The 57,422-nt window shown below is 42.9% G+C and carries 49 protein-coding genes, 20 tRNA genes, 3 rRNA genes, 1 pseudogene and 2 riboswitches (2 of these 75 cut by a window edge); of the genes and pseudogenes, 22 read left to right on the plus strand and 51 right to left on the minus strand.

Features of this window, described 5'->3' with window-relative positions; translation table 11 throughout:
* The 28 genes from AC3ZVC_RS02000 to AC3ZVC_RS02135 form a co-directional block, all read right to left on the minus strand.
* Positions 1-294 carry the 5' end (the start) of an SCO family protein gene (locus tag AC3ZVC_RS02000; RefSeq protein WP_490066055.1) on the minus strand. It extends 342 nt beyond the left edge of the window, so 294 of the gene's 636 nt are visible here — the first part of the coding sequence; it begins with the start codon at positions 292-294; its stop codon lies beyond the left edge, outside the window.
* A gap of 60 nt (positions 295-354) precedes the next feature.
* A complete protein-coding gene (locus AC3ZVC_RS02005) occupies positions 355-1,986 on the minus strand; it encodes a cbb3-type cytochrome c oxidase subunit I (protein ID WP_490068791.1) in 1,632 nt (543 codons plus the stop codon).
* 77 nt (positions 1,987-2,063) lie between these two features.
* On the minus strand, positions 2,064-2,528 hold the full coding sequence (locus AC3ZVC_RS02010; RefSeq protein WP_214727190.1) for a cytochrome c oxidase subunit II: 465 nt from the start codon (positions 2,526-2,528) through the stop codon (positions 2,064-2,066).
* Positions 2,529-2,540: 12 nt separating this feature from the next.
* Positions 2,541-2,687 carry a hypothetical protein gene (locus AC3ZVC_RS02015; RefSeq protein WP_214727189.1) on the minus strand — a complete coding sequence of 49 codons (147 nt, stop codon included), beginning with the start codon at positions 2,685-2,687 and terminating at the stop codon, positions 2,541-2,543.
* Between the two features lie 605 nt (positions 2,688-3,292).
* A tRNA-Ile gene (locus tag AC3ZVC_RS02020) sits at positions 3,293-3,369 on the minus strand.
* A gap of 5 nt (positions 3,370-3,374) precedes the next feature.
* Positions 3,375-3,448: transfer RNA gene (locus tag AC3ZVC_RS02025), tRNA-Gly, on the minus strand.
* A 168-nt stretch (positions 3,449-3,616) separates the two neighbouring features.
* Positions 3,617-3,690, minus strand: a tRNA-Cys gene (locus AC3ZVC_RS02030).
* A 7-nt stretch (positions 3,691-3,697) separates the two neighbouring features.
* Positions 3,698-3,772: transfer RNA gene (locus AC3ZVC_RS02035), tRNA-Gln, on the minus strand.
* 24 nt (positions 3,773-3,796) lie between these two features.
* A tRNA-His gene (locus AC3ZVC_RS02040) sits at positions 3,797-3,872 on the minus strand.
* Positions 3,873-3,883: 11 nt separating this feature from the next.
* Positions 3,884-3,957, minus strand: a tRNA-Trp gene (locus AC3ZVC_RS02045).
* Between the two features lie 7 nt (positions 3,958-3,964).
* Positions 3,965-4,048, minus strand: a tRNA-Tyr gene (locus AC3ZVC_RS02050).
* Between the two features lie 25 nt (positions 4,049-4,073).
* A tRNA-Phe gene (locus AC3ZVC_RS02055) sits at positions 4,074-4,149 on the minus strand.
* 169 nt (positions 4,150-4,318) lie between these two features.
* Positions 4,319-4,395: transfer RNA gene (locus AC3ZVC_RS02060), tRNA-Asp, on the minus strand.
* A 3-nt stretch (positions 4,396-4,398) separates the two neighbouring features.
* Positions 4,399-4,472, minus strand: a tRNA-Met gene (locus tag AC3ZVC_RS02065).
* Positions 4,473-4,631: 159 nt separating this feature from the next.
* A tRNA-Ser gene (locus AC3ZVC_RS02070) sits at positions 4,632-4,724 on the minus strand.
* Positions 4,725-4,749: 25 nt separating this feature from the next.
* Positions 4,750-4,826 (minus strand) — tRNA-Met (locus tag AC3ZVC_RS02075).
* Positions 4,827-4,843: 17 nt separating this feature from the next.
* Positions 4,844-4,919, minus strand: a tRNA-Ala gene (locus AC3ZVC_RS02080).
* Positions 4,920-4,942: 23 nt separating this feature from the next.
* Positions 4,943-5,019 (minus strand) — tRNA-Pro (locus AC3ZVC_RS02085).
* Between the two features lie 6 nt (positions 5,020-5,025).
* Positions 5,026-5,102, minus strand: a tRNA-Arg gene (locus AC3ZVC_RS02090).
* Between the two features lie 7 nt (positions 5,103-5,109).
* Positions 5,110-5,184: transfer RNA gene (locus AC3ZVC_RS02095), tRNA-Gly, on the minus strand.
* A 7-nt stretch (positions 5,185-5,191) separates the two neighbouring features.
* Positions 5,192-5,276 (minus strand) — tRNA-Leu (locus AC3ZVC_RS02100).
* A 15-nt stretch (positions 5,277-5,291) separates the two neighbouring features.
* Positions 5,292-5,367 (minus strand) — tRNA-Lys (locus AC3ZVC_RS02105).
* A 159-nt stretch (positions 5,368-5,526) separates the two neighbouring features.
* Positions 5,527-5,602 (minus strand) — tRNA-Val (locus AC3ZVC_RS02110).
* Positions 5,603-5,605: 3 nt separating this feature from the next.
* Positions 5,606-5,680 (minus strand) — tRNA-Glu (locus tag AC3ZVC_RS02115).
* A gap of 40 nt (positions 5,681-5,720) precedes the next feature.
* Positions 5,721-5,837, minus strand: a 5S ribosomal RNA gene (gene rrf, locus AC3ZVC_RS02120).
* Between the two features lie 76 nt (positions 5,838-5,913).
* A 23S ribosomal RNA gene (locus AC3ZVC_RS02125) occupies positions 5,914-8,849 on the minus strand.
* Positions 8,850-9,188: 339 nt separating this feature from the next.
* A 16S ribosomal RNA gene (locus AC3ZVC_RS02130) occupies positions 9,189-10,738 on the minus strand.
* Together the 16S, 23S and 5S rRNA genes with 20 tRNA genes alongside form the textbook arrangement of a ribosomal RNA operon.
* Positions 10,739-11,147: 409 nt before the next feature.
* The gene (locus AC3ZVC_RS02135; protein ID WP_490066056.1) at positions 11,148-12,086 is read right to left on the minus strand and encodes an alpha/beta hydrolase family protein; all 939 of its coding nucleotides are present in this window, start codon (positions 12,084-12,086) and stop codon (positions 11,148-11,150) included.
* A gap of 138 nt (positions 12,087-12,224) precedes the next feature.
* On the opposite strand from AC3ZVC_RS02135, the gene AC3ZVC_RS02140 reads away from it, so the two are divergent.
* Positions 12,225-12,560 carry a hypothetical protein gene (locus AC3ZVC_RS02140; protein ID WP_490066057.1) on the plus strand — a complete coding sequence of 112 codons (336 nt, stop codon included), beginning with the start codon at positions 12,225-12,227 and terminating at the stop codon, positions 12,558-12,560.
* A gap of 350 nt (positions 12,561-12,910) precedes the next feature.
* Here AC3ZVC_RS02140 and AC3ZVC_RS02145 read toward each other — a convergent pair whose 3' ends face one another.
* Positions 12,911-13,240, minus strand: coding sequence for a winged helix-turn-helix transcriptional regulator (locus tag AC3ZVC_RS02145; RefSeq protein ID WP_483297146.1), 330 nt, complete (start codon positions 13,238-13,240; stop codon positions 12,911-12,913).
* A 297-nt stretch (positions 13,241-13,537) separates the two neighbouring features.
* Between AC3ZVC_RS02145 and AC3ZVC_RS02150 the strand changes: the two genes are divergently transcribed.
* The 4 genes from AC3ZVC_RS02150 to AC3ZVC_RS02165 all read left to right on the plus strand — a co-directional run bounded on the left by AC3ZVC_RS02150 (position 13,538) and on the right by AC3ZVC_RS02165 (position 16,779).
* Entirely contained in the window at positions 13,538-14,734 is a 1,197-nt protein-coding gene (locus AC3ZVC_RS02150) for an MFS transporter (RefSeq protein WP_490066058.1), read from the plus strand.
* A 69-nt stretch (positions 14,735-14,803) separates the two neighbouring features.
* Positions 14,804-15,586, plus strand: a complete 783-nt coding sequence (locus AC3ZVC_RS02155; protein WP_490068792.1) for an aldo/keto reductase — start codon at positions 14,804-14,806, stop codon at positions 15,584-15,586.
* A gap of 212 nt (positions 15,587-15,798) precedes the next feature.
* Complete coding sequence (locus AC3ZVC_RS02160; RefSeq protein ID WP_490066059.1) at positions 15,799-16,263, plus strand: hypothetical protein; 465 nt, start codon at positions 15,799-15,801, stop codon at positions 16,261-16,263.
* A 3-nt stretch (positions 16,264-16,266) separates the two neighbouring features.
* Positions 16,267-16,779: a hypothetical protein gene (locus AC3ZVC_RS02165; RefSeq protein ID WP_490066060.1), complete on the plus strand. Its 513-nt coding sequence runs from the start codon at positions 16,267-16,269 to the stop codon at positions 16,777-16,779.
* 89 nt (positions 16,780-16,868) lie between these two features.
* Here AC3ZVC_RS02165 and AC3ZVC_RS02170 read toward each other — a convergent pair whose 3' ends face one another.
* Positions 16,869-18,494, minus strand: coding sequence for an ATP-binding protein (locus AC3ZVC_RS02170; RefSeq protein ID WP_490066061.1), 1,626 nt, complete (start codon positions 18,492-18,494; stop codon positions 16,869-16,871).
* A 551-nt stretch (positions 18,495-19,045) separates the two neighbouring features.
* On the opposite strand from AC3ZVC_RS02170, the gene AC3ZVC_RS02175 reads away from it, so the two are divergent.
* Positions 19,046-19,498, plus strand: a complete 453-nt coding sequence (locus tag AC3ZVC_RS02175; RefSeq protein WP_490066062.1) for a DUF305 domain-containing protein — start codon at positions 19,046-19,048, stop codon at positions 19,496-19,498.
* Between the two features lie 40 nt (positions 19,499-19,538).
* Here the strand turns inward: AC3ZVC_RS02175 and AC3ZVC_RS02180 are convergent, their stop codons facing one another.
* Positions 19,539-19,880, minus strand: a complete 342-nt coding sequence (locus tag AC3ZVC_RS02180) for a zinc ribbon domain-containing protein YjdM (RefSeq protein WP_490066063.1) — start codon at positions 19,878-19,880, stop codon at positions 19,539-19,541.
* A gap of 712 nt (positions 19,881-20,592) precedes the next feature.
* Here AC3ZVC_RS02180 and ahpC point away from each other — a divergent pair.
* Together ahpC and ahpF are read left to right on the plus strand one after the other, a co-directional pair.
* The gene (ahpC, locus tag AC3ZVC_RS02185; protein WP_490066064.1) at positions 20,593-21,156 is read left to right on the plus strand and encodes an alkyl hydroperoxide reductase subunit C; all 564 of its coding nucleotides are present in this window, start codon (positions 20,593-20,595) and stop codon (positions 21,154-21,156) included.
* A 14-nt stretch (positions 21,157-21,170) separates the two neighbouring features.
* On the plus strand, positions 21,171-22,700 hold the full coding sequence (gene ahpF / locus AC3ZVC_RS02190; protein ID WP_490066065.1) for an alkyl hydroperoxide reductase subunit F: 1,530 nt from the start codon (positions 21,171-21,173) through the stop codon (positions 22,698-22,700).
* Positions 22,701-23,008: 308 nt separating this feature from the next.
* Here the strand turns inward: ahpF and AC3ZVC_RS02195 are convergent, their stop codons facing one another.
* Both AC3ZVC_RS02195 and yeiL read right to left on the minus strand, forming a co-directional pair.
* Complete coding sequence (locus AC3ZVC_RS02195; protein WP_490066066.1) at positions 23,009-24,508, minus strand: malate:quinone oxidoreductase; 1,500 nt, start codon at positions 24,506-24,508, stop codon at positions 23,009-23,011.
* A 741-nt stretch (positions 24,509-25,249) separates the two neighbouring features.
* The gene (gene yeiL, locus AC3ZVC_RS02200) at positions 25,250-25,921 is read right to left on the minus strand and encodes a transcriptional regulator YeiL (RefSeq protein WP_490066067.1); all 672 of its coding nucleotides are present in this window, start codon (positions 25,919-25,921) and stop codon (positions 25,250-25,252) included.
* Between the two features lie 83 nt (positions 25,922-26,004).
* On the opposite strand from yeiL, the gene AC3ZVC_RS02205 reads away from it, so the two are divergent.
* Both AC3ZVC_RS02205 and AC3ZVC_RS02210 read left to right on the plus strand, forming a co-directional pair.
* Positions 26,005-27,207 carry an MFS transporter gene (locus tag AC3ZVC_RS02205; protein WP_490066068.1) on the plus strand — a complete coding sequence of 401 codons (1,203 nt, stop codon included), beginning with the start codon at positions 26,005-26,007 and terminating at the stop codon, positions 27,205-27,207.
* A gap of 199 nt (positions 27,208-27,406) precedes the next feature.
* Entirely contained in the window at positions 27,407-28,249 is an 843-nt protein-coding gene (locus tag AC3ZVC_RS02210; protein ID WP_490066069.1) for a nuclease-related domain-containing protein, read from the plus strand.
* Between the two features lie 692 nt (positions 28,250-28,941).
* Here AC3ZVC_RS02210 and aspA read toward each other — a convergent pair.
* From aspA to AC3ZVC_RS02260, 10 genes and pseudogenes are all read right to left on the minus strand, one after another.
* Positions 28,942-30,372 (minus strand): aspartate ammonia-lyase, encoded by a 1,431-nt coding sequence (gene aspA, locus AC3ZVC_RS02215; RefSeq protein WP_490066070.1) that lies wholly within the window; start codon positions 30,370-30,372, stop codon positions 28,942-28,944.
* A gap of 404 nt (positions 30,373-30,776) precedes the next feature.
* The gene (locus AC3ZVC_RS02220; protein ID WP_490066071.1) at positions 30,777-31,568 is read right to left on the minus strand and encodes a Cof-type HAD-IIB family hydrolase; all 792 of its coding nucleotides are present in this window, start codon (positions 31,566-31,568) and stop codon (positions 30,777-30,779) included.
* Between the two features lie 19 nt (positions 31,569-31,587).
* Complete coding sequence (locus AC3ZVC_RS02225; protein ID WP_490066072.1) at positions 31,588-32,259, minus strand: transaldolase family protein; 672 nt, start codon at positions 32,257-32,259, stop codon at positions 31,588-31,590.
* Positions 32,260-32,348: 89 nt separating this feature from the next.
* Positions 32,349-32,714 carry a PTS glucitol/sorbitol transporter subunit IIA gene (locus tag AC3ZVC_RS02230; RefSeq protein ID WP_214728848.1) on the minus strand — a complete coding sequence of 122 codons (366 nt, stop codon included), beginning with the start codon at positions 32,712-32,714 and terminating at the stop codon, positions 32,349-32,351.
* An 85-nt stretch (positions 32,715-32,799) separates the two neighbouring features.
* The gene (srlE, locus tag AC3ZVC_RS02235; protein WP_035331647.1) at positions 32,800-33,813 is read right to left on the minus strand and encodes a PTS glucitol/sorbitol transporter subunit IIB; all 1,014 of its coding nucleotides are present in this window, start codon (positions 33,811-33,813) and stop codon (positions 32,800-32,802) included.
* 21 nt (positions 33,814-33,834) lie between these two features.
* Complete coding sequence (gene srlA / locus AC3ZVC_RS02240; RefSeq protein WP_035331648.1) at positions 33,835-34,386, minus strand: PTS glucitol/sorbitol transporter subunit IIC; 552 nt, start codon at positions 34,384-34,386, stop codon at positions 33,835-33,837.
* 16 nt (positions 34,387-34,402) lie between these two features.
* Positions 34,403-34,852, minus strand: a complete 450-nt coding sequence (locus AC3ZVC_RS02245; RefSeq protein WP_490066073.1) for a transcriptional regulator GutM — start codon at positions 34,850-34,852, stop codon at positions 34,403-34,405.
* A 29-nt stretch (positions 34,853-34,881) separates the two neighbouring features.
* Positions 34,882-36,804, minus strand: a complete 1,923-nt coding sequence (locus AC3ZVC_RS02250) for a BglG family transcription antiterminator (protein ID WP_490066074.1) — start codon at positions 36,802-36,804, stop codon at positions 34,882-34,884.
* Positions 36,805-36,908: 104 nt separating this feature from the next.
* A pseudogene (locus AC3ZVC_RS02255) lies at positions 36,909-37,738 on the minus strand (SDR family oxidoreductase).
* A 375-nt stretch (positions 37,739-38,113) separates the two neighbouring features.
* The gene (locus tag AC3ZVC_RS02260) at positions 38,114-38,731 is read right to left on the minus strand and encodes a DUF3298 and DUF4163 domain-containing protein (RefSeq protein WP_490066075.1); all 618 of its coding nucleotides are present in this window, start codon (positions 38,729-38,731) and stop codon (positions 38,114-38,116) included.
* A 129-nt stretch (positions 38,732-38,860) separates the two neighbouring features.
* Between AC3ZVC_RS02260 and AC3ZVC_RS02265 the strand changes: the two genes are divergently transcribed.
* The 3 genes from AC3ZVC_RS02265 to AC3ZVC_RS02275 all read left to right on the plus strand — a co-directional run bounded on the left by AC3ZVC_RS02265 (position 38,861) and on the right by AC3ZVC_RS02275 (position 42,516).
* Positions 38,861-40,594 carry an ABC transporter ATP-binding protein gene (locus AC3ZVC_RS02265; RefSeq protein WP_490066076.1) on the plus strand — a complete coding sequence of 578 codons (1,734 nt, stop codon included), beginning with the start codon at positions 38,861-38,863 and terminating at the stop codon, positions 40,592-40,594.
* 341 nt (positions 40,595-40,935) lie between these two features.
* Complete coding sequence (locus AC3ZVC_RS02270; protein WP_490066077.1) at positions 40,936-41,157, plus strand: hypothetical protein; 222 nt, start codon at positions 40,936-40,938, stop codon at positions 41,155-41,157.
* A 144-nt stretch (positions 41,158-41,301) separates the two neighbouring features.
* Positions 41,302-42,516: an MFS transporter gene (locus AC3ZVC_RS02275; protein ID WP_490066078.1), complete on the plus strand. Its 1,215-nt coding sequence runs from the start codon at positions 41,302-41,304 to the stop codon at positions 42,514-42,516.
* 192 nt (positions 42,517-42,708) lie between these two features.
* Here AC3ZVC_RS02275 and AC3ZVC_RS02280 read toward each other — a convergent pair whose 3' ends face one another.
* Positions 42,709-43,758: an NAD(P)/FAD-dependent oxidoreductase gene (locus AC3ZVC_RS02280; RefSeq protein ID WP_490066079.1), complete on the minus strand. Its 1,050-nt coding sequence runs from the start codon at positions 43,756-43,758 to the stop codon at positions 42,709-42,711.
* A gap of 208 nt (positions 43,759-43,966) precedes the next feature.
* Here AC3ZVC_RS02280 and AC3ZVC_RS02285 point away from each other — a divergent pair, with 208 nt between their 5' ends.
* The 8 genes from AC3ZVC_RS02285 to AC3ZVC_RS02320 all read left to right on the plus strand — a co-directional run bounded on the left by AC3ZVC_RS02285 (position 43,967) and on the right by AC3ZVC_RS02320 (position 51,372).
* Positions 43,967-44,812 (plus strand): ABC transporter ATP-binding protein, encoded by an 846-nt coding sequence (locus AC3ZVC_RS02285; RefSeq protein ID WP_490066080.1) that lies wholly within the window; start codon positions 43,967-43,969, stop codon positions 44,810-44,812.
* Entirely contained in the window at positions 44,763-45,689 is a 927-nt protein-coding gene (locus tag AC3ZVC_RS02290; protein WP_490066081.1) for an iron-hydroxamate ABC transporter substrate-binding protein, read from the plus strand. Before AC3ZVC_RS02285 ends, AC3ZVC_RS02290 begins: the two co-directional genes overlap by 50 nt.
* Before the next feature lie 180 nt (positions 45,690-45,869).
* Entirely contained in the window at positions 45,870-46,880 is a 1,011-nt protein-coding gene (locus tag AC3ZVC_RS02295; RefSeq protein ID WP_490066082.1) for a FecCD family ABC transporter permease, read from the plus strand.
* Complete coding sequence (locus AC3ZVC_RS02300; RefSeq protein ID WP_490066083.1) at positions 46,877-47,884, plus strand: FecCD family ABC transporter permease; 1,008 nt, start codon at positions 46,877-46,879, stop codon at positions 47,882-47,884. The genes AC3ZVC_RS02295 and AC3ZVC_RS02300 overlap by 4 nt, the downstream gene beginning before the upstream one ends.
* Positions 47,885-48,074: 190 nt before the next feature.
* Entirely contained in the window at positions 48,075-48,773 is a 699-nt protein-coding gene (locus AC3ZVC_RS02305) for a polysaccharide deacetylase family protein (RefSeq protein WP_490066084.1), read from the plus strand.
* Between the two features lie 7 nt (positions 48,774-48,780).
* Positions 48,781-49,368, plus strand: coding sequence for a DedA family protein (locus tag AC3ZVC_RS02310; RefSeq protein WP_490066085.1), 588 nt, complete (start codon positions 48,781-48,783; stop codon positions 49,366-49,368).
* A gap of 16 nt (positions 49,369-49,384) precedes the next feature.
* A complete protein-coding gene (locus AC3ZVC_RS02315) occupies positions 49,385-50,533 on the plus strand; it encodes an MGDG synthase family glycosyltransferase (protein ID WP_490066086.1) in 1,149 nt (382 codons plus the stop codon).
* 131 nt (positions 50,534-50,664) lie between these two features.
* The gene (locus tag AC3ZVC_RS02320) at positions 50,665-51,372 is read left to right on the plus strand and encodes a FixH family protein (protein ID WP_490066087.1); all 708 of its coding nucleotides are present in this window, start codon (positions 50,665-50,667) and stop codon (positions 51,370-51,372) included.
* A 32-nt stretch (positions 51,373-51,404) separates the two neighbouring features.
* Here the strand turns inward: AC3ZVC_RS02320 and AC3ZVC_RS02325 are convergent, their stop codons facing one another.
* Both AC3ZVC_RS02325 and AC3ZVC_RS02330 read right to left on the minus strand, forming a co-directional pair.
* On the minus strand, positions 51,405-52,250 hold the full coding sequence (locus tag AC3ZVC_RS02325) for a DUF6843 domain-containing protein (RefSeq protein WP_490066088.1): 846 nt from the start codon (positions 52,248-52,250) through the stop codon (positions 51,405-51,407).
* 298 nt (positions 52,251-52,548) lie between these two features.
* Positions 52,549-52,749, minus strand: a complete 201-nt coding sequence (locus AC3ZVC_RS02330; RefSeq protein ID WP_490066089.1) for a hypothetical protein — start codon at positions 52,747-52,749, stop codon at positions 52,549-52,551.
* 117 nt (positions 52,750-52,866) lie between these two features.
* Here AC3ZVC_RS02330 and AC3ZVC_RS02335 point away from each other — a divergent pair, with 117 nt between their 5' ends.
* The gene (locus tag AC3ZVC_RS02335) at positions 52,867-53,556 is read left to right on the plus strand and encodes a DUF1287 domain-containing protein (RefSeq protein WP_490066090.1); all 690 of its coding nucleotides are present in this window, start codon (positions 52,867-52,869) and stop codon (positions 53,554-53,556) included.
* Between the two features lie 85 nt (positions 53,557-53,641).
* Here the strand turns inward: AC3ZVC_RS02335 and tenA are convergent, their stop codons facing one another.
* From tenA to AC3ZVC_RS02360, 5 genes are all read right to left on the minus strand, one after another.
* Positions 53,642-54,331: a thiaminase II gene (gene tenA / locus AC3ZVC_RS02340; RefSeq protein ID WP_490066091.1), complete on the minus strand. Its 690-nt coding sequence runs from the start codon at positions 54,329-54,331 to the stop codon at positions 53,642-53,644.
* 53 nt (positions 54,332-54,384) lie between these two features.
* Positions 54,385-54,485: riboswitch (TPP riboswitch) on the minus strand.
* A 194-nt stretch (positions 54,486-54,679) separates the two neighbouring features.
* Positions 54,680-55,168 (minus strand): energy coupling factor transporter S component ThiW, encoded by a 489-nt coding sequence (gene thiW, locus AC3ZVC_RS02345; protein ID WP_490066092.1) that lies wholly within the window; start codon positions 55,166-55,168, stop codon positions 54,680-54,682.
* Positions 55,169-55,350: 182 nt separating this feature from the next.
* Positions 55,351-55,467, minus strand: a riboswitch (TPP riboswitch).
* A gap of 69 nt (positions 55,468-55,536) precedes the next feature.
* The gene (locus AC3ZVC_RS02350) at positions 55,537-55,920 is read right to left on the minus strand and encodes a DUF302 domain-containing protein (RefSeq protein WP_490066093.1); all 384 of its coding nucleotides are present in this window, start codon (positions 55,918-55,920) and stop codon (positions 55,537-55,539) included.
* A gap of 50 nt (positions 55,921-55,970) precedes the next feature.
* Positions 55,971-56,366 (minus strand): DsrE/DsrF/DrsH-like family protein, encoded by a 396-nt coding sequence (locus tag AC3ZVC_RS02355; protein WP_490066094.1) that lies wholly within the window; start codon positions 56,364-56,366, stop codon positions 55,971-55,973.
* Between the two features lie 145 nt (positions 56,367-56,511).
* Positions 56,512-57,422 carry the 3' portion of an alpha-hydroxy-acid oxidizing protein gene (locus AC3ZVC_RS02360; protein ID WP_490066095.1) on the minus strand. Its footprint extends 199 nt past the window's final position, so 911 of the gene's 1,110 nt are visible here — the last part of the coding sequence; its start codon lies off the right edge, out of view; its stop codon occupies positions 56,512-56,514.

Here is a 57,422-nt window from a genome sequence, read left to right on the forward strand (position 1 = left end):
CCGCTTATACACTTCAGACATATTGACCTCAAGCTCCGGGCAAACCGTTCCGCATGAAGTATACAAAAAGGTAATAAACACATACTTTCCTTCAAACTCGGAAAAAGAATAGGTCCTACCTTTATTATCCTCGAGGATAACATCCGGAAACTGAGGCTTTTCATCCATCAGCTGGTTCACACGGGCAGACTCTGCTGTAAAGGCCTGAAAGCCGTCTGTGCCAATAAAAAACAAGACCACTCCGAATAACAATACAATTAAGCTGGATAAAGCTGTTCTATTCTTTGGAAACATGTTCATCACTTCCTTTTAAAAGAAAGAGACAGCCCAGCCAGCCGAGCTATCTCTTTTTCCTTACCAGGTCTTATATGGAGGTGAACCCGGAGGCGCATTAACGATGAAGTCAACGAGCGGAATGACATACGCCATGCCGACAAGAACAATCATGCACACAATCCATAAGCCCCAGCGCTCTGTCCATCTTGGTGTTGGCGCTGCATCCTCTTCCACTTCCGCTACCGGGAACTCAGTGTTTCCTTTTGGTGCAAAGAACATGAGGTAGAATACTGCATACACCTGGATAAGCACACCGATCATTAGCAAAGTTCCGCCGATCGCCAGGAAGAATAAGTATGGATCCCAGCTTAGAGCCGTTGCATTGTCAAAATAAGTGGAATAAGAAGTTCTTCTTGGTGATCCCAATAATCCGACCCAGTGCATTGCTCCAGACATGATGATCATACCGATGGTCCAAATAATCGTTTGGATAATACCTAACTTGTTAATCTGCGGTGTCAGCACTCTTTTCGACACATAAGGAACAAGCCAGTAGCTGATGCCGAAGAATGTCATCACAACAGACATGCCAAGTGTTAAGTGGAAGTGGCCCACGATCCACATGGTGTTGTGGACAACCTGATTCAATTGGTTTGTGCTTTGGACAATACCGCCCGCTCCGGCAGGGATAAAGGCTGCCATCGCGATAAATGGTGCAAGGAAACGGACATCGCCCCAAGGTAATTTTTTATACCAGCCAACAAGACCTCTTCCGCCTTTCTTTCTGGCTGTACGTTCAAATACCGCAAACATTGCATAAGCAGTCATCAAGGATGGGAAGCCAATTGCCAAACTCATAAATACGTGCATGTATTTCACTGGCTCCGAAATACCAGGGTCAATGATCTGATGGTGGAATCCACCGGTAATATTCATAATAACGAGTGCAATTACCACAATTCTTGTTAAAAGATCATTCCATCTGTGCCCGCCGATGATTTTCGGCACAATAACATACCAGGCAGAAACCGCTGTTAAATACCAGATATTCACGAGTGTATGGCCAAAAGCCCAAAACAGCGTACGCGCAACCATGACATTGATGGTTTCAACCCAGCCGAAAGCCCACGGGATGATTGTAAATACTTCAATTGCAACCGGAAGGCTTCCGAAGAATAAGAGTACAAACACACCTGTTGCAAAGAAAGAGAGAATTGGAATATGCTGTCCAGGATTGCGTTTTCTCCAGCTTGCCACATTGATGAAGGCACCAAATGCGCACATCCAAACCCCTAGGACGATAAATACCAAGCCAATATAGAAAATGGGTGAAGCTGCCATTGGCGGGTAGAAGGTATACATGACAGATGCTTCATTCATTAAAATCGGAATAACAGCTAATACAAATCCGAAAATCTTCATCCAAAAACCGATCCAGGCCATCTTTCTGACCTTCGGAAGCAGGCCGCCCAATGTATGGGATAATCCCGCATAGAAATAGCCAATTGTAAAGAAAGCTGATAAAACTACAACTAAGAGAAGTCCGTGTGCAGTCAATACTTGATAGTAGTTCAGCCAAACTGGCAATTCCAGCATTCCGGCCCGATTCAGACCTTGCAATAGGCCAAGCAATCCGCCCAGCAGGATGGCTAAGAAGGCTACAGATAGGTATGATTTTGTTAATCTCGCATCCTCCAGGCTGATGCCCATGACTTTATTTGCTTTTTCCCTAAAAACTTGTGTATTCCCTGACTTGTTAATAATGGTTTCCACTGTTTCTCCCCCCTTTATTTAACCGTAATCGTTGTGCTCATCATTTGGTGTCCGGCACCGCAGTATTCGTTGCACAAAACTAAATATTCACCTGGCTTGTCGAATTTCTGGGTAATCTTTTGCACATAGCCAGGAACAACCATGGCATTCAAGTTGGTTTCTGCAACCTGGAACCCGTGTACGACATCTTTAGAAGTTAGTGTAAAATGAACGGTTGATCCGGCAGGCACTTCGATTTCGTTTGGTGTAAAACTAAACACCTGCAGCGTCATGACAACTTCATATTCATTCTCGCCAATCTTCTTGATGCCAGGCTGGTCAAACGGTGCTGTTTCATCCACTTTTTGCGGATCAATCCGTTCCCCATAGCTTGGCGGCCCCATTTCTAAAGCAAATGTCTGATAACCCGTAATGAGCATAAATCCGATAATCATCCCAAAACTTAAGAAAAGCCATATCTTCTCAGAGCGATGCATCATTTTTAATCCCCCCTATAATCTGGCCATATACAGGCCATAAACAATTAGATACGTAACAAAGATCCCTAACCCCACAACGGTTACTGAAAAAATGGTCCCCTTCAGCGTGCCATGTTCCTTTGCTGCCTTGCCCCCCTGGATCACTTTTTTCGTTTCCACCTTCCATCATCCCCCTTAAGTTTTTGTTACTTATATCATAATTGAGAACGTTTTTCACAAAAGTGAACTGCATCACACTTATCTCACAACTTTCCCGTTAAAAATAAGGTCCATTATCTAAAAATCCTCAGAGTTATCAACGCTTTACGCCGTTTTCAAACTAATTAAATACATATCTTCAATTTTGCACTGTTCACAAATCGTTCATATTCGTTCCCTTTATCCACGCTTTTCACTTCCACCGGCACGATTCACTTCGATTCGTTCCCTTCACCTTTACTTTTTCACTTCCACCAGCACGATTCACTCCGATTCGTTCCCTTCACCTTCACTTTTTCGTTCCCACCGGCACGATTCACTCCGATTCGTTCCCTTCACCTTCACTTTTTCACTTCCACCGGCACGATTCACTTCGATTCGTTCTTCTTCACTTTTTCACTTCCATTTTTATCTGGGACGGCAAAGCTGAAATTCGATAATAGAAAAGCCTGTCTCTTCCTAAGACAGGCTTTTCTTAACAAATGATCTCCTCTCCATATCTTTCTTTCAATGTAAACAAAAAAACCTAATCCCGTATAGGATTAGGTTGAAAATGGTATGTATAATGGTGGGCCTAAGTGGACTCGAACCACCGACCTCACGCTTATCAGGCGTGCGCTCTAACCAGCTGAGCTATAGGCCCATTTTTGGAGCGGGTGAAGGGAATCGAACCCTCATCATCAGCTTGGAAGGCTGAGGTTTTACCACTAAACTACACCCGCGTTTATAATTAATATTAAAACTACTATATAATTTCCTGCCCTTGCATGCCTCTTTCTCTAAAAGCTTATTCAGGAAGCTGATGCGTCGAGGCAACTCGCTGTTGATTCATGGGAGCGTTGCTCGTGGCTGAGGTTTTACCACTAAACTACACCCGCGTTTACATTGTTTGGAGGCAACACCCGGATTTGAACCGGGGATGGAGGTTTTGCAGACCTCTGCCTTACCACTTGGCTATGCTGCCTTAAAAATGGCTGGGCTAGCAGGATTCGAACCTGCGAGTGACGGAGTCAAAGTCCGGTGCCTTACCGCTTGGCTATAGCCCATTAAAGATTCTTTTAAAAGAAAAATGGGGCGATTGATGGGAATCGAACCCACGAGTGTCGGAGCCACAATCCGATGCGTTAACCACTTCGCCACAACCGCCATCTTCCTACTGGCAGGGGTAGTAGGAATCGAACCCACATCAAAGGTTTTGGAGACCTTCGTTTTACCATTAAACTATACCCCTATATAAATGGTGGAGGGGGGCAGATTCGAACTGCCGAACCCGAAGGAGCGGATTTACAGTCCGCCGCGTTTAGCCACTTCGCTACCCCTCCATCGTCTGAAAAGACTTAGGAAATATGGTGGCTCAGGACGGAATCGAACCGCCGACACAAGGATTTTCAGTCCTTTGCTCTACCGACTGAGCTACTGAGCCGTATTAAATTAATAACCCTAAAGTTAGATAGCTGTGCTTCAAAGCTCTGCGTTCTTTGTTGCAGATTTTAAAAGCATGCCATTCAATGATGCTAAAGCTTCGCAGCTGCATTCTTTTAAAATCCTCTACCGACTGAGCTACTGAGCCATTTATCTATTTAGTTTAAAAATGGCGGTCCGGACGGGACTCGAACCCGCGACCTCCTGCGTGACAGGCAGGCATTCTAACCAACTGAACTACCGGACCAGATTGCGGGGGCAGGATTTGAACCTGCGACCTTCGGGTTATGAGCCCGACGAGCTACCGGACTGCTCCACCCCGCGATAATAGTATTTATGTGATTTTTCTATGCTCACATACAGCATAAGGACTGTCCCGATCTTAGGATGCTTAATCAAGCAGCAGCTCGATCGGTACAACTCGCAGTTTTTTCAGTGAAGTAACGCTCGTTGCTCCACCCCGCGATAATAGTATTAAAATAATGGAGGAGGAAAGGGGATTCGAACCCCTGCGCGGTTTGACCCGCCTGTCGGTTTTCAAGACCGATCCCTTCAGCCGGACTTGGGTATTCCTCCGAAATATTAAGATCAAAGATCATAATGGTAGCGGCGGAGGGGATCGAACCCCCGACCTCACGGGTATGAACCGTACGCTCTAGCCAGCTGAGCTACACCGCCAAAATGATTAAATTTTATGGTGGAGCCTAGCGGGATCGAACCGCTGACCTCCTGCGTGCAAAGCAGGCGCTCTCCCAGCTGAGCTAAGGCCCCATGTTTTATAAATAAAGTGTCGCTGGTCGGGAAGACAGGATTCGAACCTGCGACCCCTTGGTCCCAAACCAAGTGCTCTACCAAGCTGAGCTACTCCCCGTTTTTATGGCGCGCCCGAGAGGAGTCGAACCCCTAACCTTTTGATCCGTAGTCAAACGCTCTATCCAATTGAGCTACGGGCGCAAAATAATGGAGCGGAAGACGGGATTCGAACCCGCGACCCCCACCTTGGCAAGGTGATGTTCTACCACTGAACTACTTCCGCTTAAAAATGGTGCGGGTGAAGGGAGTCGAACCCCCACGCCTTGCGGCGCCAGATCCTAAGTCTGGTGCGTCTGCCAATTCCGCCACACCCGCAATATTAAATTAAAATGGTGAGCCATGAAGGACTCGAACCTTCGACCCTCTGATTAAAAGTCAGATGCTCTACCGACTGAGCTAATGGCTCATACTTTGATATGAATTCCTAAACTACATTTGCATAGTGCTCCAAAGCCCTGCGTTCTTTGTTGCAGATTTTAAAAGTTGCTATTCGAGGATGGTTTGCTTCGATGCTGCAAATTTTAAAATCCTCTACCGACTGAGCTAATGGCTCGTCCAAAAAATATGGTGGAGGATGACGGGATCGAACCGCCGACCCTCTGCTTGTAAGGCAGATGCTCTCCCAGCTGAGCTAATCCTCCAAATGGTGACCCCTACGGGATTCGAACCCGTGTTACCGCCGTGAAAGGGCGGTGTCTTAACCGCTTGACCAAGGGGCCATCTCATAATTTGGCAAAATAAATACCCCGTTTGGGGTTCGCCTAGCAACGTCCTACTCTCACAGGGGGACAGCCCCCAACTACCATCGGCGCTGAGAAGCTTAACTTCCGTGTTCGGTATGGGAACGGGTGTGACCTTCTCGCTATCGTCACTAGACTATATTTTTTTAGAAGGTTTGTTCCTTCAAAACTAGATAATGCATGAAGAAGTGTTGCCGAGTATCACCAATAACTTGGTTAAGTCCTCGATCGATTAGTATCAGTCAGCTCCACATGTCGCCACGCTTCCACCTCTGACCTATCAACCTGATCATCTTTCAGGGATCTTACTAGCTTGACGCTATGGGAAATCTCATCTCGAGGGGGGCTTCATGCTTAGATGCTTTCAGCACTTATCCCTTCCGCACATAGCTACCCAGCGATGCCTTTGGCAAGACAACTGGTACACCAGCGGTGCGTCCATCCCGGTCCTCTCGTACTAAGGACAGCTCCTCTCAAATTTCCTGCGCCCACGACGGATAGGGACCGAACTGTCTCACGACGTTCTGAACCCAGCTCGCGTACCGCTTTAATGGGCGAACAGCCCAACCCTTGGGACCGACTACAGCCCCAGGATGCGATGAGCCGACATCGAGGTGCCAAACCTCCCCGTCGATGTGGACTCTTGGGGGAGATAAGCCTGTTATCCCCGGGGTAGCTTTTATCCGTTGAGCGATGGCCCTTCCATGCGGAACCACCGGATCACTAAGCCCGACTTTCGTCCCTGCTCGACTTGTAGGTCTCGCAGTCAAGCTCCCTTGTGCCTTTACACTCTGCGAATGATTTCCAACCATTCTGAGGGAACCTTTGGGCGCCTCCGTTACTTTTTAGGAGGCGACCGCCCCAGTCAAACTGCCCACCTGACACTGTCTCCCGCCCCGATAAGGGGCGCGGGTTAGAATTTCAATACAGCCAGGGTAGTATCCCACCGACGCCTCCACCGAAGCTGGCGCTCCGGTTTCTACGGCTCCTACCTATCCTGTACAAGCTGTACCAAAATTCAATATCAGGCTACAGTAAAGCTCCACGGGGTCTTTCCGTCCTGTCGCGGGTAACCTGCATCTTCACAGGTACTATAATTTCACCGAGTCTCTCGTTGAGACAGTGCCCAGATCGTTACGCCTTTCGTGCGGGTCGGAACTTACCCGACAAGGAATTTCGCTACCTTAGGACCGTTATAGTTACGGCCGCCGTTTACTGGGGCTTCGATTCAAAGCTTCGCTTGCGCTAACCTCTCCTCTTAACCTTCCAGCACCGGGCAGGCGTCAGCCCCTATACTTCGCCTTGCGGCTTCGCAGAGACCTGTGTTTTTGCTAAACAGTCGCCTGGGCCTATTCACTGCGGCTCATCAGGGCTATTCACCCTAATGAGCACCCCTTCTCCCGAAGTTACGGGGTCATTTTGCCGAGTTCCTTAACGAGAGTTCTCTCGCTCACCTTAGGATTCTCTCCTCGCCTACCTGTGTCGGTTTGCGGTACGGGCACCTTTTCCCTCGCTAGAGGCTTTTCTTGGCAGTGTGGAATCAGGAACTTCGGTACTAAATTTCCCTCGCCGTCACAGCTCAGCCTGTGTGGTAACGGGATTTGCCTCGTTACCGGCCTAACTGCTTGGACGCGCATATCCAACAGCGCGCTTACCCTATCCTCCTGCGTCCCCCCATTGCTCAAACGGTAAAGAGGTGGTACAGGAATATCAACCTGTTGTCCATCGCCTACGCTTTTCAGCCTCGGCTTAGGTCCCGACTAACCCTGAGCGGACGAGCCTTCCTCAGGAAACCTTAGGCATTCGGTGGATGGGATTCTCACCCATCTTTCGCTACTCATACCGGCATTCTCACTTCTAAGCGCTCCACCAGTCCTTGCGGTCTAGCTTCAACGCCCTTAGAACGCTCTCCTACCACGGACACCTAATGGTGTCCATCCACAGCTTCGGTGATACGTTTAGCCCCGGTACATTTTCGGCGCGGAGTCACTCGACCAGTGAGCTATTACGCACTCTTTAAATGGTGGCTGCTTCTAAGCCAACATCCTGGTTGTCTAAGCAACTCCACATCCTTTTCCACTTAACGTATACTTTGGGACCTTAGCTGGTGGTCTGGGCTGTTTCCCTCTTGACTACGGATCTGATCACTCGCAGTCTGACTCCCATGGATAAGTCTTTGGCATTCGGAGTTTGTCTGAATTCGGTAACCCGATGAGGGCCCCTAGTCCAAACAGTGCTCTACCTCCAAGACTCTTACTACATGAGGCTAGCCCTAAAGCTATTTCGGAGAGAACCAGCTATCTCCAAGTTCGATTGGAATTTCTCCGCTACCCACACCTCATCCCCGCACTTTTCAACGTGCGTGGGTTCGGGCCTCCATCCAGTGTTACCTGGACTTCACCCTGGACATGGGTAGATCACCTGGTTTCGGGTCTACGACCACATACTCATTCGCCCTATTCAGACTCGCTTTCGCTGCGGCTCCATCTTGTCAACTTAACCTCGCATGTAATCGTAACTCGCCGGTTCATTCTACAAAAGGCACGCTATCACCCATTAACGGGCTCTAACTACTTGTAGGCACACGGTTTCAGGTTCTCTTTCACTCCCCTTCCGGGGTGCTTTTCACCTTTCCCTCACGGTACTGGTTCACTATCGGTCACTAGGGAGTATTTAGCCTTGGGAGATGGTCCTCCCTGCTTCCGACGGGATTTCTCGTGTCCCGCCGTACTCAGGATCCACTCTGGAGGGAACGAAGTTTCAACTACAGGGCTTTTACCTTCTCTGGCCGGCCTTTCCAGACCTGTTCATTTACCTCGTTCCTTTGTAACTCCGTGTAGAGTGTCCTACAACCCCAAGAGGCAAGCCTCTTGGTTTGGGCTAATCCCGTTTCGCTCGCCGCTACTCAGGGAATCGCGTTTGCTTTCTCTTCCTCCGGGTACTTAGATGTTTCAGTTCCCCGGGTCTGCCTTCCATACCCTATGAATTCAGATATGGATCCTATCCCATTACGGATAGGGGGTTTCCCCATTCGGAAATCTCCGGATCAAAGCTTACTTACAGCTCCCCGAAGCATATCGGAGTTAGTCCCGTCCTTCATCGGCTCCTAGTGCCAAGGCATTCACCGTGCGCCCTTTCTAACTTAACCTACTTCGGCCAATGATCGACTGCGAATCTCTGCGTCAGCTTCGTCACTGTGCTCCTTACGTACTCTCGTACGCTCCGGTGCTCGTTCGGTCGCTTCCTTGATCTTCTTGCCGCTCATCGTCCTCATGGTTTGTGCTCTTACTTGGTTTTAAAAAAACTTACATAAGAGAAAAAAACTAAGATGGCGATTACTCGGTTATTGCTTCTTCATTAACATTATCTAGTTTTCAAGGAACAAAGCTGCTTACTAAATTTCAGCAGTGAGAGATAGTTCTCTCAAAACTAAACAAAAACAGAAACGTCATTTTTATGAAGCAATAATGCTTCAATTTATCCTTAGAAAGGAGGTGATCCAGCCGCACCTTCCGATACGGCTACCTTGTTACGACTTCACCCCAATCATCTGTCCCACCTTAGGCGGCTGGCTCCAAAAGGTTACCCCACCGACTTCGGGTGTTACAAACTCTCGTGGTGTGACGGGCGGTGTGTACAAGGCCCGGGAACGTATTCACCGCGGCATGCTGATCCGCGATTACTAGCGATTCCGGCTTCATGCAGGCGAGTTGCAGCCTGCAATCCGAACTGAGAATGGTTTTATGGGATTCGCTTAACCTCGCGGTCTTGCAGCCCTTTGTACCATCCATTGTAGCACGTGTGTAGCCCAGGTCATAAGGGGCATGATGATTTGACGTCATCCCCACCTTCCTCCGGTTTGTCACCGGCAGTCACCTTAGAGTGCCCAACTGAATGCTGGCAACTAAGATCAAGGGTTGCGCTCGTTGCGGGACTTAACCCAACATCTCACGACACGAGCTGACGACAACCATGCACCACCTGTCATCCTGTCCCCCGAAGGGGAACGCCCTATCTCTAGGGTTGTCAGGAGATGTCAAGACCTGGTAAGGTTCTTCGCGTTGCTTCGAATTAAACCACATGCTCCACCGCTTGTGCGGGCCCCCGTCAATTCCTTTGAGTTTCAGCCTTGCGGCCGTACTCCCCAGGCGGAGTGCTTAATGCGTTTGCTGCAGCACTAAAGGGCGGAAACCCTCTAACACTTAGCACTCATCGTTTACGGCGTGGACTACCAGGGTATCTAATCCTGTTTGCTCCCCACGCTTTCGCGCCTCAGCGTCAGTTACAGACCAAAGAGTCGCCTTCGCCACTGGTGTTCCTCCACATCTCTACGCATTTCACCGCTACACGTGGAATTCCACTCTTCTCTTCTGCACTCAAGTTCCCCAGTTTCCAATGACCCTCCCCGGTTGAGCCGGGGGCTTTCACATCAGACTTAAGGAACCGCCTGCGCGCGCTTTACGCCCAATAATTCCGGACAACGCTTGCCACCTACGTATTACCGCGGCTGCTGGCACGTAGTTAGCCGTGGCTTTCTGGTTAGGTACCGTCAAGGTACCGGCAGTTACTCCGGTACTTGTTCTTCCCTAACAACAGAGTTTTACGATCCGAAAACCTTCATCACTCACGCGGCGTTGCTCCGTCAGACTTTCGTCCATTGCGGAAGATTCCCTACTGCTGCCTCCCGTAGGAGTCTGGGCCGTGTCTCAGTCCCAGTGTGGCCGATCACCCTCTCAGGTCGGCTACGCATCGTTGCCTTGGTGAGCCGTTACCTCACCAACTAGCTAATGCGCCGCGGGCCCATCTGTAAGTGATAGCCGAAACCATCTTTCAGCTTTCCCTCATGTGAGGGAAAGAGTTATCCGGTATTAGCTCCGGTTTCCCGAAGTTATCCCAGTCTTACAGGCAGGTTGCCCACGTGTTACTCACCCGTCCGCCGCTGACTTCAGGGAGCAAGCTCCCATCCGTCCGCTCGACTTGCATGTATTAGGCACGCCGCCAGCGTTCGTCCTGAGCCAGGATCAAACTCTCCATATAAGAGTTGATTAAGCTCACTTACACACGGATGTGTTGACGTCGATGTTGCCACAGGACGTGGCGTTCTTAATCGACGATCCGCTGTTGTCTTTTCAAAAAAGACTAAAGAATTAACGTTGACGTTTCTGCTTTGTTTAGTTTTCAAAGAACTATTTTGTTGAGCTTCTTTCGAAGTGACAACGAAATTCATTGTATCATCTTCTTAAGGAGAAGTCAACTTCATTTTTCATCTTTTTTCTGTTTGGTATTCAACAGATTAAAAAGTTTTTTGTTGCCAATAAGTAATTGCCTCTTAGCGACAAAAACTATCTTACTATAATTTGATAGATAAAGTCAACACCTAATATAAAAAAATGCATGCCCCATTAATTTCTAAAAAATATTAACAGAGCACACACCTTTTCTTCTATTATAAGATATATTTCTCTGCCCACTGCTTAATTATTAACAGCATCTCCGGGCTCAGCGGTTTAGTAAGACTTTCTTTATAGATAGATTTAACCTTAATCATAGATACAGGCTCTTCCTGATCTCTTAGAAGATGATTCATATCCCTTACATTATAGCCCTCTGCAGGTCCATTTACCTTTTCAGCAAAAAGGTGCACATGGTTAGGCTCAACCTGAACATCTTTATTCCCGGTAATCGCTAGCACCGGACAAGTAATAGCAGCTAAATCCTCTTCCATTTCATATTGAAAATGCTCGCGTGCCCACTTCGCGTTAATCTTTGTTAAGCCTTTTTTCATTACCGTCTCATCCGACTCCACCATCTCATCGAATAACTTCTTCTGTTTGGAAGCTGTCGTTTTATGAACTTTTAACGCACGAAGGAGCATACCGGTAAATCCTTTCATTTCGGTTACTTCCTCCTCAAGCTGTTTGGTCTGGAATTCAGAAGCCTTCCGCACATTATCTGCCTGCCCCGCCAGCAGAATGAGGCCTGCTGCGTTTACCTGCTTATTAATTGGAGGAATCAGCGAGCATCCCTCGCTATGCCCGAGCAGAAAAATTCTATCTGAATCAATTTCCGGAAGCTCACGGGCTGCTTTTACAGCTGCCACACCGTCGCTAACCAAATCCCACATCCCTGTTTCATAAAAATCTCCGCCGCTCTCACCTGCTCCCCGTTTGTCATATCTAAGTACCGCCACCCCGATAGAGGCAAAGAATTCAGCCAGCATTTTATAAGCATTCATCTGCATATGTTTTACATTGGCATCCCGGTCAACCGGGCCTGATCCATGAAGAATGACGACAAGAGGCGGTTTCCCTTCAAACTTCTCCGGGAAGCTTACCGTTCCCTTTAAAGTAATATCCGTTTTAAACTGAATGTCACGTTCTTTCATATATAGCACCCCAAACTATGCTTTTTATGATATGACGCTTAAACGGAAAAATCGTTCAGTAGTTTAATTACTAATTCAATATAAATTTTTAAGGCAATACTAAAGGCAAATCTTAAATGTTTTTAGGAGGGGAATACTATGCCACGGAAATCTGCATCTGCAGCAGCCAGCGAAGAGGAACAGAATGAAAAGGGTACTCAAGAACCATCGCCCCCCAACGAAAAAAATAAAGATGATATCGGCAATCTTAATCGTATGTTAGCTGCTGTCTTAGAATATTTGTCTGATGATGAAGTAGAAGAAATTGATATTGAATACCTCCTTACACATACGGAGGGCCTTCGGGAATGGTGGGATCAATACCGGGAAAATAACAAAAAACAGATAGAAGAAGAAATAAAAAAATCCCTCGGTTCGCTGTCCCTGGAGGAACTCGAGAGTATCCGCGAACAGATAAAAGAGAAAAACAAGTAATCACTGCAGTCCTTTTTACGAAGAATGCTTATGATTACTCAAGCTAAGGGGGCTAATTGAAGCAAAAAAACCAAATGATTATTTTATTAATTAGCATTATAGTTATCTGGTTTTTCCTATTCGGCATTCGGCTCATTGGGTATTTTTCATCAATAAGCGAAAAAGGACTCCGGGCGACGGAGTTCGGGTTGCAGGGCTGCAGTAATGCTGAGTTCATATTATGCACAATATGGACCATTTCATTTTTTTATTCTATCCCTTTGGCTTTCCTTTAGCGCTTGTTATCTAGAATCAATAAAATAAACAAAAAAAGGACCCGCTTGCCAATTGCAAACGAGTCCTTATTCATTTTACTGTTCCACAAGCTCCCCGCCTGTCAATTCTATATGCCCTTCACCCCAGTTGCACATAGCATCCAGTATTGGGCGGAGTGACCACCCGTAATCTGTTAATGAATAGATAACCTTCGGAGGAACCTGATCATAAACAGTTCGATTTACAACACCATCAGCTTCAAGCTCACGCAGCTGCTGGGTAAGCATTTTTTGGGTAATTCCAGGCATCAGCCTTTTTAACTCGCTTGTCCTCTTCTCTCCTTTAATCAAATGGCACATGATGACGACTTTCCACTTTCCCCCGATTACATCGAGCGTCGCTTCTACCGGAATATTGTAAGCCATCTTCATTCCTCCCTTTATATCACATAGGCACCTTAAAGTACCTGCATTACTTTAAAGTGCGTACTATTCATTTCTACTCATGCCATCCATAATAGCATAAGGAAGCACGAAACGTAATGGTGAAATTGACCATAGGGTACTTTTTAGTGCCTATATCACTTTAAAGTACGTACTATTCACTTTATCTTTTATGCTTCATAATGACATTCATCAAGGCAGCATAACCAAATTTGAAAGGCGCCAGGTTATGAAGTCTTCTCTTCATCAACTTTTTTAGATATAAGGAGGATCATTCATATGAGTTCCATTGCCATAAATACGCAAAAAGAAAAAAGCGGTACACCTGCCCTGCTTGCACTGGCAATCAGTGCATTCGGTATTGGCACCACAGAATTTGTGCCTGTCGGTTTATTGTCTACCCTGTCCAATGATTTAGGAATTTCAATTACCCTTGCCGGCTTATTAATTTCGGGCTATGCAGTTGGTGTCGCCATAGGGGCACCAATCCTGACTGCTTTGACCAGTAAAATGAGCCGCAAATCTTTGCTCATGTCATTAATGATTTTATTTATCATCGGGAATTCTGTTGCAGCCATGTCCTCGTCTTTTAGCCTTTTGCTAATAGCACGCTTTATCACAGCTTTTTCACACGGAATCTTCTTCTCCATCGGCTCAACCATTGCCGCTGATTTAGTTCCTGAGAACAAACGGGCCAGTGCGATTGCCTTTATGTTCACCGGTTTAACCGTTGCGACTGTTACCGGCGTTCCTCTGGGAACTTTTATCGGCCAAATGTTCGGCTGGAGAGCTACTTTCTGGGGAGTGGCACTGCTTGGTGTAATCGGGATTATCTCTAGTGCCATCCTGGTTCCAAAAAACCTGAAAGAAGCACCTCCATCCAAGTTCAGTGAACAGCTGAAAATCTTGAGCAGCGGCAAACTCCTTTTAGCCTTTAGCATCACTGCCCTGGGATATGGCGGAACCTTTGTGGCATTTACGTATTTGACTCCGCTTCTTGAAGAGGTAACAGGGTTCAGCCATAAATGGATCAGCATCATATTGCTTGCTTACGGCTTTGCAGTAGCCATCGGAAATGTCATTGGCGGAAAAGCTTCAGATAAGAATCCCTTAAAGGCTCTGTTCTGGATGTTCGCCATGCAAGCCCTTATTCTTGTATTGCTAACCTTTGCGGCACCATATAAAGCACTAGGTCTTATCGCTATTTTCTTAATGGGATTATTCGCATTTATGAATGTGCCCGGCCTTCAGATTCTTGTTGTGAACCTGGCAGAGAAATATGTCCCATCTGCTGTGAACGTCGCTTCTGCCTTAAATATTGCAGCCTTTAACATAGGAATCGCTATCGGTTCATTTGCCGGCGGCCTTATTGTTGATTCCTTCGGGCTAATTCACACACCTTGGATTGGCGCAGTGATGGTATTAGGGGCAGCAGGATTAACCGGATTCCTGAGAAAGCTTGAGAAAACCAACTAATTAAAGGAGTGATTTGAATTGAATCAATTATCTTTAAAAAGTACAGTTACACTAGTAAATGGAGTAAAAATGCCTAAGATTGGCCTGGGTGTATTTAAAGTACAAAAAGAAGATGAACTTTTAACTGCAGTTAATGCAGCCATTGAAACGGGCTACCGCAGCATTGACACAGCATCCATTTATGAAAACGAAGATTGGGTAGGCAGAGCCATTCGCCAGTCAGGGCTTAACAGAGAAGAACTTTTTATCACATCGAAAGTATGGAACGATGACCAGGGATATGAAGAAACACTTCAGGCATTTAACACTTCTCTGGAGAAAATGGGATTGAACTACCTGGATCTTTATTTAATCCATTGGCCAGTCGAAGGAAAATATGCTGACACTTGGAGAGCGTTTGAGCAGTTGTATAGGGAAGGCAAAATAAAAGCGATTGGCGTCAGCAACTTTCAGGTGCATCATCTGGAAGAGTTATTAAAAACAGCAGAAATTAAACCAATGATTAATCAAATTGAACTGCACCCAAAATTATCACAAAAAGAACTCCGCTCGTTCGCTGCCCGGCATGACATGCAGATTGAAGCATGGGCACCATTAATGCAAGGCGGATTATTTGAAAACGAAGTCCTGAACGGACTCGCTAAAAAATATGGAAAATCTGTTGCGCAAATTGTTTTAAGATGGCATCTGCAAAACGATATAATCATTATTCCTAAATCGACAAAGCGGTATCGGATCAAAGAAAATGCCGACTTATTTGGGTTTGAGCTATCTGCCGAAGACATCAGTCTTATCGATTCCTTAAATGAGGATCTACGTGTAGGACCAGATCCGGATCATTTTGATTTCTAAAACCCCTTAGACTTATTAGAAAAGACGAGACGCACTCACAACGGCTCGTCTTTTTTCTCATTATAAGTATAGGCTTTTCTTATAGATTTCTGTTTCTTACTACAACTTTACGAAAAGAACCAAATTTATAAGATTACTTAATAAATCCCTTTATAATGAACAAGATAAGTGTAACTCGGAAAGATTAAGCATCTTACAAGGGAGTTCATTCCATGATTTTCTTTCTTTACTTCGTGATCAATGTAGCTGTTTTGTTCCTTTTTATAAAGAAAAAGAAACACTTGCATATACTGGAAATTCTCGTATATTGGATGGTTAGCTCCTACCTTTTTCAAAACCTTTCCGCTCTTTGCTACATGAACTTTAAAACCTTGATCATTCCCGAAAAGTTAAGCTATGAATTCTCCCATTTTCTTAACCGAATCGTGCTTTTTCCTGCCATCATGGTGTTGTTTCTTTCTTATTTCCTTAGTCTGAGAACATTCAAAAGAAAGCTCTTGTTAATCTTGTTTTTCCTATTCATACTTGGCGGTTTGGAATGGATGGGACATTTAACAGGCGTTCTAGTCCATGTAAATTGGAAACTTTGGTGGTCATTTGCCTTTTGGCTTGTTTCCTTGCTTCTATTAATTGGATTTATGAAGTTTTTCAGGAAGATTCTTTATAGAGGAGGCTAGTTTATGAATGTTACCTTTGATTGGAATGAGTGGTACTTCATCATAACATCTGCACTCATTATTCTGTTGTTTTTACCCATCCGAAAATACTTTCCTCCTGCATTGGTGACGATTATCTGGGTTTATAATGTCGCATTAGTTGCCACAATTGATTACTTTCTTCTTGCCACACCTTTTCAGATGTATTTATTTGGAGATAATCCTACATATGAACTTTCCGGTGCGCTCTTTCACTTTTTTATGTATCCTTGTTCTGCCCTCCTGTTTTTATTTGGCTATGATCGCTGGGAACTCTATGGAAAGAAAACAGTTTGGTACATTCTTTGCTGGAGTGCGTTTTCGATATTTTTTGAATGGCTGACTGTAAAAAATCATGCTCTTACCTATACAGGCTGGAAGCTTTTTTATTCAATTCCTGTTTACCCTGCTGCAGCCGTCATGCTGATTCTAGTATTTCGATTTTCCAAAAAGAAACTTATGGATCCTCAGCTTGAAGCATCACCAAAAGTGTATTAAGAAAGCAGGAGGCATTAGCGCCCCCTGCTTATTACAACTTAGATAATGTCCTCAGAATACTATATACAAACCACAATATAGAACTTACTTCAACTCGCCAGCGGCAGCACAATCTCTATCATCGTGCCCTCATTCACTTTGCTTTGATAAGAGATCCTGCCATTATGCTGTTTGATAATTTTATGGCAGATCATCAGCCCTAGCCCCGTTCCCTTTTCTTTCAAGGTATAAAAAGGCTCACCCAAACGTGGCAGCAGCTCTTCCGGAATGCCGCAGCCCTGGTCTTGAACAGAAACCACACACTCCCCTTCTGCACCATGGCGGAGATCAATTTTAATAACCCCGCCATCACGCATAGCTTCCATGGCATTCTTAAAAATATTCAGAAACACCTGTTTGATTTGGTTTTTTTCACATGTGATAAAAAAATCTGCCGCCTCAAAGGCAATATTAAATTGAATGGCATTCATATTGGCCTGCGGAGACAGCAGTTCAACTGTATTCTCAACAATTTCCCGCAAATCGGCACGGTTCATTTGGATCGCCTGCGGTTTTCCAAGCGATAGCATTTCGCTTGTGATATTTTCAATACGCTCAAGTTCATCTAACAGTAAATCACTATATTCAATTTGGCTGTTTTCACTTTTATAAAGCTGCACGAAACCTTTGATGGTTGTGAGCGGATTTCGGATTTCATGCGCTACTCCAGCTGCCAGCTCTCCAACGATGGATAGCTTTTCTGATTGCAAAAGAAATTCCTCAGCTTTTTTGCGTTCAGAAATATCACGGCTAATCATGACAATATGCTCAACCTCTTGGCTCTCACCCATAACAGGCATACAGCGCGATTCAAATTCAATCCATTGTCCTTCCTGGTGCTTCAGACGAAATTCCATCGAAATGGCCTCATTGTCTTCAAATATCTTTTTCAGATTGGCCAGAAACATATCTACATCTTCCGGATAGACAATTTCACCAATTTCCATCGTTTCTAAATCAGGTCCTTTATACCCCAGAACAAGTTCATGAGACGGAGAGAAATAACTTAACGTTCGATCCCGATCCATCACTGCTATTAGATCTGATGTATTCTCGGCAATCAGCCGGTATTTAGATTCACTTTCCTCCAGCGTCTTTTCCATCTTCTTTTTTTCCGCTATGATTCGAAGCAGCCTTTCATAGGACTCGATCAGCAAGCTTCCAATCATTACGCCGAATGTCACAAACACTAAATACTGAAGGTGAAAAATAAGATCATCCCGGAAAACGTTAAAAATGATTGGTACAGTAATAACGTAGATAGCCAAGTAAGCGACATAAAGAATGGCCATTTTTCTAACTGGTTTAACGTGTGGTCTATATTTATGGATTGCTGTAAAAACAATCATAATAATGAGCCAGCCCACAATGGCAGGCAGCCAATTTTCACTGGCCATCAGTCTGGTAACCAAGGCAAAACTGCCGGCTATGAAACCTGCACCTGGACCCAAATATGAAAATACCAATATTAGAATGGCATATCGGATATCATAAGCATAACCTTGTTCATTAAATGAAAGACCAACGAGCACAGAGGACACGATTCCCGCATATAAACCGCCCCAAAGCCGCATCTGTTTAAGCGGCTTATGATTGATAAACGAACGGATGACTAAGGGTGTACTGACCAGTAATGAAAAAATGGAGAGATTAACAATATAGTCTAAAAGAAACATAGGCTCCCTCCTATTTTTCTCAGTTTTAATTTCTCAATATTCTATCTTTATCATAAACCAGAGATGGTACTGCCGCCACAACTATTTTAGCTTCCTAAAGACGATGCCTCCCCTTTTCTAAAGCAGGACTTTTCTATTATCCATTGAATTAACTATTGGTTACAGATAGTAGAATGAAGGAGCACAAACCATGTTATTATTAATAGAAAAAATTGAAAGTATTATTCAGGAAAGGAGCCAGTTCCCGCTTACAGGAACTGGCTCCTTTTCGATTTATATTTTCGTTTGAACCCTACATAATTGGGGAATTCGAAATAATACACGCTATCGTATATTTTTAAAGCATTGTGTAAGCTTATTGTTGAATCGGCACCATGTTGATTGGAGCGGAAGACGCGAAATCCTCAAAATACATTCGTGGGGTATTTAATCGTGGATGCTTAATCAAATTCCAACGAGAGCGTCTATGAGGCTCCCCAACCGCCCACGGGTCGCCGAGCATTGAAATCAGATAGCAAGTTTAACAGTACTAAGATTCAAGGAGGATGATCATGAAGCAATATGGAAAATTCCTGGCTATGATTGCCGTTTCTACTTTTATTATGTATTGGCTTATGTTCTTGAACGTATTCCAATTTGATCATGTTTTTTACAGCCAAACTCGTGTGTTCATGGCATTGATTATGGGATCAGTGATGGCAGTCGTGATGCTGCTGTTCATGTGGAAAATGTACAAAAATACAAAAATAAATGCAATGATTCTTGCCGGAAGTGCACTAGTATTCACCGTTTCGCTTTGGCTGGTGCGCAGCCAAACAACAGTGGATGATACCGGCTGGATGAAAGCGATGATCCCGCACCATTCCATCGCCATTCTTACAAGTGAACGCGCCAACATTGAAGACCCGCGTGCACAAAAGCTTGCTGACGAAATTATCAAAGCACAGCTCAAAGAAATTACCGAGATGAAGAAGTTGATAAAGGATCTTGAAGACGAACAGTAATATATCACAGCCAGTCCCCCAATGGAACTGGCTGTTTTTATTACACCTTTTTCACAAACTCGGACTTCAGCTTCATCGCACCAAAGCCGTCGATTTTACAATCAATATCATGATCGCCATCAACCAGGCGGATATTTTTAACCTTCGTTCCGATCTTAATAACGGAAGAAGAACCTTTCACTTTAAGATCCTTAATGACTGTTACAGTATCCCCGTCATTCAGTACATTCCCATTTGAATCCTTAATCACCTTTTCGTCTTCATGTTTCTCTGCCTCAGACTCCGCTGTCCACTCATGCCCACACTCCGGACATACAAATAGCGATCCGTCTTCATACGTATACTCTGAATTACACTTCGGGCAATTTGGCAAATTAGACATTTCCCTCTTCCTCCGCATTCTATAGATAGGTTCACCCTATTATAAATATACAGCTCGCTTTTGATAAGCCTTCGCGGCAAAAAAGAGAGCATGCACAGGCAGCTTTTTGGAAAATTATTTGTAAAATCAGTTTGGATATTTGCCGCTGCTTTCATTCATAGCATTATTAACCGTTTATTCAATCAAACATTTGATTAAACTCATTATCTGTTCTCAGGGCATTCGAAATAATCGCAGAAGAATAAGAATTGGTTTTGGCTCAAAAGGGAATTATAGATAAATGGTGACCGATGCCTTAGTTACAGCTCAACACTTCCTGAATCGAATTCGTCGGAAACTCACTCATTCAGATTCATATTCTCAATTATAAACTTAAAAATCCCATTAGTTGAGATTGAAGGGGACAACAGCAGGGTAAGCAGGGAGAGATAGCGTTAATCTGTTAAATCGGCGGTAACCCCGCCTGTTTGCAGCTCTCCTCTTCCATGTAGATTAGGTTTCATTTTTTAACATGCTGCGCCTTTATTACTACTTCCAGTTAGCATTAAAGGTTTTTACCCTGTATTCAAAATCAAGCTACATTTTCACAGCTTATCCCTTGACAAAAAATCTAACCTATATGATAATGATTACCGAATTAGAATTATTATTAAATAGTTCGCTGTTTAATTAATAATCATATCACTCAACCATTTTAAGGAGGAATTTTATCATGGCATTAATCGGCAAAGAAGTACTACCATTCTCAGCAAAAGCTTTCCATAACGGTGATTTCATCGATGTTTCAGAAGAAAACTTCAAAGGCAAATGGAGCGTAGTTTGCTTCTACCCTGCGGACTTTACATTCGTATGCCCTACTGAATTAGAAGACCTTCAAAACGAATATGCAACACTAAAAGATATGGGAGCTGAAGTTTATTCTGTATCAACTGATACACACTTCACTCACAAAGCTTGGCACGATAACTCAGAAACAATCGGAAAGATCGAATACGTTATGATTGGTGACCCTAATCAAAGACTTTCCCGCAACTTCGATGTTCTTAACGAAGAAGATGGACTAGCTGAACGCGGAACATTCATCATCGATCCAGATGGCATCATCCAAACTGTTGAAATCAACGCTGGCGGCATCGGCCGTGACGCAAGCCAGGTTGTAAGCAAGCTTAAAGCAGCACAATATGTACGTAACAACCCAGGTGAAGTTTGCCCGGCTAAGTGGAAAGAAGGATCTGAAACACTTAAGCCAAGCCTTGACCTTGTAGGTAAAATCTAAGGAGCAGGATAAACATGTTACTTGATGCAGATATAAAAGCACAATTAGCTCAATATCTTCAAATGCTGGAGGGCGATATCCTTCTAAAAGTCAGCGCGGGATCTGATAAAGTATCCAGCGACATGCTGGCTTTAGTGGATGAATTGTCTTCCATGTCCTCCCGCATTAAAGTTGAGCGCGTTGAATTGCAGAGAACGCCAAGCTTTAGTGTAAATCGACCTGGTGAAGACACTGGCATCACATTTGCCGGCATCCCTCTTGGCCATGAGTTTACTTCCTTAGTGCTTGCTCTGCTTCAAGTTAGCGGTAGAGCTCCTAAGGTTGACCAAAAAGTCATTGACCAGGTGAAAACCATCCAGGGAGATTATCATTTCGAGACTTATGTCAGCCTAAGCTGCCATAACTGTCCTGATGTGGTACAAGCGCTAAACGTCATGAGCGTTCTGAACCCTAATATTACACACACCATGATCGATGGCGCAGCTTATAAAGAGGAAGTTGACGCTAAAGAGATCATGGCAGTGCCAACTGTATACCTAAATGGGGAAGAATTCGGCAGCGGCCGCATGAGCCTTGAAGAAATCCTTGCCAAAATGGGATCTGGCCCTGACGCATCAGAATTCGCAGATAAAGGTCCTTATGATGTGCTTGTCATCGGCGGCGGCCCAGCAGGAGCAAGTGCTGCGATTTACGCAGCCCGTAAAGGGATCCGCACAGGCATCGTTGCGGAACGCTTCGGCGGACAAGTTATGGATACATTGGGCATCGAAAACTTTATCAGCGTGAAGCACACAGAAGGTCCTAAGCTTGTAGCAAGCCTCGAAGAACATGTTAAGGATTATGGCATCGATGTCATGAACCTGCAGCGTGCCAAGAGCCTTGAAAAGAAAGACCTTGTTGAGATCGAACTTGAAAACGGTGCTGTTCTGAAGAGTAAATCCGTCATTCTTTCAACTGGTGCACGCTGGAGAAATGTGAACGTACCAGGCGAAGCTGAATTCAAAAACAAAGGGGTAGCTTACTGCCCTCACTGTGACGGTCCATTGTTCGAAGGCAAAGACGTAGCTGTTATCGGCGGCGGTAACTCCGGCGTAGAAGCAGCCATCGACCTTGCTGGAATTGTAAACCATGTAACCGTTATTGAATTCAATCCGGAACTGAAAGCTGATGCCGTTCTGCAAGAACGATTGAACAGCCTGTCGAACGTAACGGTTGTCACAAACGCACAAACGACAGAAATCACCGGCACTGACAAAGTAAACGGTATTTCATACATGGATCGTGAAACAGAAAAGCTTCACCACGTTGAACTGCAGGGTGTCTTCGTCCAAATCGGTCTCGTTCCGAACACGGACTGGTTAGGCGACAAGATTGAACGCACTCGCTTCGGCGAAATCGTTGTCGACAAACAAGGCGCTACCAACATCCCTGGCGTATTTGCTGCAGGAGACTGTACTGACAGTGCTTACAAGCAAATCATCATCTCCATGGGATCCGGTGCAACTGCAGCTCTCGGAGCCTTTGACTATCTGATCCGAAACTAGGTTTGACGCATCAACATATACGTTTTGACTTGCTGCCCTCCAATCACATAAAAAGCCGCTCCTGCGTTTAGGCAGGAACGGCTTTTCTTATGTTTTCTTTTCAATCAAACGTTTGATTGATAATCGATTATGCTAACACACGTCTATAAAGAATAATACAATACGTCCCGCTGGCACCTTCAGCACCAAGAATCTCCAAAAAAAGAACCTTCAATCCAGAGAAGACAGATCAAAGGTTCTATACTTTATTTATCCATGACATCTATTAATAACTTAACTTTTTTTCATTATCTTCAATTCATCCAAAATTAACTGTAGACCAATTCTTGTTTGCTTAGACCAAGCGTCTGCGCTGTTGAAGAGTTAATCTCTTGGAATAGCTCAGGATTTTGCACTAGTGACTCGCCATAAGAGGGAATCATTTCTTTTATTTTCTGCTCCCACTTAAACATATGCTGCGGGAAGCATTTTTCTAATAGCTCAAGCATAACATGAACGGCAGTAGAAGCACCCGGAGAAGCCCCAAGCAATGCAGCGACCGAGCCATCTTCGGCACTTACAATTTCCGTACCAAACTGAAGTGTTCCTTTACCGGCTTCGGTATCCTTGATCACTTGCACACGCTGGCCTGCTACTACTATACTCCAATCCTCGCTTTTGGCATTCGGGATAAATTCGCGCAATTCTTCCAGACGCTTTTCATTCGATAACATAACCTGCTCGATCAGGTATTTTGTCAATGCCATCTCTTTTACGCCTGCTGCCAGCATAGTGATGACATTATTCGGCTTTACAGAACCTATTAAATCCAGATTTGAGCCCGTTTTTAAAAACTTTGGTGAAAAGCCGGCAAACGGTCCAAACAGCAAGGTTTTTTTGTTGTCGATATATCTTGTATCAAGATGAGGGACAGACATTGGAGGAGCTCCAACCTTAGCTTTACCGTATACCTTTGCATGATGCTGCTCTATGACTTCCGGATTATTGCATGCCATAAATAGTCCACTTACCGGGAATCCGCCAATATGCTTTGACTCAGGAATACCGGTCTTTTGCAGTAAAGGCAGACTTCCGCCCCCGCCGCCGATAAAAACGAACTTTGCCGTATGATATTCGATCTTGCCGCTTTCGATATCCTTCACTTTCACTTCCCACAAACCGTCGCTGGTACGTTTAAAGTCTTCCACACTATGCTTGTAGTTAACCTCTACGTTTTTGCTCTCCAAGTGCTCAAAAAGCAAGCGTGTTAAAGCGCCAAAATTGACATCCGTTCCAGAGTCGATTTTTGTAGCCGCTATCGGTTCATCCGATGTACGCCCTTCCATGATGAGCGGAACCCATTCCTTCAGCTTCTCAGGATCCTCGGAAAATTCCATCCCTTGAAACAGGGGATTGGCTGACAACGCTTCCATTCGCTTTTTCAAGAACGTAACATTCTCTTCCCCCTGTACTAAACTCATATGAGGGATTGGCATAATAAACTCCTGTGGATTGCGAATGAGATTGCTCTTTACAAGATAAGACCAAAACTGTCTTGAAAGCTGAAACTGTTCATTAATTTTTATCGCCTTGCTAATATCAACGGATCCGTCAGATTTCTCAGGTGTATAGTTAAGCTCGCACAGCGCAGCATGGCCCGTACCTGCATTATTCCATTCGTTAGAGCTTTCTTCTCCTGCTTTGGCGAGTTTCTCGAACACTTTGATTTCCCATTCCGGTGATAACTCTTTCAGTATAGATCCCAAAGTCGCACTCATGACTCCGGCACCAATTAAGATAACGTCTGTTTTATTCTGTACGTTGCTCATGATAACCTTCCTTATCCTCTATATTTGAGTATACTTAGGTGTCACAAAAAGCAAGGCGCCACCTAGGAAAACGCCTTTTCTATTTCTATTATCTCTATTTTATATTACCCATACCATAATCTATTATAATGACCTATAGACTAAAACATCTACCATTATCTAATAATTATAAACTATTTAAAGCAGTTTAAAAAGTGAGAAATCCGTCCATAGGGGTCAGAAATAGACAAGAACCAACGCCTCAACTGAATTACATGCAAGGTTTAAAGCTATTTTTTAGCTGTTGCCATTGAACCGGCATCTCAAGTTTTTCACCATCCAATTTGACTTCCACCATATCAACGCGCTCTTAGACAAAAGAGGCCAGATTGCCCTTTACATTGAATTTTGAGCAGTTCAGACATCTTCCTTCTAGAATCAAACTATAAGCACAATTTTTATTTGGTGTCTTTTCAAAAGTACACAACGTTATCGAGTGACTTTTTAAGAAAGGTACGCTGACTTAAGAAAAAACTGCAAACAGCCCTTTACGTAGAGAAATTGCTGTTATACGCAGAGAAACTCAGAAAACAGGATAGAATCAGCCGCGTAGAAAGCGAAAAATCTAATTTTCAAAGATTTCCTCTCCCTATTACAGTAAAACTCGTAGTTTTACGCAAAAAAAGGACGCTCTCCCAGCAGCATCCTCTCAAAAATAGTGCCTGTCCCCACCTACTTTATGGGGACAGGCACTTTTGTTCGCTATTTATTCATCAGCTTCCCGGCAAGCTCATTTAATGCACTGTGCTCCTGAATACGATAGTGCCTTCCTTCCTTTTGCAAATACCCTTTTTCGCAAAATTGTGTCAGCACATACAATAAGTGTCGATAGGAGACGCCTAAAAAGTCACAAACGGTTACATGTTTTTCCTTATAAACCTCTCCATCAGCTGTTTGCAAAATAAAATCCGCAAGCCGGTTTTCAAGCGGGAAGGCAAGACTTTGGGAATACTTTGCGGCCATTTGTGTTGCTTTTAAGCTTAAAAACTTAGTTAGTTCACGCAGAAATTTGGCATCATCCAACATTTGTTTGCGGCAACGATGAAAAGGAATCGCAAAACAAATTGTCTTTGTGGAGGTTTGGATTCCTTTTGTATAGTAAATTTGATGTAATAATTCCATTTCCCCTATATAATCATTCGCATTAATAAAATTAATTAAGGAAACCTTTCCATTTTGATGTGTCACATAAATTTTGGCTTTGCCTTCAATGACATAAAATAAAAAATCCGGCCGCATGCCTTCTTGAATAATCCATTCATTGCGTTTATATTCATGTACCTCTATAAACTCCTCAATCGGAAAAGAGAATAAATGCCCAATCGAGTGTTCCTCTATATAGCGTTGCCTTTTCTCGTTTTTATAAATTTCCATAGCTCGCCGCCTCAATAATATGAGATATCTCATATTATTGTACGTATCTCCATGGTATTATGCAAACATTAGGAGGATACAGAATGAACACACAACGCTGGATGAGCACACAGTTTTTTAGTTTCTTTATGACATGGGGTATTTTTCTGCCCTATTGGACAGGTTGGATCATTTATGCAAAAGGATTTACAGTTACTGAAGCTAGTTTGATTATGAGTTTAGGGTTAGTTGCACGAGGCCTTTCTACTTTATTTGCCTTTCCTTATTTATCGGGTAAATTCAGCAGTAAAACTCTATTAAATGGGATGGCAATCGGCACGGTGATTTCTCTTCTAAGCTGTATTCCGGCTGACTCCTTTGCCAGCTTACTTACGGCAACGTTGTTTTTACACTTCTTTTACCCATCGTTGATGCCAGCATTGGATAGCGCTGCTGGCGTACTTGTACAGAATAAACAATTAAAACATTACGGGAAGAGCCGTTCCTGGGGGTCCATCGCGTTTGTCGTGAGCGGCTTAATCTTAACTTTCTTTACAGGGGCGCTTGGTGATGAAGTGATTTTTTGGGCACTGTTATTCGGCGCATTGGTATTCATGTCTCTTTGCCTTATGCCCACACCTGATGCCTTATCTGAAAAACCAAAAGCTGATCATACAAAAAAAGGCGGCATGCTGAAATTATTTAGCATCAAACACTTTGGTCTGGTGCTCACAATAGTCATTCTGCTGCAGGCGGCACACGCTTCTTACTACAACTATGGCTATCTATTTTTACAGGAAATCCATGTACCCAAATATTTAATTGGCGTGATTATTAACATTGCCGTGATTGCAGAAATCCTTTTCTTTGCCATCGCAGATCGAACCTTTCAAAAGTTTTCAGTTGGCTCTTTACTGGCACTAGCAGCACTGGGTTCAACTGTGCGCTGGATATTAGTATTTGCCTTTCCAAATGTCATTGTGTTTTCGATCGCCCAAACATTGCATGCCTTCTCATTTGCGCTGGGGCATTATGCCTTTATGAAATTCCTATTCAAAAATATTCCACATGCTCAGATTCCAAACGCACAAGGAATATACTCAGCGCTCGCACTTAGCTGGAGCACAGCGGTGTTCACCCTTTTCGGCGGCTACTTATACGAAATTGAACCGCGATACGCATTTATCGGGATGATTATTTGTACCATTCCATCGATGCTTCTTGCCCTTGTTTATCGGAGAATGGATCATAAAGTGGTTGAACAACCGAAAATATATCAAAAGCTGAATAGTAAAATAAGCGTGTGACTATAAATGGTTACACGCTTTTTTACTTATGGTACGTTCTCCGTGGTGTATCTATATGGGGTTTTTCCTAATGCTTCAACATGATATTATGTATAATAGATTTTGAAGTATTAATAAATAGAAAGGATGTCGACTATGCCCATATAAGTCTCGTAATGAATCCACTGAACTACTTATACTGAAGTCATTAAACACTCGAATGAATTTATCTAAAAAAGACAAGCAACACTATTTCAATATTAAAAAGGGGTATGAAGGTGAGAAAATATTTGATTCATTGACAGAAAAGATTCAGTGTGAATGCTTTATATTAAATGATTTACTACTAAAACAAAATAACACCACGTTCCAAATCGACTCACTTATCATTTTTCAAGAATCTATTTATATTTTCGAAGTGAAAAATTTTGAAGGTGATTATTATTACGAATCAGAAAGATTATACAAGGCTCCCGACTCTGAAATGAATAACCCATTAAACCAATTGAATAGAAGCGAATCTCTGTTACGTCAGTTACTCCAAAATCTCAGATTTAGTATACCGATTTATGCTTCTGTCGTTTTTATTAACCCCGAATTTACATTATACCAAACACCTCTCAACAAACCATTTATTCTCCCAACTCAAGTTAATCGATATATAAAAAAGCTAAGTACGATACCTTCAAAGTTAAATGAAAAACACAAAACTCTAGCTGACAAATTACTTTCATTGCATATTAAAGACTCTCCATTTACACTATTACCCTCATATAATTATTACCTGCTGCGAAAAGGAATCACTTGTCCTAAATGCACCTCGTTTTCAATTACTGTCGGGGGTAGGGTATGTATTTGTAAGGAATGTGGATACGAAGAAATGGTTGCAACTGCCGTTATGCGCAATGTGAATGAATTTAAGCTTCTTTTCCCCAATCAAAAAATTACTACAAATATCATTCATGACTGGTGTAAAGTGGTGCATTCTAAAAAGAGGATAAAAAGAATTCTAGAAAAAAATTTTTCTATAGTCGGAGTACATCAATGGTCATATTATGAATAAAATTCATTTAGGAATTATCACTTTTAAATAAGGGCCCTTTCCTTTCCTTCATCCTCTTTTGAAGGACTCTACCCTTGCCTTTTTACCTGGTTTTTTCCTTCATCACTCTTATGAAGGACTCTATCCTTGCTCTTTACTTGGTTTTGTCCTTCATCACTCTTATGAAGGACTCTACCCTTGCTTTTTTACCTGGTTTTGTCCTTCATCACTCCTATGAAGGACTCTACCCTTGCTTTTTACCTGGTTTTGTCCTTCATCACTCCTATGAAGGACTCTTCTCTTGCTTTTTACCTGGTTTTGTCCTTCATCACTCTTATGAAGGACTCTCCCCTTGCCTTTTTACCTGGTTTTGTCCTTCATCACTCTTATGAAAAACTCTATCCTTGCCTTTTTACCTGGTTTTGTCCTTCACCACTCCTATGAAGGACTCTTCTCTTGCTTTTTACCTGGTTTTGTCCTTCATCACTCTTATGAGGACCTTCCTTTAATTCTTTTTCAGAATTTTTCCCTTCATCATCTGTTTATATGCTTCAAATAAAACCTCATTTATTTACGATACGGTTCACCGCACATATGAAAAACTCACTCTTACAATACATTCTTATTAGCTGCGGCACCAAATAAGAATGCTTTTCCCCCTTCAGCACAAAAATGCCTGTCCCCCCAAAGCATGTGGAGACAGGCACTTCGATTTAGTCTCTTTCCAGCAGCGCAGCACCTGCGATGCCAGGATCCGTCATTTCATATGGATCTAGTATTAAATCAAGTTCTTCTTCTGTTAAAACATCATATTTTAAGCATAGTTCCCTGATTGGAGATCCAGTTAAAATAGCTTCCCTCGCAATTCTGGATACTACTTCATATCCGAGGTGAGGGTTGACCGCGGTAATGATGCCAACACTCTTCTCTACATATTCCTTTAGCCTGTCTTCATTGGCTTCGATTCCTTTTACACAATGCTCTGTAAAAGTATTGAACGCATTATTCATAATGCTGATTGATTGCAGAAGATTAAAGATCAAGACTGGCTCCATGACATTCAATTCAAGCTGGCCGGCTTCAGATGCAAGAGAGATGGTGTGATCATTGCCGATTACTTGGAAAGCAACCTGGTTGATAAGCTCCGGCAGCACAGGGTTTACTTTCCCTGGCATAATAGAAGAACCCGGCTGTCTGGCAGGAAGTGAAATTTCCCCTAGGCCAGCTCTTGGTCCTGACGCCATTAACCGTAAGTCATTTGCGATTTTTGACATGTTGATCATGCAGATTTTTAATGCTCCGGAGACTTCTGTATAGGAATCCGTATTCTGCGTAGCGTCCACAAGATGTTCTGCTCCTGTAAAAGGCAGGCCGCTGATGTCGGCAATGTGCTTCACGACAAAGTCAATATATTTAGGGCTGGCATTTAGTCCGGTTCCAACTGCCGTGGCACCCATGTTCAATTCATATAAGTGCTGTTTGGATTGTTTAATTCTCTTAATGTCCCGTGCAATAACACGGCTATAAGCTTCAAACTCCTGGCCAAGCCTGATCGGAACCGCATCCTGAAGATGAGTCCGCCCCATCTTAATCACATGGTTGAATTCCTTCGATTTTTCAAGGAAAACCGAATGCATATATTCCATCGTCGGTATTAATTGATCCAGCAGATTTAAAACAGAGATATGCATCGCTGTCGGAAAGGCATCATTCGTTGATTGTGACATATTGACATGGGTATTAGGGCTGCAATGCGTATAATCACCTTTTTCATGGCCCATTATTTCAATCGCACGGTTAGCAAGGATTTCATTCATATTCATATTAATAGACGTTCCGGCACCGCCCTGAATCGGGTCAACAATGACTTGATCATGCCATTTTCCTTCGATCATTTCATCCGCTGCCTGGACGATCGCGTCTCCGATGCCTGAATAAAGCCGCTTAACTTCCATATTCGCTATGGCCGCCGCCTTTTTCACCATCGCCATTGCCTTGATTAACTCCGGATGAATTCTGTAGCCGGTAATCGGAAAGTTTTCAACCGCACGAAGGGTCTGAACGCCATAATAGGCATCGGCAGGAACTTCCTTAGAGCCAAGAAAATCTGTTTCAATTCTGTAGCTGTTCTTTGCTGCTAGCATTTCATTCATTCTCCTTTATATAAACCTTTCATATATATATAGGTTTGTAATGACTAATCCTTCGTATCCACTATAATGCGGATTAGGGGATTAAGCAATGATTATTGAACAAGTGAAAAGTGCCTGTTCCCCATATGCATGAACATATGTGAGGACAAGCACTTCAGTTTTAAAACTTTCTCTTTTATCTAATAGGATGGCACTCTTTTAAATTTAGGGACTGCGGCTTATGTTAAAACATCCAGGGATGAAGAATTTGCTCATACAAATTCATTAATCTATTTTCAAAGACAAGGAAAATAATAATACTCATTTGTTAATAATTGAAGTACAAATTTAAGAAAAATAAAAGGAGGCCGTTTAATTCTGGCCTCCATTAATAATTATTTTTTACCCTTTACGATCTAAACTGCTTTAAGATTTAGTAAACCACACAGCTCCAAACCTTTCAAAATACCATTTTCATCATGTGAATGTGTTACATATTTAGCAGACTGTTTTACAATATCTAAAGCATTCCCCATTGCAATGGGGTGTTGAACTAGCTGGAACATTTCCAAGTCATTTAATCCATCCCCAAAAGCATAGGTTGACTCTCTAGATATGTTTTTTAATGAGAGCAGCCTCTCAATTCCCGTTGCTTTAGAAGTACCCGCAGGATAAATATCACACCCAAACGAAGAGTTCCTCACAAATTGGAAGTAAGGAAAACGTTCCTGATAATATGCTTCTTCTCCCTCTTCACAAAATATCAGCATTTGATGAATGGCTTCATTTAAGTATAAACCATCATCTATCGGGGGATATACCCCGCCTACCCGCTGGTAGTTCTTCGTAATTAATTCTGATTCCGCAGCCGTAACCGTAATGTTTTCAGCGTTGTAAAAAGCCAATTCATGCCCATTCCTAGAAGATCCTTCATGCAATGCTTTCACTTCATTTACATCTAGTGGGTTCTCATATATTATTTCACCCTCATAAAGAACATATTGGCCATTCATAGCTACACAGGAACGTATTCCTGTTTCTTCCATAACATATCTTATTTCCATTATCGTTCTTCCCGTAGCAATAACAGGCTCTACCCCTTGCTCTCGTATCCTATGAATCGCCTCAATTGAACTGCTAGCTACTTTTAAATCACTTGTTAAAAGTGTGCCGTCTAAATCAAAAAATACCACTTGTTTCTCAATCATTTTTCTCCCTGCTTTCTTTTTAAGAATGGATTAAATCTGTTCCATAGGCTTTCTGCCATTCCGTTTTAAATACTGTCACGTCAGAAGCTGTAGCAGGAAAAGCAATGAATTTCTCAATGAGATCGGGGCTGACAGTTACCGTTTCCGCGCCTGCCAGACAAACATCATGAATTTGCTGGACATTTTTAAAGCTGGCTGCAAGAATTTCTGTAGATAACTTGTAGCTTTCAAAGAATTGAGCAATCTCTGATACTACTTTTACACCGTTACCGGTTAAATTATCAATCCTGTTCACATAAGGTGCCACATATTTAGCACCAGCTAATGCTGCCATAAGTGCCTGAATAGAAGTATAGATTGTAGTCGCCAGTACGGGGATATTTGCTGCGGACAAGATTTTAATCGCCTTAAGCCCTTCCTCTGTTACAGGAATTTTTACCGCTAGTTTGCCAGTTAACTCCCTCATTAAAAAATTCGCTTCTTCTATCATTTCTTCAGCGGTTTCTCCAATTAACTGCACAAATAACTCTTTCTCCTCGCCAATAACTTCTCTAATTTCTTTCAGAACTTCCAAGAAAGGGCGATTCTCTTTGACAAGAATAGATGGATTTGTTGTAACCCCGGCAATCGGATAATACTCATTTAGATGACATATTTGCTCAACATTTGCAGAGTCTATGTAAAGTCTCATTTTTATCCTCCTCATAAAATAGAGACTTAACCATTAATAGATTAAGCCTCTTTGTTTGTTAAGTCAGCAGAGGTTAATCATCTGCTTAATTATTCACTAACAATCTTTAATTCAGTATTTAAATCAATAGGAGGGATTTCTTTATTTTCTAAGTATAAGGTTCCTGGAAGCTCAGCATCTGTCATCCCATCAAACCTTAATGTAATATGGCCAAGAGTAGTAAGGTTACGCTGCACAAGATTGCCAACAGCCGTAATTTCAAAAGCATCATCATTAATAAGCAGCTTTTGGCCTTCTTTAATTTCTCCATCAGCATTTACAACATCTATGTTGTAGCAGAAATCTTTTAAATCTTGGGGAGCCTCATTACCGAATAAAATAAACATTTTCTCTTCAAGGAATGTATTAGCAAATGGGCCAACATTTTTTATTTTGTTTTCATAAATTTTTTTCATAAGCATTAGCATCAACAAGGAGTTGTGCTTTAACGCCTCCTTCTGTCTTCTAATTTAGTATAGTTATAGAACTGCTTACTAATTCTTATTCGTATAGTCCGAAGCTGGCCAGCCACGCTACGAACACCCGAGGGACCCCTATTAAGAAACGAGAATAAAGAACAGATGGCACACCGACTTCTACTGTCTCAGGTTCAGCATCTGCCAGCCCTAAACCTACTGGAATAAAGTCACAGGCATTTTGAGTGTTAATAGCAAACAAAGCAGGAAGAGCAAGGTTTGGCGGAATATTGCCTTTACCAATTTCGACTCCAATTAATGTACCAATAACCTGTGCGATAACCGCTCCTGGTCCGAGTAATGGAGATAAGAACGGCAGTGAACAAATGAAACCTATCAATAGCAGCCCCCATATGTTTCCTGCTAAAGGAGCCATGACATCAGCAAATACATTTCCAATTCCTGATCCCTGGATAATTCCAATTAATAAAGATACAAAGGCCATGAATGGAATGATTGTGTTGATCATTGTTTGGACTGCATCACGTGCAGCCTGATAGAAAGTATTAATTACTTTACCCGCACCTAAGCCGAATTTAGTTATAATGCTCTTGTTTTTATTGGCAGCCAGCGTTTGAGAAATCTTTTTATCTGTACTGTATTTATACTCTTTTTCCGGTTCTGGAAGCTTTTCTGCTGCGGCAGCTACATGCACTTCTGCATCATCCGCAGGTTCAATTTGATCTTTCCCAACAGAAGATACATAAATATCTTCAGTGATAAATTTAGCCAAAGGGCCTGTTTTGCCTGTCGGCATAATATTAATAGTTGGAATGCGTTTTTGCGGATAAATTCCGCAGCGCAGTGTACCGCCACAGTCAATAATGGCAACCATGATTTCCTCATCTGGTACAGAGGTTTGGAACCCATTCACAGGCTCAGCACCTGTTAACTCTGCAATTTTCTCAACAATATCAGGCTCTGAACCGCCGCCTGTAATATAGACAATTTTATTTCTTTTATCTGTAGGAGTAATCGTCAGCGGACCTCCGAACCCTCCGCTGCCTTTTACAACTTTAATAGAACGATATTCAGCCATTTCCTTAACCCCCTCAAAATCCTAGTGATTTAATTTAACTTCCGTTTTCAATTTAATTCCCTGCTGTTTTTCAACCATTTTTGTTGTGAAGTCCGTAATCCATCCAGCAAAGAAGTTCATGACAAGACCAACCAGGAGGTAACGGACAGCCAATTCTGCTGTACTGAAACCAAGTGTTTCAATTCCTGCTGCAATACCAAGGAAGATAAATAATTCACCAGGGTTGATATGCGGGAATAAACCATTGCTTGTATGGCAGAAATAAGCTCCAGATGCATAGTAGCTTGGCTTATATTTTTCAGGTAAAAAACGTCCCAAAGACAATGCCATTGGATTACCAAGCATAAAAGAACCAACAAACGGAAGAACCATATATCTTAATAGCGGGTTTTTCGATGATGCCTTTGCCAGCCTGTTAATTCGTTTTTCTCCAATAATTTGTATAAGGGTATTCATAGCCACAATTAAAAGTAATACAACTGGGACAATGCCGGTCATCCAAGAAATGAAAACATCAGCGCCAGTTTGAAATAATTTCATAAAGCCTTCAGCAAATTTGATGATAAAATCCATTAACTTTCACCTCTTATTATTTTTTTACAGCAACAGCACGTTCAGCCTTCAGCATCATGTTCTTAAAAAGACTACTCTTTTCAGGAATAACTCCTCCGCTCATGATAATCTTATAATTGGATGCTGCATCGAGGATGGCTTGCTTCAAGAGCTTATTGCAATGGGCCAAATCCTCCTCTTTTAACGTTCTGATGTTTTTATCTTCAAAACCTGGCAAATCCTTAACCTTCGCCATGATGGTAACCCCTTGCATTTTTTGAGCCTTTAAGATTCTTCCGCTATTTGAAACGGCAAAAAGGACAATGGTTCCAGCTCGAAACTTCCCAGGTTTCTTGCCAATGGCAACTTTGCCTATTCTTCTCAGCTCCGCATAGGAATTTGAAAAATGCTTTATTTGCAGAAACCCTAGTCCCATTTGAACCAGAAATGCTCCTGCGATAAAAATCATGATCACTAAAATATTCATTGCTGTTCACTTCCTAACATTTGATTCAATTATGACCTGCTTGCACGCACCAGGCAGTTGCCTAATTCTTCATAGCTGGATGAGTGTGCCATCTGATCGATCAGCTGATCGTCAGCTGCAATCCTGATAATTTCGTCATAAATTTTCACTAGAAGACTCGCATCATAATCTGTTTGTTTTGGAATCCCTAATAAAAAGACCAATTTAATTTCTTTTCCGTCAGCCAGGACGTTTTGCGGAAAGACACCCAGCGCCAATTCAATTTTGTCTGTTGCGGTATTACTGGTATGCGGCAAGGCTATGTACCGATCAAATACCATCGATCCTTTAGCTTCTCTATCTTTTAATCTTTCTTTAAATCCCGCATCCAAATATCCTTTATCCACTAAATGATCAACCATGTACATCACATTTTCCCGATAGCTTTTGCGGCTGTCTAAAAGAAAAAACTTCTCTTTGTTAATTAACAGCTTCACGATCGAATTATGCTGGCCCTCATCTTTAAGTTTAAATTTTTGCAGATAGGTCACTTTTTCAATTTGTTTGGAAACACTATTTTCATTGAATATCTCGTCAATCATAATGATTGGAGCATCAGTTTCAAATTCAAGCTTCACCGTTGTAAATACAATATTGTAATGATCCAATAGCTCTTTTGAAGCTTCTGACTCAGAAAAAAGGTCGATTTGAGTATTAGGATTCAGGACACGCTGGAGCTGTATCGCCACCAGCTTGGCTGTTCCCCTGCCTGTGCCGCAGATGACAGCAACCTGCTTCAATCGTTTGGTTTTTACATCATTTTGAGTAATAAACACTCCAAAATAAAAGGCTATATATCCAAGTTCATCATCTGAGACCTTTACCTCATATTCTTTTTCAATTACCTGACCAGCTATTTCTGCCATTTTATATGCAACAGGATACTTCTCCTTCACATCTGCAAGCAGCGGATTATCTATACGGATGTTAAACATGAGACGGTTTAACATAAAAGTTAAGTGGTATTGCAGATCCTTAAAAAACTCTTCATTTTCCAGGACTATTTCCTTTTCAAATCCCAGCTGTTCCATAATTAAGTTTAGAAGGGTTTTTATATCCTCAGTAATGGTGATATCGGCCATGCTTCGAGTATTCGTTGGAGTTCTTCTGCCTGCAATGGGAATCGTGATAAATAATATTTCCTGCTTAGGAATCCTGATTGGAAGCTGTTTCTCTATTGTTTCCGCTATCTCCAGAGCAATCTGATAATCCTTTGTGTTCAATAGCCTATTATGCTTATCACTCATTTTTTCAATGGAATGACCTTTTAAAAATCGATCCAGCATTACAATGATTGACTTCATTAATCGATCTTGCGTAGACGATTCCAAATCATGCTGCTGAGTGATTCTAATTACTTCTTCCTTAATATCCTCGTCTAGAGGATATTCGCTATATAGGTAGTCATACACGTTATCAAGAATAAAAAAGCGCATATCCAGCTCACTGCCGGTTAAATACATTCCGCTGTTTTGTTTCCCGCGTATGGATAGATTATATGTTTCTAAGGAAACTGCCGCTTTTTTTAATTCATTTACTAGCGTAGTCTTTCCAATATTTATAGCAAAAGCTAATTCATCCAGGGTATTCGTTTCATCGCTGTTTATTAAATGGTCAATGATAAAAGCAATCCGGCGCTGTGGTGAATCCAGCATAGCTTTTTCTGATTTAAATGTTTCAATGAACTCTTCAAACATCTGTTCATCCTTAATGTCCAGCCAGTACCCCTTACCTCTCTCATTCTCCAGCGCCGCTATACCATATAAGTCACTATTAAGCTGTTTAACATAATTTCGAATCGTTCTAGTGCTTACACCAATTGCTTCTGCCAGATAGTCTAATGGACAGAAAGTTTTTTTCCTGACCAGCTCAATGATTTGAAAGACTCGTTCATCTATACTTACATCAGACATGTCATCACCACCTCCTCCGTTAAAATGAATGGTATAAATTATATCGGAATAATGAAAATAATGTTGTCTTTTTTGGATTTTTTCCGATATTCTCCATCAATCATCTATCTAATATGCTTTTTCCATTGAATCAGCCCCTTGGATTTTCCGCCGGAAATATTAACAGTTGTGCCTGTAACATAACTTGAACGGTCTGAAGCCAGATAAGAGACTAAATCACCAACTTCTTTAAGCTGACCCTCACGCCCCAATGGAATGGACTTGCTATAATCAGTATTCAATCCATCTACTGTAACACCCCTTGTGTAGGCTAAAGCCTCTTCATAAGCTGGCGTTCTTAAACCTGTTGTTTCCAAAATTCCAGGAGCAACAGCTACAACACGGACGTTAAACTTACCCAGTTCCTTTGCCCATGCACGTGTAAATGAAATGATGGCCCCTTTTGTCGCAGAGTAGCAGCTTTGCCCAGCAGAACCTTCCTGGCCAGCTTCTGAAGCAATATTTATAATAACTCCCTTATTTTGTTTAACCATTTCTTTAGCAGCTGCTTGTGAACACAGGTAAGGTCCTTTTTGATTAACAGCTACCATAAGATCAAAATCTTTCTCACTTAGTTCATACTCTGGTCTTTCTCCAACTGCATCCACTAATAAGCGAGGCAAGTTTATACACCGGCATTATTTACAAGGATGTCCACTGAACCAAATAAATCAACAGTTTGGGCTACCATTTGGTCAACACTTTCTTTTTTAGTTACATCACATTTAATAAAATATGAACCATTTGCCTGCTGTCCATCTTCGCCATTTATATCAGAAACGACAACTTTAACTCCGTTCTTAATCAATTCTTCTGTAATTTGCAGGCCGATACCAGAGGCACCACCCGTTACTATTGCTACTTTTCCTTCTAGTTCAAGCCAAGAACCACTCATATTTTTCTCCTCCTACTACCCATTATGTAAAGCGGTTTCATTTATGATTTAAGTATAGGTACATGAAGGGATAAGATTAATACACTCTTTTTCACAGAAAAGTGAAAACGGTTGCTATAATAAAAAACGCTGCTTTTAAATGTATGGAACACTTGTCAAGCAGACGTTTTTTTCACTATTTAATTAATAAATGTTGGCTATACATAAAAAAAGAACTTTATAAGATTTTAAAAAGCTCTATTAAAGAATAAACAAGTCTATGTGCAAATATTGCACTCCTTATGTATGAGGATAGGCTGCCCACATATTCCAAGCCTTGTATTCTCCTATAACACAAAAAAGGACGCCACCTCAGCAGCATCCTTCCTCCAGCCATCAATTCACCGCCATCCTCCCCAGCGGACCATTCTCATCAATAATATCCTGCAAATCGTAAACAGAAATCGGGAACATCGGGAATCCATAAGCATATGGCGTAATTTCATAGAGCTGAAAATAGACGACCAGCGCTTTGTCTGCAATATAAAAATCCTGGTCCGGCTTAATAGCAGTAAAATCAATAAGCAGCGGTATGTCACGCTCCTTGATCTGTACAGCAATCAAGTCTGAAATCCGTTTTACATAGTCGCTTCCCGGTTTAAATAAATCCTTCAGCGCCACCTGCGTCCCCTTCTGCAGATCAAACGTCAAAGATTTTATAACCGTCATCCCATGAGCTGCATGATAATGATACACATAGTTGTTCAAAGACAAGCTCAGTACATCACGCTGATTATTTTTTACCTCATAATATCCATACAAATCCACTACCGTTGTATCCATGTTGCCTGTTTGTTCGTTAATGAGCTGCTGGTTTTCTCGAACAATCGTGCTGTTGATAAAATGCTGCAGCTGCTTGTTTTGCATCCCGGTCACACGGGGATAATAAACCACTTTTGTCGGCCCGCTGCTGATTGTCATCGTTCTAATGCCTATAGGAAAATTAATCGCCACGGCAATCCATCCTTTTTGGGTTTTTAACACATCCTATTCATGGGATGGGCGTAAGAGTGCATAACAGGAAATGGAAGTTTTATTGGTATATAATGAAAGCGAATAAATAACATGACAGGAGCCCCACAAATGGATAACCAGCAAAACTCCCTAAAACCATTCATTTCACTCATCCTATCAACAAAAATACCAAAGACCGCGCTCATCATCGGGTTAGCAGCCAGTATCTTAACCACTTTGACTGGTCTTGTTGTCCCGCTGCTGACCAAAAATCTCGTGGACGGTTTTTCTATGGAATCCTTAAGCGTTCCGCTCATCATCGGAATCGGCGCCGCTTTTATTATTCAAGCCATCATCAGCGGAATTTCTATCTACCTGCTCAGCTATGTCGGCCAGAAAGTAGTGGCACGGCTGCGTGACCGGATGTGGGTGAAGCTGATCCGTATGCCGGTTCGTTATTTTGATAAACATTCGAGCGGGCAAACCGTTAGCCGGGTCATAAATGATACAAGCATTGTTCGGGACCTAATTTCCAATCATTTTCCGCAATTTATCACTGGCATCATTAGTATCATCGGTGCGATCGCAATTTTACTCGTGATGGACTGGAAAATGACTTTGCTTATGCTCATTTCTGTTCCAATCACATTGGCAATTATGATTCCTCTTGGCCGAAAAATGGCAAAGATATCACGCGGGCTACAGGATGAGACGGCAACTTTTACCGGCCATATCACGCAAACGCTCAGTGAAATTCGCTTAATGAAGTCCTCGACTGCAGAACAAAATGAAGAAGAAAAAGGCTTGGAAGGCATTGATAAACTACTTGGTTTCGGATTAAGGGAAGCGCGCATTTTTGCGATGATCGGACCGACAATGTACCTGATCATGATGGTTGTCATTGTCATGATTATTGCCTATGGCGGCATGCGTGTCGCTGACGGAACAATGTCCACCGGCTCTCTTGTTGCCTTTTTACTCTATTTATTCCAGATCATTATGCCAATCACTTCGTTCGCGATGTTCTTTACCCAGCTGCAAAAAGCCAAGGGAGCAACCGAGAGGATTATCGAGATCCTGGAGCAGCCGCTGGAGGAAGGACAGGATGGCATTGTAATGGATATTAGCAACCTGCCAATTACCATTGAAAATGTATCCTTTTCCTACAGTGAAGAGGAGCCCGTCCTCGAAAACGTCTCACTGGAAGCTCAGCCTGGCCAAATGATTGCTTTTGCAGGACCAAGCGGCGGCGGAAAAACTACGATGTTTGGATTGCTGGAACGATTTTACGAACCAACTGCCGGAGAAATTAAAATTGGCGACACTCCGATCCAGCAGATTTCTCTTAATTCCTTGCGCAGCCAAATCGGCTATGTGTCACAGGAAAGCGCCATGATGGCAGGAACCATCCGTGAGAATTTATGCTATGGGCTGGAAAATAAAGAAAGCATCCCGGATGATCGTTTATGGAAAGTCGCAAAAATGGCTTACGCGGATCAATTTATCGAAGCCTTTCCGAAAGGGCTTGATACAGAAGTTGGCGAACGGGGTGTGAAGCTTTCAGGAGGACAGCGTCAGCGAATCGCGATTGCCCGCGCATTCTTGCGTGACCCTAAAATTTTAATGATGGACGAAGCAACCGCAAGCCTCGACAGCCAGTCAGAAAGCATCGTCCAGCAGGCACTGACCCGCTTAATGGAAGGCCGGACAACCTTTGTCATCGCCCACCGCCTTTCCACCATCGTTAATGCTGATAAAATTGTCTTTATCGAAAACGGCCGGATCACAGGCATCGGTACTCATTATGAATTGGCGCAATCACATTCACTATACCGCGAGTTTGCTGAGCAGCAGCTTGCATAAAAGGCCAGTCTGACATAGACTGGCCTTTTATGAGCGAGCTTACCAAGCCAGAATACTCGATTCTCTGCTGGATTCATGCGGATAGGCCATCTTAAAACGGGTATTTCAGATTCTGCTTTTTAACTTCTCGTTTTACGGTCTATTCAGGATTTGCATGCAACTTTTCATTTTCGGATCACTTTTCAGGATTTGCATGCAATTTTCATATTTACGTGCAACGCTGAAAGGATTTTAAATGATAAAATATGACAAATTATCCATATAAAAGAGCAGGTAGATTCCTTATAATGGTATTGAGGTCTTTATTAGTTATGCATCACCAAAATAGGAGGCTGCGAACTATGCCATTAGATCATACGAAAAACATGCTGCGTACATTGGAGTACTATTGCGATACCCAAATCACCCAAACCTTCTCCAAAGAATATAGGGAGTTTTTGTCTGTCTGCTACCAAAAGAACTCCAAGAGCTTTGAAGTTACGTATGTTGAGACACTTGTAAAGGAAATCTTTCCTGATGTTGAATCGGCAGCATCTGCAATTGAAAAGGCTCTTAATAATTAGAGAAGCTGCCTCTTTCTTTACACTTCGATTTCCCCCTCTCTTTCCATCTTATTTTTAGAACCGCTTAAAAAAATAGATACCTTATTTCCTGTATATGTAGTATCTTTGGAATATCGAAATATATCTTAAACGCGAGGATTTATCATGTGGAAAAATAAAAACGTTTGGATACTGCTGACAGGGGAGTTTATCGCCGGTCTCGGCCTTTGGCTTGGAATCATTGGGAATCTTGAATTTATGCAGGAGCAGGTTCCTTCAGACTTTATGAAGTCACTTATTTTAGCCGGCGGTTTGCTTGCCGGAATTGCAGTTGGCCCCTGGGCTGGCAGAATTACAGACCAGATCAGTAAAAAAAACGTCATGCTCGCATCCGGTTTTGCCCGGGCTGTGAGCGTCATTTTTATGCTGATAGCCATCCAGACCGGATCTGTATGGTGGATGGTCATTTTTCTAGTTTTCCTTCAGATTTCTGCAGCCTTCTATTTTCCTGCTCTGCAGGCAGCAATTCCGCTGGTTGTGGAAGAAAAGGATTTGCTGCAGCTGAACGGAATCCATATGAATGTCTCCACCCTATCCCGGATACTGGGAACAGCAGTCGCAGGGGTTCTATTGGTGATCTTGCCATTATCTATGCTTTATATCGGGTCCCTCGTCGCCTATTTAATTCTTTTCGCGATGACTTGGTTCTTGAACTTCGAGGAATCAGACAAAAAACTGGGTACATCCAATGGAACAGCAAAGCGAGGCGGTGGATTTAAGGAAGTTTTTCCGATTATTAAAGGCTTGCCAATTGTTCTTATGACACTGGTCTTAACCTTGGTGCCTGTGCTGTTTCTGGGCGGTTTTAACCTGATGGTCATCAACATCAGCGAACTCCAGGACAGCTCATCGATTAAAGGGTTAATCTATACAGCAGAAGGAATTGGATTCATGCTTGGCGCATTTATCGTCAAACAGATCAGCCAAAAAAGGTCGCCATACGCGATCCTATTTTTCTTTTCATTTGTCATTGGCCTATCACAGCTCCTTCTTTACTTTGCTGATGTACCGGTCCTGACGCTAGTAGCCTTCTTTATATTCGGCTTTGCCGTTGGCTGCTTCTTCCCAACCGCTGCTACTATTTTTCAAACAAGAGTACCAAAAGAATTCCACGGAAGGTTCTTCTCCTTCCGAAACATGCTTGACCGGGTCACTTTTCAGATTGTGCTTCTGCTGACAGGATTCCTATTGGACGCAGTCGGCCTGCAGCTCATGGTCGTGATCTTCGGAATACTATCCCTGGCAATGACAGCAGCTTTCTTTATGAAGTTTAGTCAGCTGCGGACTGAAATGCAGATAGAAGAAAAGATGAATTCATAAAAAAACGGCTCACATAACGTTGTGGGCCGTTTTTTGTAATCTACTATTACTGCTTAATGCCTTTCTGGGCATCTTATTTTGCTTAAAATTTAATTTCATTGCTCTAGTTTCTCTGCACATAAAATTTTTTCTCTGCGTATAACTCTAATTTCTCGCATATAAAATATTTCTCTACACATAGCCATCTTCACCCTACCGCACTAACTGCTTGACCAGCTCCCGATTCCGCTTTTTAAAAACATCATTATGAGACGAAACCATCGCTGCCCCGGCAGCATCCGGCTCAATATACTGCTTGGCTTTATTGACTGCATTAGCGGCGTCCTGGAATGCCCCGGCTATCAAATGCAGTTTGCCATCATGTTTAAGGATATCCCCGGCAGCATAAAGACCCTCTACAGACGTTTCGCTGTTCGCGTTGCCGGCAATATAGAAATCCTCCTGCATCTCAATGTTCAGATTGCTATTTTTCAAAAGTGCAGTATCCTGTTCATACCCATGATTAATCACAACTTCATCAACTGGCAGATAAGAAACCTCTCCTGTTTCATGATTGGTCAATTCCACCTGTTCAATTTCTTCATGATTTCCGTCGGCGATCAATTTTGTAATCGATGTATTGCTGATGCAGATAACCGAACTATTCATAAGCTGGGAAACCTGAGCCTCATGTCCTGTCAAGGCATCTCTCCGGCAAGTGATATACACCTGTTTTGCAAACGGCTCCAGTTCATTCGCCCAGTCTACTGCCGAATTGCCTCCGCCCGAAACAATGACCGTTTTATCCTTGAAGTGTGCAAGAGACTTTACTGTATAATTCAAATTGGAGACCTCAAAACGTTCTGCCCCTTCGATCTTCAGCTTCTGAGGCTTTAGGATTCCGCTTCCTACCGCTACAATAACCGTCTTTGAAAAATGCTCTTCGCCTGAAGATCCTTTTAAAACGAATAAACCCTCTTCATTCTTGCTGATGGATTCCACTTTTTCATTAAGGACAACCGTTGGATTAAAGGTTAATCCCTGCTCTACCAGTTGTTCGATCAGCTTTGCACCTGGAGTTGGCATCAGCCCGCCAACATCCCAAATCATTTTTTCCGGATACACATGGATCTTACCGCCCAGCTGAGGCTGGAATTCAATCAGCTTCGTTTTCATTTCTCTTAGGCCACTGTAAAAAGTGCTATAAAGTCCCGCAGGACCTCCACCAATTACTGTTACATCATATATATCCGCCTGCTTCATTTCCGTTCACTCCTATAACCAATTATTATTGATTATCATTCTCACTTCAACTATACGACGTTTATCCTCCTTTTACAATAAAAATTTCCGGAGTACTTTTCTCGGAATTTCTGTTGACAGAAAAAACAGATAGACTTATAGTAAAAAGGAACCGACATTGATAATCATTATCATTATTATATATTCTCAAACAAACGGAGGTTACATAATGGTCCGCCTATATACAGATGGCTTGAACATTGGGTATAGTGAACGCTTGATTGTAAAAGACCTCAGTGTCCAGATTCCTGATAAAAAAATCACGACAATAATTGGACCGAATGGCTGCGGGAAATCCACCCTTTTAAAAGCAATCACCCGGATCATCGCCCACCAATCGGGAAATGTCATTCTCGATGGCAAAAACATCTCAAAGGAACATACGAAAGTCCTTGCCAAGAAAATGGCAATCCTGCCGCAAACACCCGAAAGCGCAAGCGGTTTAACGGTTGGCGAGCTCGTCTCTTACGGGCGCTTTCCTTACCAGAAAGGATTTGGAAGATTAACGAAAAAGGACTATGAAGTGATCGACTGGGCACTCGAAGTGACAGGAACAAAGGATTTTAAGTTCCGCTCTGTTGATGCTCTGTCAGGCGGCCAGCGCCAAAGAGTGTGGATCGCCATGGCCCTTGCACAGGAAACGGAGATCATTTTCCTTGATGAGCCAACCACCTATTTGGATATGGCCCATCAGCTTGAAGTTCTTGAGCTGCTTCAAAAGCTGAACCAGGAACAGGAACGCACCATTGTGATGGTCCTTCATGATTTAAACCAGGCAGCCCGTTTTGCAGACCATATCGTTGCATTAAAAGATGGTGAAATTGTTAAATCAGGAAGCTATGAAGAAGTCATTACACAGGAAGTCCTAAGAAAAGTGTTCAATATTGATGCGGTTATCGGGCGCGACCCGCGTACAAACAAGCCAATGTGCATTACTTATAATTTATTAAAAGGAGAAAACCAACATGAAGAAACTATTAATTCCGTTTACCATCTTGCTGCTTCTGCTTATTAGCGCCTGCGGCAATACAGAGCAAGGAGAATCCAAAGAAGCCCAACCAAAAGAAGACAAGAAATCAGGCACTGTTACTTATGAGTCTGAAACTGGGCCGGTTGAAGTCCCTGCTGATCCAAAGCGTGTAGTCCTTCTTTCCGGTTTTACAGGAAATGTAATGCAGTTAGGTGTAAATATAGTAGGGGTTGATACATGGTCTAAAAATAACCCTCGTTTTGAAGAAGAATTGAAAGATGCTGAAGAAGTATCAGAGGATAACCTGGAAAAGATTATTGAACTAGAGCCAGACTTGATCATTGCATTATCAACGGTTAAAAACTACGATAAACTCAAAGAAATTGCACCAACAGTCACTTATACATGGGGAAAATTAGATTATCTTTCACAGCATGTTGAAATCGGCAAGCTTCTGAATAAAGAAGAGGAAGCAAAGAAATGGGTGGAAGACTTTGAACAGCGTGCAGAAGCAGCTGGTGAAGAAATCCGTGCCAAAATTGGCGAAGATGCAACCGTTTCTGTATTCGAAATCTTTGATAAGCAGCTTTATGTATTTGGCGATAACTGGGCACGCGGAACTGAAATCCTGTATCAGGCAATGGACTTAAAAATGCCGGAGAAAGTAAAGGAAATGGCGTTGAAAGATGGCTATTATGCCATTTCGACAGAGGTGCTTCCGGAATATGCAGGAGATTATATCGTACTTAGCAAATACTCCGATGCAGATCATTCATTCCAGGAAACCGATACGTACAAAAATATCCCTGCCGTAAAAAATAATCGTGTCTTTGAAATGGAAGGCAATGGTGCATCCTTCAGTGATCCAATCACACTTGATGCACAGCTGGAATTCTTTAAAGAATCATTTTTAGGAAACTAATACTGTAGGAGGGATTCTTATTTTTGGGAATTCCTCTTTCCTATTTAGAAAAGCGCAAGGCGGATCCTCATAAAAAGCTAGCGCTTTTAGTCGTGCGATGATTATACTCCATGTGGAGCGAGACATTTATCAAAGTTCAAAGATATACGTTCTGATTCTATAAAGAAAGATGAGAGTACAATGACTAAAGATGCTCAACCCTTCATTCCATTTATATATAAACTGGCAGCAGGCTTCACTATTTTTGCCGGCATGTTTGTGGCTGCGTGTGTGTTTGGGGCTGCCGATGTTACGGTCAAAGATGTTTGGCTGGCGCTTACTTCCAATGCTTCTGGAGAAAAAATTTCGATTATTCGTGAAATCCGCCTCCCCCGTGAAATTGCTGCTATTTTCGTCGGAGCTGCTCTTAGCGTTTCCGGGGCCATTATGCAGGGAATGACAAGAAACCCTCTTGCTGATCCGGGACTGCTTGGATTGACGGCTGGTGCAAATGCCGCACTTGCCATAACGCTTGTTCTTATTCCCTCAGCAAACTACATCGGGATTCTGTTCGCCTGCTTTATCGGTGCAGCTGTCGGAGCCCTGTTGGTTTTCGGCATGGGCGCCATGAAAAAAGGAGGCTTTTCTCCTATTCGGATCGTTTTGGCCGGAGCTGCGGTTTCTGCCTTCCTTTTTGCAATAGCAGAAGGAGTCGGCATCTATTTTAAGATTTCAAAAGATGTCAGCATGTGGACTGCAGGCGGACTCGTCGGCACATCCTGGACCCAGCTGCACGTGATCATACCGGTTATTTCAATTGGAATTCTAGTTTCCCTTTTTATGTCCAAGCAGCTAACTATTTTAAGCTTGAATGAGGAAGTTGCTGTAGGCTTGGGCCAAAACACAACTCAGATTAAAGTCATTCTTTTCATTTTAGTTACCCTGCTTGCAGGCGCATCAGTGGCGCTTGTAGGGAATATGGCGTTTATCGGGTTAATGGTGCCTCATATCGTTCGTGCTATTGTCGGAACGGATTATCGTTTTATTCTGCCCATGTCCGCCCTCACAGGAGCTTCTTTCATGCTCCTGGCCGATACACTGGGCAGAACCATCAATGCTCCTTATGAAACACCAGTTGCAGCGATCATTGCGGTAATGGGGCTTCCTTTCTTCCTGTTCATCGTGCATAAAGGAGGTAAGACGTTCTCATGATCCAGCCAGAGTTAGTAAAAAAACAGCGGATTTTAATTGGAATTTTATCAGCGCTCATTATGATTACAATTGTTATTGGGATGGGATTAGGCTATGCCTCCCTTTCATATGACCGCTTGATCCCGACGATCCTGGGACAGGGCACTTTTAAAGAAGAATTCGTGTTATTTTCGATTCGGCTGCCGCGGGTATTTATCACTGTACTTGCCGGCATGGCACTTGCATTGTCCGGTGCCATTTTACAGGGGATCACACGCAATGACCTGGCGGACCCGGGCATCATTGGCATAAACTCCGGTGCCGGTGTTGCTATATCCGTTTTCTTTCTGTTCTTCCCGATAGAAGCTGGCTCTTTCATATACATGCTGCCGCTATGCGCATTTTTCGGCGCTTTAATTACAGCCATTCTGATCTATGCTTTTTCCTATAAAAAAAGTGAAGGTCTTCAGCCTGTAAAAATGGTCCTGGTCGGGGTCGGGTTTTCCATGGCGCTTTCAGGTGTCATGATTGTCCTGATCTCATCCGCTGAAAGAGAGAAAGTCGATTTCATTGCTAAATGGCTATCAGGGAATATATGGGGGACGGATTGGCCATTCATCTGGGCACTCCTTCCATGGCTTTTTCTGCTTATTCCATTTACTTTATATAAAGCAAATCGTTTGAATCTCTTAAGCCTAAATGAGCCAGTCGCCATTGGAATAGGTGTATCGATTGAAAAAGAACGGATCATCCTTCTGCTTACCGCTGTTGCATTGGCAGCTTCTGCTGTGTCTGTAACTGGCGGAATTGCCTTTATAGGCTTAATTGCGCCGCATATGGCTAAAGCACTAGTCGGACCGCGCAACCAGCTGTTTATTCCGATTGCTATTCTTTTGGGAGGATGGCTTCTATTATTCGCTGACACGATTGGCCGGAATCTCGTTGATCCGGACGGACTCCCGGCTGGCATCATGGTCGCACTCATAGGAGCTCCTTACTTTATGTATTTATTATTAAAAAAATAATTTTTCCTTTATCAGTATGGCTGCATTCCTGCATTCCTGGATGCGGCCTTTTAACCTTGATTTCCTATTTAGCACTCCTTACCATAAAAGAGGACATTTACATGACATTCTATCGGGACATTAAGGTTATCCTCACTATAAACAGGGAATGGAAGTAAGTGAATATCCATAGGAAAGGACTTAATTTTCCATGGTTTATTTTTTAACAGCCATCTTCATTATCTTTATCCTTTACGGTATACTCCCCACTGTGATTATACGAAAGCTAAATTGGGGGATTGTAAAAGAAATAGCAGAACCAAACGCTATTGCGTTAACCTTTGATGATGGCCCTGATCCCAGCTATACTGCCCGCCTTCTCGATATCTTAAAGAAGCATCATGTTAAGGCAACCTTTTTTGTCGTCGGGGAAAAGGCAGCACAAAGGCCAGAGCTGCTAAAAAGAATGCATGCTGAAGGCCACGCAATCGGCATCCATCACTACCGGCACATTTCAAGCTGGATCTTGGGACCGGTCTCGTTAAATAAACAGCTGATCCGAACGAAGCAAATGATTGAAAAAACGGTAAATGAAGAAGTTATTCTTTACCGGCCTCCATGGGGGCATTTCAATTTATTTTCCCTTTGGCTCGCCAGGAACTATGAAATCATTATGTGGACAGGCATATTTAAGGATTGGAAGGTCAAGCATATCCAGGAGAATTTTTCGGAGGTTTTAACGGAGGCATCCAAACCAGGGAGAATTTTTCTGCTTCATGACAGTGGCAAAACCCTTGGCGCTGACGCTGATGCTCCAGAGTATATGATCCGCCATTTGGATGATTATCTTCAGCAGGCAGCAGAAAAAGGGATACGCTTTGTTTCTTTAAAAACAGGAAATCGGGAGTAGTCTTGCGATGGGTACGGAAACACTAATTGAATTTATTTCATCATACGGGTATTGGATCATTTTTTTATTTCTATTTTTCGGGATTGTCGGCATACCGGCTCCCGAGGAATCGCTGTTATTCCTGATTGGTGTATTAATCGGAAATCACAAGCTTGCCTTTGGGCTGTCTGCTTTCAGCGCTGAGATGGGTGCGTTGCTTGGCATGCTTGCAGCCTATTGGATCGGCAAAAATGCCGGAAAGCCTTTCCTAAAAAAGTATGGTAAGTATATTGGCATAACGGAAGAACGATGGAAAAAGGCTGAGAAAAGCTACCTAAACGATCATCGGCTAATGATATTTGCCGGTTTCTATATGCCTGGCATACGCCAAATAAGCCCGTATTTTGCAGGGATTTCAAAAGTTCCATTTCTTCGGTACTTCCTTTATTCCCTGGCGGGCTCTCTTTGCTGGGTGGTCCCCATAATCGGAGCCGGATATTTTGCAGGAGACCTCTTTCACATTAATCCTAAATATGCCCCCTTTCTTGGGGTCCTGTTATTAGCGATTTTCTTAATCTACATGCTTTTTAAATATGTGAAAAATAAAATAAAGTAAGGAAAGGAGGGCCAATATGAAAGTTCTGGTGCTTCCATTATTCCAATTTCCCACCGGGCATTTAAAAGTTGCCGAAACGATCGAGGAACATATCCTGGAGCAATACCCTGATGCGGATATTAAAATAGTCGATTTTTTAAGCTATTGCAGTGAAAAACTGGAGAAACTTGTGTCGGGAATCTATTTAAAAGGATTTCTCGGTGCCCCTTTTCTTTACAGGGCTTTATACTATACCATCATGTACAAGCAGCATCCATTTAAAATGCAGCCTGATTTGCAGGTGTTATCATATTACTTTGAAAGAAAAATGCAGAAATTCCTTGAAACGGAAAAGCCAGATCTGGTATTTTGCACCCATTCCTTTCCATCCGGAATCATTAGCTCATTAAAACAAAAAGGGCGTTACCAGCGCTTTACAGCGGTGAATGTATATACAGACTTTTTTATTAATGATATATGGGGCAAGCATGGGATTGACTATCATTTCGTTCCTCATCACGAAGCAAAGCAAAAATTAATAACCAAACATCATCTTTTTGGTGAAAGTATTTTTGTCACAGGTATTCCTGTAAGCACAACGTATCAGTTTCCCTCACCTCATAAAGCAGAACGGATTCGCCAGGTTCTGGTTGCCGGGGGAAACAGCGGCTTAGTGGACTCATTCGACCTAATTAGTGCAATGCAAAAACTTCCTCATATTCAATTCAGGATCCTTTGCGGAAATAATGAAGAACTTTTTGCGGAACTTCAAAAGCTGCATTCCGAGCAAATAGTGCCGATTGGTTATATCCATGATCCTGATGAATTGAACAAGCTATATGACGAAGCGGATGCCATCATGACTAAACCAGGCGGCGTTACCATAAGTGAAGCCCTTCAAAAAAGGCTGCCTATCCTGATTCACACTTCCCTTCCAGGGCAAGAGGAAATCAACTTGGATTTTCTGCTGGAAAAGGGGCTTGCGATCGTCATCAATAATGACCAAATGATTAAACAGCTTAAGGATGAGGCAGCCATTCTGGCTTTAAGGACGAACATCGATGCCTATCTGCAAGAAATCACTTGTCCGCTGGAGACTGCCATACAAGCCGCAATTAAAGAAACCGGTAGAAAAAATGCAGAGCCAGTTCATTCTTTAAAAGCCATTCCTACCGTATATCATTAACAGCCTGGAGATTCCAGGCTGTTTTTTTGCATACTTTTTCTAAGTGCCGGGCACCATAATAAATTTAGGTTATAGAAACTGCCTCCATTGTCCATACTTAATATGGAAAATGCATAGAAAGAGGAGTAAAGATGAAAAAGTATACGGTTATTTTATTAAGTGTTATCCTTCTCGCTGGCTGCTCCATGGAAAAAGACAGCGGGAAAAGCGAAAACAAGTTAGAGGTTTCAATTCAGACGCCCGAATCAATCACCCCCCATAAGGAAGTAACTTTAAAAGCAATCGTTACACATGGAGACGAAAAAGTAATGGATGCTAATGATGTTGTTTTTGAAGTATGGCAATCTGGGCGGAATGACCGGGAAATGCTCAATGCTGAACACCAGGGCGATGGCATTTATTCAGTTAAAAAGAACTTTCCTGAAAATGGACAATACTATGTTGTAGCCCACGTCACAGCAAGAAATATGCACCGGATGCCGACAAAGCAAGTCATTGCCGGTACACCTGAAAATACGGTTGTCTTTCAGGAGGAAGAACATCCACATAGCCATGTTTCGATTAACCTGAAAACAGATGGGGCTCTCAAACAAGATGGGAAAGCTAGATTAACGGCTAAAATCCTGAAGGAAGGCGAGCCTTTAACCAATGCAAATGTTAGCTTTGAAGTCTGGCAGGATGAACAGCAGCAATCTGAATATATTGAAGCCTCAGAAAGCATCCCGGGTGAATATGTTGCAAGTAAGTCCTTTTCAGAATCAGGTTCTTACCATATTAAAGTTCATGTAACTAAAGAAGAAATTCATGAACACCAACTCAGCCAATTAACAGTGAAATAACAAAAAGAGCTGGACTCTCCAGCTTTTTTTGTTCAATCAAACGTTTGATTGATATTATCAAGCACGCCTTCGTCATAAAGAATCTCCTCAACAGATGGCCCGTCTTGCAGATAATCAATATCCTCCTGGCACCCTACTGTAAAACGGTTATAGGAATACTCGTATCCATCTCCCATCGTTGAACCTGCTCCCCCTAATTTGATGCAGTGCTCCGGGATTTCTTCACGATTTCCCTTTTCATCAACATAATAATATAAATCTTCAATCAAGCCTTCACTTTGCGGCAAAGTGGTAACAGCATATCCCTTTTTGTTTATCCTAAAAACATCATACTCCCCTTCTGTTTCCGGTTCTGGCGCTTGCCCGAACTCATGGAGAATCATAACTTGTCCAGCATATCCTTGAGGAATAAGATAAAGATCATTTGTCTTTGCCTCCACTTCGGCTTTTTGAAGAATCCAAAGCAGGCCCATCGGCAGCAAACCAGCCAATAGGATTGCCGCTGCATTTAAAGCAGCAATTTTCCCGGCAGGCATTACCCGGTCCCATTTTCGCAGCTCGTCCACCAGGAAGAAAAGAACTGCAGCAAGAAGAGCAAAGTATGCGAACCCTTTAATAAAAAAATAAGTTACTGCCCCCAGCATCGTATGTATAAAAGCAGCTGCTGGAAGCCGCCAGCGGATGAACCTGTTTGTAAGAAATTCAGAAAGCAGCGAAACCGGGATCCCGTAAATCACATTTCCAAACACGCAATAGAGGAAAATCATGATTAGTATGAAAGAAAACATGTCCCCTTCAGTAAAGAGTAAAAGCAGCCAGAAGCCAAAAGTGAAGACGATGGATGAATACAGTGCAGTTTTTAATTTGGATACTAGCATCAGAATCACCCCTTGAGAATTGTGAATAGCTTCACATATATTGTAACATGAAAAGGAGGTTATCCTATAAATGCTTGGGAAAAACAGTCTAAGTCATCCATTAAGGTACGGAGAGGCTGCTCTTCAAAATTTATGCACCACTTTTACCGATATATGCACCTGTTTTTCCATTTATGACTTAATCTCGTTCACTTATGCGTAACTTTCCGTTTTTATGCACCACTTCCCATTCCGCCGTCTGTTATATGGACGAAGATTAATCTTAATAAAGAAAAAACCTGCTCCAGCAGGAAACAGGTCATTCATTTTTTCTCACTCCGATTAGAAACCCTTCATAGATTCGTTCCATTCTGTTCTCTCTTTCGGTTCCCCAATCGACATTCAAATGGGCCACCACTCCAAGATTTTCAGCAGGATAGGTTCCGCTCCTTGGAGTGGAATAGATATTATCCTTATCAATTTGGAATGGCTGCGGCTCCACACTGACATGTTTGTCCATGACCTTCGTAATGCGGAGTATACTCCATCATGAAAAATATTCTTGGTTAATCTTAACATGGAACATGTAACTTTTTGGTAAAAATGGCGTCTAATCCATAAAACGCAGAAGGAGACCATGATGATAAAAAAATTTTTCGCTGCTATACTTGGCGTTCTCCTCATATTCATTCTCTTTTTCCGGAATGGAATCATATTGGATTCAATCGGCATTCATCTAGGGAACCCTTTTTCAAAAAAGGTTGAAATTCCCGCTGACTATCCTCTAGCTGACCGCAATCAAAACGGCATCGCCGATCCCATTGATGTAGTCGAGGCGGCGAGAAAAGAAGTGGAGCAGCGCACGCCTTATAAAAGTGCCTATTATGCCGGGGGATACCCTCCTGATGAAGAAGGTGTTTGTACAGATGTAATCTGGCGGGGATTTAACGGGGCATCAATCACAATCAAAGATCTTATCGACAAGGATATTGCAGAAAACACAGACTTATATCCGCGTGTTAACGGCAAGCCGGATCCGAACATCGATTTCAGGCGTGTTCCTAATCAAAATGTGTATTTCAGCCGGTACGCAATATCTTTAACAACTAAGCTTATTCCTGGAGATACAAATAACCTTCAGCAATGGCAGCCCGGCGATATCGTTGTTTTCCTTTCTCCCAAGTTTGACCATGTTGCCATCATATCTGACAAACGGACAAAGGATGGCATTCCTTACGTCATCCATAACTCCACACCTTTTGCGGCCGAAGTGAAGCTATCTTCCTTTAAAACACCCATTACGGCGCACTATAGATGGAATTTTTGAAAAAAAAAGCCTGCCCTGCCGGTAAGCAGAAGCAGGCGTGTTATTGACAACTTTCTGGCTTTTTTCGAAACATAATTACGTTTTCTTATGATGTCACTGCTGTATTGCCAGCTGGCCACTCCTCACAGGTGTAAGCCATCTCCCAGAATCCAAGCTCCAGCTGGCAGCTTTTGCGATAGGCATCCTTCATTCGCTGCCTTTCTTCTGGAGATGCTGCTTCCGCAAGCTCATCCAAACGATTCCTCATATTCATGGTAACTGTTTCAACCCTTAAATTTGCATAGAAAGAAATCCACGGGTAAAAAGGATGGTCCTCATGCGGCTCATATTGCTTCATGAGCTCAAGCCCTATTTCCCAATAAGTCCAAGGGCAAGGCAATAACGCAGCGAGGATTTCGCCCATCCCGCCTGTATGGGCATGGTACATCATATGCTTGACATAATGGTCTGCCGTCGGAGGAAGCGGGAAGCCCTGCAGCGCTTCATATCCCACACCAATCTGCTGGCAGAAATTATGATGAGGGTGGATTTCGCTGTTCAGTACAAATTCAATTTGCTGATTGAAATAAGCAATATCCTTCCGCTCAGAAGACTTGGAAATGGCGATTCCGTATATATGCATAAAAGCATTCAAATACTCATAATCCGCTTTAATATAATGGGCCAGCGCCTCTTTCGGCACATCTCCTCTCCCGATCCCCTGTACAAACGGATGCTGAAAAATAAGCTGAAATAAATCATCATTTTCTTTGCGAAGAATATCTGTAAAAGTCATTAAAATAGCCTCCTAATTATTCAGAAGCTGCCGGGGAAAAAGCATGAGGAAAAAAGAGGTCCCCACCGCTTCCCTGCGCTGGCATTACCCAGATCAGGTTCCAAGGGACAAAGGAAAAAGCCTTATCTCAGCCGAAGCGCCCCTAGCAGTTTTCTTATTGTTTTATTCGTTCCTACCACTTCTTTTAACGAGTTTCGATGAAGCTGCTTCATACCTGCTTTATGAAACTGCTTTTTCCCGCTTATTTCGGTAAAGCTGCTTCATACTGCTCTTTGCCGCCGCTTCTTCTCGCTCCATCGGCTTCAAGCTCTCTGTTCCTCCGTTCAGAAACGCACGCCCTCTAAAAAATCACATATTCTGCACTAAATTTTTTTCCTTCACTTTAGCGAGTACCATCCACCCAATAGCCGCACCGGCAAAGCTGCTGACAAGGAATGGCGGTATAAAGAAGAATGCACCAGCTGCGCTTCCCATCAATATTTTTGCATACGGGACTGCAAACAGTGCTCCGATAATGCCTGTTCCCACTACCTCACCAACTCCAGCCCAGATTTTCCGGCCGAATTTCAGATAAAGCACGCCTGCCAAAAACGCGCCAATCATTCCGCCTGGAAATGCAAGCAGCGTCCCAAAACCAAGCAGGTTTCGCAGTAATCCGATCATAAACGCCACTCCCACTGCCGGCAGCGGCCCAAGTGTTACTGCCGCCAATACATTCACCGCATGCTGGACGGGATAGGCTTTGGCCACACCTGCCGGAAACCATAACAAATGGGAGCCCAGCGTTCCAATCGCCACAAATAATGCCATCGTCGTCAATAAACGGGTTTTATTCACCTTAACCTCCTTCCTCAAGGGCAGCCTGATCGCTTATCATGGAGAAAAGTATGTACATAAGAAAAGCGCAAGGCGCCTGGCGCTGGACAGTTATCGAAGTTCAAAGCTTATACTTTCTTTCCTTCAAAAAAAGCCAGATCCGCGAAAGGACCTGGCTTGGTTTAAGTATAAATGATTCGACATACCGTCAAAGCCTACTTCCCTCCGCTGGCATTAACCAGATCAGGTCTATAAGAGTCGGAAAGCTATATCGCGCTTCCCTCTCAGCCCGCACATTCGGGGCACCCCTAGTAGTTTCATAGATATTTAATTTGATAAGCTGCCTCAAGCTTAACAAATTATTCCGGGACTGTCATCATTCTTTTTGCTTAGATGCTTTTATCAATACATCCGATTAAACGGTTTTCAATATCAGCCGCAATGCTTTGAACGGATTGGTCATTGACGAGTTCAATCATGCTTGTCGGCTTAGGCATGCCAATTTTCGTTTTGCCGGCATCCTCATAAACTACAATTTTACAAGGCAAGAAATAGCCAGCCATTTTGTTCTGTGTTAATACGCGATGTGCTTCAAATGGGTTGCAAACTTCTAAAACACGGAAAGATTCATTATAGTCCAGCCCTTTCTCCTGCAGTTTTTCCTGGACGTTAAACTGCCAAAGGACCCCGAATTTTTCTTCCTTCAGGCTTTCTTCAAGCGAAGAAATAGCTTCATCAATCGATTTCTCGGTTTCTACTGTGTATTCGAACATGATTGCATCTCCTTTTGTATCGGTATTCTGGTGGATCGGCAAATCTTCAATTAGAATGTTAGCGTAACATCCGCATCGTTGGCAAATTCAAGGAATGTTACAGCTCCGCCAACCTCAATTCCATCTACAAAAGCTTCTTTTTCAAGTCCCATAACATCCATAGTCATCTGGCAGCCGATAAATTTAACGCCTAAATCCTGTGCCATTGCCACTAATTCAGGAATTGCAGGAACATTGGCTTTTGTAAAGCCCTCTGCAAAATGCTCTTTTCCTTCAGGCATTGGAAGCTGCTGGTATGCTTCTTTATGAATTAAGTTTAATCCTTCGAAAGTGAAGAAAATCGCTACTTCTGCATCTGTTGCTGCCGCCGCAGTCGCAATGTTGTACACCTTGTATGCATCAAATAATCCGCCGTTGCTTGCAATAATTGCTACTTTTTTACTCATCGTAATTCCTCCTGAAATTTTATTTTTGGGGACTTTTTAGACCCTATGTAAACTCTTTATACATTTACCCCTATAGGTATATTATTAAACATAGATTGTTCTGTCAACAAAAAAACTCCCTTTCTCTAGGGAGTTTTCTCTTAAACTATTTAATGAGCTGCAGACTGGCCATTTCCCTCAAGCTGCTGACCCCGGCCAAAGAGAGGGAGACCTTTGTTTCTTCTATAAAATTGGCAAGCACCTTTTCTACGCCAGCCTGCCCGCCAATGGCCAATCCATAAACATAAGGCCTTCCCAGGCAAACCGCATCCGCTCCAAGCGCCAGCGCTTTAACCACATCTGACCCGCGGCGAATCCCGCTGTCAAAGACAACCGGAATCCGGCCATTTACTTCCTTCGCGATCGGTCCAAGTGCATCAATCGCTGCCGTCACGCCATCCAGCTGCCTGCCGCCATGATTGGAAACAATGATGCCATCTATTCCTTTCTCAACCGCAAGCTTCGCATCTTCCGGATGGAGGATGCCTTTTATTAGAACCGGCAAATTTGTTATCTCCTTTAATCTGGCAACATGCTCCCAGCTTAAAGTTGGATGGTGGATATTATCGAGGATCCCCTGTACCACATCGCCATCTTTAAGAGAGGCCATAAATACCGGATCAGTTTCATAGTTTGCCTTTCCATAGCCCAGCTTTAATGGAGAAAAATTGTTCCTGAGATCCGCTTCCCTCCATCCCATCATGACTGTATCGACCGTTAAAACGATCGCTTCATACCCGGCTTCCTCCGCACGGCGCACCATATTAAAAGCCGTCTCTTCGTGATTGGACCAATATAGCTGAAACCATTTCGGACTGCTGCCCGTTGCTGCGGCTATCTCTTCAATCGAGTGGCTTGAAACCGTGCTCTGAATAAAAGGAACCTGATAAGTAGCCGCCGCTCTGGCCGACGCAAGCTCCCCCTCTTCATGTTCAAGCCTCTGCATTCCAATCGGCGCCAGAAAAATTGGATATGGATACGTCTTTCCGAATAGCGTCACACTTGTATCCGGTACCG

Source organism: Cytobacillus sp. C11.1 (genome assembly GCF_058145115.1).

Bases quoted from the DNA above. Each gene is read 5' to 3' on its own strand.
- AC3ZVC_RS02005 (WP_490068791.1), bottom strand. From the start codon at position 1,986: ATGGGCATCAGCCTGGAGGATGCGAGATTAACAAAATCATACCTATCT.
- AC3ZVC_RS02010 (WP_214727190.1), bottom strand. From the start codon at position 2,528: ATGATGCATCGCTCTGAGAAGATATGGCTTTTCTTAAGTTTTGGGATG.
- AC3ZVC_RS02135 (WP_490066056.1), bottom strand. From the start codon at position 12,086: ATGAAAGAACGTGACATTCAGTTTAAAACGGATATTACTTTAAAGGGA.
- AC3ZVC_RS02140 (WP_490066057.1), top strand. From the start codon at position 12,225: ATGCCACGGAAATCTGCATCTGCAGCAGCCAGCGAAGAGGAACAGAAT.
- AC3ZVC_RS02145 (WP_483297146.1), bottom strand. From the start codon at position 13,240: ATGGCTTACAATATTCCGGTAGAAGCGACGCTCGATGTAATCGGGGGA.
- AC3ZVC_RS02150 (WP_490066058.1), top strand. From the start codon at position 13,538: ATGAGTTCCATTGCCATAAATACGCAAAAAGAAAAAAGCGGTACACCT.
- AC3ZVC_RS02155 (WP_490068792.1), top strand. From the start codon at position 14,804: ATGCCTAAGATTGGCCTGGGTGTATTTAAAGTACAAAAAGAAGATGAA.
- AC3ZVC_RS02160 (WP_490066059.1), top strand. From the start codon at position 15,799: ATGATTTTCTTTCTTTACTTCGTGATCAATGTAGCTGTTTTGTTCCTT.
- AC3ZVC_RS02165 (WP_490066060.1), top strand. From the start codon at position 16,267: ATGAATGTTACCTTTGATTGGAATGAGTGGTACTTCATCATAACATCT.
- AC3ZVC_RS02170 (WP_490066061.1), bottom strand. From the start codon at position 18,494: ATGTTTCTTTTAGACTATATTGTTAATCTCTCCATTTTTTCATTACTG.
- AC3ZVC_RS02175 (WP_490066062.1), top strand. From the start codon at position 19,046: ATGAAGCAATATGGAAAATTCCTGGCTATGATTGCCGTTTCTACTTTT.
- AC3ZVC_RS02180 (WP_490066063.1), bottom strand. From the start codon at position 19,880: ATGTCTAATTTGCCAAATTGCCCGAAGTGTAATTCAGAGTATACGTAT.
- ahpC (WP_490066064.1), top strand. From the start codon at position 20,593: ATGGCATTAATCGGCAAAGAAGTACTACCATTCTCAGCAAAAGCTTTC.
- ahpF (WP_490066065.1), top strand. From the start codon at position 21,171: ATGTTACTTGATGCAGATATAAAAGCACAATTAGCTCAATATCTTCAA.
- AC3ZVC_RS02195 (WP_490066066.1), bottom strand. From the start codon at position 24,508: ATGAGCAACGTACAGAATAAAACAGACGTTATCTTAATTGGTGCCGGA.
- yeiL (WP_490066067.1), bottom strand. From the start codon at position 25,921: ATGGAAATTTATAAAAACGAGAAAAGGCAACGCTATATAGAGGAACAC.
- AC3ZVC_RS02205 (WP_490066068.1), top strand. From the start codon at position 26,005: ATGAACACACAACGCTGGATGAGCACACAGTTTTTTAGTTTCTTTATG.
- AC3ZVC_RS02210 (WP_490066069.1), top strand. From the start codon at position 27,407: ATGAATTTATCTAAAAAAGACAAGCAACACTATTTCAATATTAAAAAG.
- aspA (WP_490066070.1), bottom strand. From the start codon at position 30,372: ATGCTAGCAGCAAAGAACAGCTACAGAATTGAAACAGATTTTCTTGGC.
- AC3ZVC_RS02220 (WP_490066071.1), bottom strand. From the start codon at position 31,568: ATGATTGAGAAACAAGTGGTATTTTTTGATTTAGACGGCACACTTTTA.
- AC3ZVC_RS02225 (WP_490066072.1), bottom strand. From the start codon at position 32,259: ATGAGACTTTACATAGACTCTGCAAATGTTGAGCAAATATGTCATCTA.
- AC3ZVC_RS02230 (WP_214728848.1), bottom strand. From the start codon at position 32,714: ATGAAAAAAATTTATGAAAACAAAATAAAAAATGTTGGCCCATTTGCT.
- srlE (WP_035331647.1), bottom strand. From the start codon at position 33,813: ATGGCTGAATATCGTTCTATTAAAGTTGTAAAAGGCAGCGGAGGGTTC.
- srlA (WP_035331648.1), bottom strand. From the start codon at position 34,386: ATGGATTTTATCATCAAATTTGCTGAAGGCTTTATGAAATTATTTCAA.
- AC3ZVC_RS02245 (WP_490066073.1), bottom strand. From the start codon at position 34,852: ATGAATATTTTAGTGATCATGATTTTTATCGCAGGAGCATTTCTGGTT.
- AC3ZVC_RS02250 (WP_490066074.1), bottom strand. From the start codon at position 36,804: ATGTCTGATGTAAGTATAGATGAACGAGTCTTTCAAATCATTGAGCTG.
- AC3ZVC_RS02265 (WP_490066076.1), top strand. From the start codon at position 38,861: ATGGATAACCAGCAAAACTCCCTAAAACCATTCATTTCACTCATCCTA.
- AC3ZVC_RS02270 (WP_490066077.1), top strand. From the start codon at position 40,936: ATGCCATTAGATCATACGAAAAACATGCTGCGTACATTGGAGTACTAT.
- AC3ZVC_RS02275 (WP_490066078.1), top strand. From the start codon at position 41,302: ATGTGGAAAAATAAAAACGTTTGGATACTGCTGACAGGGGAGTTTATC.
- AC3ZVC_RS02280 (WP_490066079.1), bottom strand. From the start codon at position 43,758: ATGAAGCAGGCGGATATATATGATGTAACAGTAATTGGTGGAGGTCCT.
- AC3ZVC_RS02285 (WP_490066080.1), top strand. From the start codon at position 43,967: ATGGTCCGCCTATATACAGATGGCTTGAACATTGGGTATAGTGAACGC.
- AC3ZVC_RS02290 (WP_490066081.1), top strand. From the start codon at position 44,763: ATGAAGAAACTATTAATTCCGTTTACCATCTTGCTGCTTCTGCTTATT.
- AC3ZVC_RS02295 (WP_490066082.1), top strand. From the start codon at position 45,870: ATGACTAAAGATGCTCAACCCTTCATTCCATTTATATATAAACTGGCA.
- AC3ZVC_RS02300 (WP_490066083.1), top strand. From the start codon at position 46,877: ATGATCCAGCCAGAGTTAGTAAAAAAACAGCGGATTTTAATTGGAATT.
- AC3ZVC_RS02305 (WP_490066084.1), top strand. From the start codon at position 48,075: ATGGTTTATTTTTTAACAGCCATCTTCATTATCTTTATCCTTTACGGT.
- AC3ZVC_RS02310 (WP_490066085.1), top strand. From the start codon at position 48,781: ATGGGTACGGAAACACTAATTGAATTTATTTCATCATACGGGTATTGG.
- AC3ZVC_RS02315 (WP_490066086.1), top strand. From the start codon at position 49,385: ATGAAAGTTCTGGTGCTTCCATTATTCCAATTTCCCACCGGGCATTTA.
- AC3ZVC_RS02320 (WP_490066087.1), top strand. From the start codon at position 50,665: ATGAAAAAGTATACGGTTATTTTATTAAGTGTTATCCTTCTCGCTGGC.
- AC3ZVC_RS02325 (WP_490066088.1), bottom strand. From the start codon at position 52,250: ATGCTAGTATCCAAATTAAAAACTGCACTGTATTCATCCATCGTCTTC.
- AC3ZVC_RS02330 (WP_490066089.1), bottom strand. From the start codon at position 52,749: ATGGACAAACATGTCAGTGTGGAGCCGCAGCCATTCCAAATTGATAAG.
- AC3ZVC_RS02335 (WP_490066090.1), top strand. From the start codon at position 52,867: ATGATGATAAAAAAATTTTTCGCTGCTATACTTGGCGTTCTCCTCATA.
- tenA (WP_490066091.1), bottom strand. From the start codon at position 54,331: ATGACTTTTACAGATATTCTTCGCAAAGAAAATGATGATTTATTTCAG.
- AC3ZVC_RS02350 (WP_490066093.1), bottom strand. From the start codon at position 55,920: ATGTTCGAATACACAGTAGAAACCGAGAAATCGATTGATGAAGCTATT.
- AC3ZVC_RS02355 (WP_490066094.1), bottom strand. From the start codon at position 56,366: ATGAGTAAAAAAGTAGCAATTATTGCAAGCAACGGCGGATTATTTGAT.